Genomic DNA, 43,272 nt, shown 5'->3' on the forward strand with positions numbered 1-43,272 from the left:
CAACCATCACCAAAGCCGACACCTATTGCGGGGTCACAGAAGATATCACTGAAAAAAACCAACGTCAGACAAGATGGTAATCGAGAGCAATGGCAAGCGCTGTGTAACCACTACAACGTAAAGCTATAACGCCATATTAAAACCCCAACATGCCTTATTAACAAAGAGAAAATAGATGCCGTCCTCAGCCATTAAAAACTTTTTTAAGCGTGAAACGCCAGAAGAACAGCCAACGTGGCTAATCTTGCTCGGTATTGTCTCTATTGCTATCTACGCTTTTTCACGAACAGGGTTTATGGATGCGGCAGAAATTAGTTCTGCCATAGCGACCCTCACCGGCTTTTGGGGGCTTTATAAATACGGAAAATTGGTTAACAGTCATATCCTATTCCGCTTTATCTGGGCAGCCCTTATCTTTCAGTTTATATCATGGGCGCTGTCTGTCTATGTCACCCCAGAGTGGGCCAGAGAAACACCGCAGTTAGATAAAATTACGCGTTGGTTCACTTTTATCCCTCTTGCTTGGTGGGTCGCACAACGTAAAAACGCAATCTGGCTTATTTGGGGAAGTGCGGCATTAGGAATACTGATTTCACCCTGGGTAACAGGGGAAGGTATCCCAGAAATTATTCGAGGGCTAAATGGTGAAAGGGTGTTCTTTGGACTACGTCAAGAGCAACACACCAGCCTGTTCTTCGGCATCATTTTGATTGGCTTACTGTGTTTTGCAAGGAAAATACTTTCAATAAATAAATGGCTTACGATCCCGCTTGTTTTAACCATTCTATATTGTTTATTAGTCATCTATATAAATTCATCACGCCAAGCATGGTTAGCCTTGCTGCTGACCGCATTTTTTATGGCCAGCTACTTCACCATAAAACGTTTTAATCGGGCAACAGGAAAACAGAAGATCATTACAGTTAGTTTATTTATAGCTGGTGTACTAGGGTTAGGAGGCATGGTTACAAGTAATGACACTATGGTGAACAGAGTGATGCAAGAAAAAGAAGCGCTTACAGCGATAGCAACTCTGGACTTCGATGATGTTCCCTACTCAAGTTTTGGTATTCGTTTACACAGTTGGGTAGCTGCCACCGACTTTATAAAAGAAAAACCTATATTTGGTTGGGGAAGCAATGGCAGAACCTTAGTAATGAGACACACAGAATGGTTACCTGACTGGGTTCAATATGGTTTTGGTCACCTACATAACACCTACATTGAAATGCTCGTTAACTTCGGTATTGTTGGTTTAGTATTTTACCTATTTATGTGGGTATACATGACTAAAAGCCTTTTTAAAGAAATACATAGGGGCACAATTGAAAGAAGCATAGGTTATTTTTATATGAGCTTCTTGTGTTTTTGGAGCATTATGAACTGCTTCGAAGCCTACCAGAACTTCTGGACGGGCGTTTTTTACTTCACCGTATTTATGACAGGCATCCAAGCTAAAATTTGGCGTGCTAAATACCTAATTTGATAGCACAAAATCAGATAACTATGGGTCAAAGCCTCCTAGACATCACCAGCCTATTTACAACTGAATTATTTAGCTAACAACAGAACGTCAGATAAAACTAGCCCCGCCGGGGGCTAAACCTTTCGCATCTCATTCGTCCTAATCAAAATTTTGGACACTTTTAAATCAATTTCATTCATTTCACCACTCTCCACATAACACCGCAATTCAGGCGCATTGCCAGACGGTCTTAAATGAACAATGTCGCCGTTACACAGCGTCATACGAAGGCCGTCCGTTTCATCAGTCGAAACCACTTCTAGCACTTCATTTTGTTGTGCTATGACGGACAACAATTCAGTTTGTTTTTCTTTGCTAATTTTTAAATCAGCAATCAACTGTCGGCTTACTTCCGTAGGAATATTTTTGATTCGATCACTGGCAGTGAATCGCGCAGGAAACTCGGCGGTCAGCTGGCTGATTGGGCGAGCCTGCTCAAACGACATAGCCAATACAATTAAAGCAGGTAATACGGAATCGCGCGTTGGTAAGGCATGCAATGTTTCACCGTTCACTACAAAGTCCGCTCCCACCAAAAAGCCACCGTTGGCTTCGTAACCAACGACTCTGGCCTCTGGTGATTGTTGCAGCAGATCTTCCATACCGGCGATGACATAAGGCGAGCCAATTCTCGATCTCAGCGAGATCCGCTCAGGGCGTTGCAATGTACCTCTTAACTCAAGAACGGTATTTACATTCACCGGCGCCGCCACATGAGTGGCGTGTAAATAATCCGCACACAGCACACCCAGAATATCCCCACGTAACCACTCGCCATTTTCATTGGCAATCAGCGGGCGATCGCCATCGCCATCTGTGGATATAATGGCATCCAGCTTGTGTTCTTTAGACCAATTCAAACCTTTCTGCACATCATCTTCTGATACTGCTTCCGTATCGATCGGCACAAACGTCTCGGTACGCTCTAACGAAATCACCTCAGCACCAAAATGCGCCAATAACGTTTTAATGACATCACGCGCCACGCTGGAATGCTCATACACACCGATACGTTTGCCTTGCAACATGGTCGATGGAAACAAGGACTGATAACGCCGTTTGAAAAGCTCAATAGCAGAATGATCAACGGTAGGTAAAGCGAACTTAGCAACCTGTTCTGAAACGAATTCAGGCACTTCAACCAAACCATTCATAATAGAGGTTTCGTCGGCCTTGCTAATCTCACCATCAGGGCGATAAAACTTAATACCGTTGCGATCAAAAGGAATATGACTGCCCGTTATCATCACCGCTGGCATGGTATTTTGCATGGCATAAAACGCCAACGCGGGCGTAGGCAAGGCACCGCAAAACACCGCGTCCGCACCAAAAGATTCCACGGCCAGCAAACAAGCCTTGGCAATCTCAGGGCTGCTCGGGCGTAAATCCATGCCAATGGCAACGCGAGTCGCAGAAGGACAAACCGTCTGCAAAAAGGAGCGTACAAACGCAAAGCAAAGCGCTGGAGTGAGGTCCTTGACCAAACCACGTACACCGCTGGTACCAAAAGCAACACCCAGCTCATCGCTCAGTTGTTTTACCTGTACAGTATTGGCGTTCATTTTATCCATCCTAACGACCATTTTTTAACGACCATAGCGATCACTGAAACGCACAATATCGTCTTCACCCAAGTAACTGCCCGATTGCACTTCAACCAATTCCAAAGGAATCTTGCCTGGGTTTTCTAATGCATGAACAACACCCACAGGAATGTAAGTAGACTCGTTCTCAGTCAGCAAGATTTCTCGTTCGCCGTTTTGCACCTTCGCTGTACCGGACACAACTACCCAATGCTCGGCACGATGATGATGCATTTGCACGCTTAGCTTCTCGCCAGGTTTCACCATGATACGCTTCACCTGATGACGATCACCAAGATCTACTGTTTGGTAAGTCCCCCAAGGACGATGCACGGTCGTATGGAACATGTGTTCTTCACGGCCTTCGGCTTGAATGCGCTTCACGATTTTCTTCACATCCTGCGCATTGTTTTTGTCCATCACCAACACCGCATCCGCGGTTTCAACGATGACCAAGTCTTGCACACCCACAGCGGCAACCAAGCGAGATTCAGAACGGATAAGACAATTACTTGATCCTTCAGACATCACATCGCCTAACAGCACATTGTTGTCAGCGTCTTTGTCGGCGTAGTCGTACAAGGCATCCCACGCGCCAATGTCGCTCCAGTCGCCTACATAAGGCACGACCTTCGCTTTTTTCGTTGGCTCCATGACCGCATAATCAATCGACTCTTCTGGACACGCAGAAAACAGCTCCGCATCAATACGCACGAAGTCCAAATCCTCAGAGCGATTTTCATAGGCTTTAGACACCGCACTGTAAATATCGTCACGGTGTGTCTTCAGTTCGGACAGAAAAGCCGATGCTTTAAACAAAAACATCCCGCTGTTCCACAAATAGTCACCCGACGCCAAATACGCCTGCGCGGTTGTCAGATCAGGCTTTTCAACGAACTCAGCGACCGCAAAATCCTCACCAGCACGAATATAACCATAACCGGTTTCAGGGCGAGTGGGCTGCACACCAAACGTCACCAAAGCATCCTGTTGGGCCAATTCTGCCGCTTGCGAAATCGCCTTTTCAAACGCCGCAACATCACGAATCACATGATCCGCAGGCAACACCAACAACAACGCGTCTTTATCATTCTGTTTTTGCGCTTCTAACGCCGCCAAAGCAATCGCCGGTGCCGTGTTACGTCCCTTAGGCTCTAAGACAATACTGGATTTTGTCACACCAATAGACTGCAACTGCTGCGCAATCAAAAAACGATGGTCTTCGTTACAGACAACAATAGGATCAGCCACGTCCAAAGATACAGTTCTTAGCAAGGTTTGTTGTAAAAGACTGTATTCTGTGTCTGTCAGCGGCAAGCACTGCTTAGGGAAATGTTCACGAGAAAGTGGCCAAAGACGACTACCAACGCCACCGGATAGAATAACAGGAATGATTTTCACACAGAGTCCTTCAGATATGACAAAATAATTTGCCAAGTCTATCAAAACTCAAGAATAAGAAATATAAAAACGCGGAAATGAAGGAAAAATAAAGGAGTAAAACCCAAAAAAACCAAATCACCTGTAGGTCAGCCTTTAGGCCGTCAAAAAACTCATCACACCAAACCTACAAATCACCTGTAGGTCGGCCTTTAGGCCGTCAAGAAACTCATCACACCAAACCTACAAATCACCTGTAGGTCGGCCTTTAGGCCGTCAAAAACACGCAGCCTTTACCAAACTTCCTTGACGCGCTAAAGCACGACAAAACAAAAACCATGTTACTCTAAACCCGCCCTCAGGAAGAGAGCCAACCACACAACAAGGAGACAATGATGTCGATGTTATTTTTTCATTTCGATGGCACAGACAATAGCCCAAATGACGCCTACGCACCAGAACACATCCTTTCCAGCATCACCAACGTACTAAAATCCCATTTATTATTGGGCGGCCGCGTACAAAACCACACCAACACCACACCCAACCATTTACCCCATCGCAGTTTTTACTACGCTGGCATCGGTACCTACGGCAGCTGGCTGGAACAAAAACTCAACGCCGCCTTCGCAATCGAATCCGGTCACGTTGCTAACATTTTAAGTCGAGCATTAAACGACTTCAAAAACCATTACACCCCGTCGATCAAACAAATCGTCCTAATCGGCTTCAGTCGAGGTGCGGCATTAGCAAGGCGATTTGCCGCACTCATCACGCCACTAATCGAACGTCCTATCATCATTGAAGCCGTTATCGATACGGTCGCATCCATCGGTTGGCCAAATTTAGATAAAGCACAACGCCCCAGCACCGAAGTCGTATTTGAGCATGGCAACACATTACCAGGAGGAGTCCATCGTGCATTACACCTAGTCGCATTAGATGAACAACGCCTCGCCTTTCGTCCCACCCTAATCAACCAAGATGGACGCGCACTGGAAATCTGGCTAGCAGGAGTGCATTCGGATATTGGCGGTGGATACCGCAAAGATGGAATAGGAGACATCGCCTTGCGAATCCTAATAAACTGGATAGAACAACAAACTAAACAAAACTGCTATCAAACAACACGCCTAGCCAAAACACAGCCGCCCCATTGGCAGCCACTACTCACCATCAAACCAAATCACCTAGGCAAAATACACTACCAACAACGCCGCCTAAACGCTTGGCGCGACCTCACCCTCGCCCCACGACACTGCTGCGTACTGGAAAACGACCAACCCAACAACACACGCTCGCCCCACTGGCACCAAAGCGTCACCCAACGTATCAACAGCAACATCGGCTACCGCCCTATAGCACATTGCCCAACACCAGCCATACTCTGGCAACCTATTTCCCACCCATTATGTCTTTGAAAGGGTGAGTTAGGGAAGGATCTTGCTCTTGCACTGTCCCCTCCCCTTATCAAGGGGAGGCTAGGGTGGGGTTAAAACCACCAAACCTGTAGGTCGGCCTTCAGGCCGTCAAAAACCTAATCACACCCAACTCCAAATCACCTGTAGGTCGGCCTTCAGGCCGTCAAAAACACCCAACGGTTACAAAACGAGAGGCAGAAATCACTTTTATAAAAGGAGATTTTACTGTATCCATTGCATGGATGCGGGCAAGCGCCTTAGAATATAAACACTTAGAATAATTGTGTGATCAAGATAAAATCAATCATAACGACTAAATATTATTGCAGAGATACCAATGAAGAAAGGATTAACGTTAAAAGAACATAGTGCCTTGATAACTATGGGCCAAAGGACTCTGGACATCGCCTGCCTATTTACAACTGGATTACTTAGTTACTGGCTACGTTTTTCCCACTTAGACTTAAACACAGCACATAAAAACGTCTTGTTGCTGGGCGTTATCATTGGGGCAAGTCTCCTATCTATCTCTGGAGGATACAGAGCATGGCGAGGATCTTCTTTTTCAAGTGAGATAAAATGCGTTATTAGCGCTATGGTTGCTACGTTCCTATTACTAGCACTAAGCGCCTATGCAACTCAAACAGCTGAACTCTATTCTAGAGCTTGGGTTACTACTTGGCTTTTATCTTCTATCTTTTTCATCCTATCCTATCGATTTGTACTCAGACAGATTCTAGGTACATTACGTGCAAGAGGGTTGAATATACGTCGAGTGTTAATTATTGGGGATGGAGACTTAGCACAAAACGTTGCAGATAAACTGCTTCAAAACACCTCCATGGGACTCGTTGTAAAAGGATTTATTTCTAATAAAGCCTCACAAAAAAACGAGACCGTAATCAAAAACATCCCCATCGTTGGTTGTTTGGAAGAAATAGATAAACTGGTTTTAGAAATGCACATAGATCAAGTGTGGATTGCCTTGCCTATATGCGAAGTTGCTCAAATGGAACAAGTACAAACGGCTTTAGCAACCAGCGCGGTTACTATTCGCATGATTCCAGATATATATGGTTTTCAGTTATTAAATCACTCAATGACAGAAGTGGCCGGATTGCCAGTAATAAACCTATCAACATCTCACATGATAGAAGATAAAAATAGGTTTTTAAAATCACTGGAAGATAAAATACTCTCTGGTTTAATTTTACTTTGTATTAGCCCAATAATGCTTGGCTTGGCAGTTGGTGTAAGGCTTTCTTCTCCTGGTCCGATTTTCTACAGGCAAGAAAGAGTCAGCTGGAATGGTCGCCCTTTCGACATGTTAAAGTTTCGCTCCATGGCGGTAGATAGCGAAAAAGATGGCGTAAAATGGGGAGGCGCAACCAGCATGTCGGTTACTAAATTCGGAGCATTTATCCGTAAAACCAGTCTCGATGAACTTCCTCAATTCATAAATGTGCTCAAAGGCGACATGTCTATCGTCGGCCCAAGACCTGAAAGAACGGTTTTTGTTGACCAATTTAAACACGAAATCCCAGGCTATATGCAAAAACACATGGTAAAAGCAGGCATTACAGGCTGGGCACAAATTAATGGTTGGCGCGGAGATACAGATCTTAAAAAACGCATTGAATGTGATTTATACTATATAGAGCACTGGTCATTCTGGTTAGACATGAAAATTATCTTTCTAACATTTTGGAAAGGCTTTATTCATAAAAATGCCGCTTAAAAGCGGCATTTTTATTTGTTAAACTCTTTTAAAACACGCTCTGCATAATGCGAAAAATGTTGTTTGAAATTATCTTTACTAAATGTCTCAACATAATCACGAATATCATTAGAATCAAACGATCCCAAAACACTCTCGAAAGAGTCAATTGCACCATTCAAACTTTGCTCAGTTTGCTCATCAAAAAATACACCAGAAACGCCCTCCTTGACTGTTTCCAACGCCCCCCTTTACGGTAAGCAATCACTGGTCGGCCACATGCCATCGCTTCCAAGGGTACAATTCCAAAATCTTCAACACCAGGAAAAATTAATGCTTTACAATGTGCCAATAAATCTTTGATCTCACCAAACGGCAAACGACCCAATACCTCAACATTATCGTTTGCCAACTGTCTAAGTTCTTCTAATTGCTCACCTTGACCAATAATTTTCAGTTTTTTTCCTGATGAATTAAAAGCCCGAACCGCCATATCCGCTTTTTTATAAGGAACAAGCTGACCAAGCATCAAGTAGTAATCATCCGATTCACTATTACTCAACGAAAATTCGGTAAAATCTACAGGAGGATGAATAACAGTAGATTCTCTGTGATAAAAGCTCTTTATACGCCCTGCAACAAAATGACTATTAGCAACAAAATGACTTACAGACATAGAACTGACTTGATCCCAACGGCGTATGTAGTGTAGTAATGGAATCATTAGTAATCGCTTAAGCCACCCATATCGTTTTTTATAATCATAGTACATATCCCACGCATAGCGCATTGGAGAATGACAATAACAAATATGCGGTTTACCAGGGGCAGGTATCACACCTTTTGCAGGGCCGGACTCACTGGAGATAACTAAATCATAGTCAGACAAATCAAATTGCTCTAAAGCCAATGGCATAAGAGGAAGATAATTTTGATACCAGCGCTTAGCTAGCGGAAGTTTACTAATAAAACTCTGCCTAATAGAATGCTTACTGATTACACTATCTTTAAAGTTTTCGGGGGCATAGACATGAGTATAAATATCTGCCTCAGGGTACAATTCACAAAGCGCTTCTAATACCTTCTCTCCACCGCGTAAATTCACTAACCAATAGTGAATAATGGCAACTTTCATAGCTTCTCCAAAATAGGTTGCAATGCCATATCCCATAGCTCACGGGATTTGTCCCATGAAAACTCTTGTGCTCGAATAAGTCCTTTTTGAGAGAGTTCCACTCTTAGACTCTCATCGTTCCAAATTTTAAGCATGGCATCGCCAATAGATTCAATACTATAAGGATCAGCCAGTAAAGCAGCCCCCCGCGATCTCCGGCATAGCAGTAATGTTGGATGTGATAACAGGCGTCCCAACAGCCATCGATTCAAGAATCGGCAAACCAAAACCTTCATACAAGGTGACCATCAAAGTAGCTAAAGCACCTTTATAATAAGAAGGCAATTCCGATTCTTCAATCCCTGATAGGAAAATAATGGACTTCGATAGGTTGAGCTTATCGACTACCCTCTCAAGCTCTGGAGTAGAAGAACAAGAAAGCAGCAGATCTACATGCTGATCCAATTTTGAGTTCGAAAATGCTCGAATCAGCCTATCTAAATTTTTATGAGTTTTATTATTACCAACATAAAAAAAATAAGGTCTTTCACGTGTAATAGATAAAACATTTTCATTAAAAAAATCATGATCTATTCCATTGCCAACAACAAACACCTTATCTGACTCAATGTTAGCCCACTTACATATCTCACCTCTAGTAAACTCTGAAACAGTAAAAACCAAAGGTGTTTTTTTCAACACTCTTTTAACAATGAAATTATAATAAATTAGATTCTTAAATCCAGAATACTCAGCAAGTTTAATATGCATTAAATCATGAATAGTTAATATGCACCGTTTGCCACCAAAAATAGGAGCATTATAGCCTGGAGTGATAAAAAAAGAGCCTAGCAAAGTTATTTTAGTAAGAGAAAAAATATCTCTTAGAGTAAGTGCTTCTGCTAATCCTCCTTTTATAATTTCCATATCATTAAAACTATTTGACTCCATTACTTCTTGACAGAACCTACCTATCCCACCACTTTTAAGCCATCGAGCATCAAAGAAAATCTTCATAATAATAAACCTTACACTCCATATAGGACATCTAACTTAAAAACCTACGTTTGTAAAAATAACAATAATATGTAAGCCCCCAAGACAGCCAAAAGTATGGTCTTAAAAAATTAGACTCAAAATTTAAAATTATGAGCATCACTACTGTAGCCTTAGAAAAGGGACTACTTCTATTTTTAAAGCATATATACAAAACAAAAAATATAAAACAAAAAAAGCCAAAACCACCAAAAATACCTGTTGTCGCTAAAACCTCAATATAAATATTAGTTACAGGGACACCTACAGCCTTAAGATATTCTCTACCTTGTGAATAATCATTTACACCATTTACAACACTATAAGACTCATAACCGGATAAACCTACACCAAACAAAAGGTTATCCTTAAAAACATCAAATCCGGATAATATTCTAGAAACTCTATTCCCCCTCGCAGAAGTATATCGTAAAAGCCTATATCTCCATTAAAAAAACTTCTAATAATAACAGTATTAATATCATCAAAAAAAACAACATATAAAACAAAAATAATTCCAACCAAGAAAAATAAAATAAAATTTCTCAAATTAAATCTCAAAAAATAAAAAATAAAAAGTAGAAAAACAACCAACAAAAAACTAGCAGAAAAAGAAAAAAATAAATATAAAACAACCAAAAAATAATCAAACCACATTATTTTCTTAAGGCTATCATACATATAAAAAAGAACAGATACATAAATAGCCATTGAGATGGAAAAGTATGATGGTTCATAGTAAAATGCTTTGACACGCTCATCTGAACCGAGAAAAAAGAAAGCAAAGCCAAAAAAAAGTTGCAACCTATATGCAATTAAAACAGCTCTTTCTATTGAAGGAACGTATCCATTATAACAACTTACTGATATTCTTTCTGAGAGAAATGGTACTATTACATTATACAAAAATACAGTCATAATCATCCATACAATTGTGGAAAAGCTTTTAAATGGAACGTATGAATAATAGAAGCTCGGAAAAAATGAAACCATCAGAAATATAATTAAAATAAAGTAACCGAGACTAAACTTAAGAAACTTAAAATAAACAAAAAATAAAAAAATAAAAAAAATAAAAACAAATCTTACATTAAAATCATACAAATTCAGAGAAATTAAATCTCCCCCACTCAAAAAAATAACAATCACTAAGAATGAAAATGGCAATTTACACAATAAGTTATTACTTAAAAGACTTCCCTTTTCCATGATATCAAGACTCAAATGGATTCACGATCGATTTCCTACATAAACACAAGGCTAATTTTCTTGGGAGGAATGCAACTAATAGGAACCACATAAATACAAAAATTTTTTTCAGTTTTGAATATGCTGGCCAACTTACCACCCCTCGGAAAGAAGATCTTAGTATCCGGAAAAAAGAATCGTGTGTGGGGTGCTTATCTTTAAATAACTTAAACGATATTAATCTTAATTTATCTATTGGTGGAGGAGTGATATCAAACTGGTAATCTAGGTCAAATTTTTCTTTAATTGATTTCAATATTGCGTTTTTCGTTAAAATAGAGCGTTCATATGCGGCCCATGGCGTTGATGGACTATTATTAAAAACTAACTTTGATGGAAGATCATTTTTTCTAGAATAATCTATTCTATACAAAGCTAACGCTTGATTAACCTCTATGACATCCCCACAAAAAGGAGACAAAAATATCAAATATGAGTCGGCTGCTATTTTCCAATCATCCTGATGAAGAGGAAGCAAAGTTTTCAAGCATTCTCGAGAGTATACATTACCTGATGCAGGAGGTGATGAATAAGAACCATACTTGATGACAAGATCTTTTAAATCACCTTTATCTAAGGTTTCTGGGAAGATGAAATTAGACTTTTCACTTAATTCATTGATTACTTGCAATTTAAAATGAAGTTTAGCCGCTCCTAGCACCCACTCATTAGAAATGATACTAAGAGCATCTTTTAATAAAAGATCGTCCGAATCTAAAAATAAAATAAGATCACCAACACTTTCACTGAATCCTATATTATAAGCTGAACCCTGACCTCCATTATTTTTAAAAATTAACTTGGCATAATCCGAGTATTTTGATAGCAACACTCTAGAATCATCTGTAGATCCATCGTCCACAATAATCAACTCAAAGTCATTATAACTTTGACTCAATACACTATTAATACACTCATCTAAATATTGCGAATAGTTATAATTGTTAATAATAACGCTTATTTTTTTCATCAAATTTACCACATAAATCAACAATAATTTTTTTCATCATCACTTAAAGAGAACTTTCTTTTTAGCATGATCCCGGCGATCATTAATAAACATTTTGTTAAGACTTTTGAAAAAAGTGAAAGAGATAATAAAAATCTTAGTATGAATTTCATATAACTTCTATCCAAAAAATAATATTCTTTAAGGATTTTATAATGCATAAGAAAAACTTTCTTTCGATCTACACCATTGTGTAGATCACATACTAAACTTCGGAATGCTCCTTGATAGGTCAACCAATCTTTTTGTGTTGAGACTATTGACTGCTGCAGATATTTCAAATATTTCGCGTCAACATTAAGATGCGCCAAATAACCTAATCCTTCGACAACAGGAATTATAGACATTTGTGTCTTAGTGTCTGCAGTCGAAGCTAGATCAATAATTCGTTCATTGCTTAGTACAATTTGACCCACACCATTATTAAGCAACATAGCATATAAAATTGATACAAACCCTGGAGCACATGTATTCTGATAAAATGTCCCGAACCGAATCCCTTCCTCGATTTTCTTGATATTATATAGCCCATCAGAAATAAACATGATCTGGCCAAAACTATCGATACCTTTTAGAAAAGATAATAGTTCCTCATAAACAACTACCTTAGTTCGTACTGTGTGCCCAGGAAGAGGTGTATTGAAATTTATAAATAATGCATCAGGATACATTTCAAGTTGAGTTAGTATTTTTTCTATCGAATTAGGTAATACATGATCATCATCGCCCAAGACTAATACAAAGTCCGCTGATGCATACTCAATTACACGTAAAATATTTGCGTTCCCTCCTACATTAATTTTATTCCGATAAAATTTCACCTGAACAGGAAGATCCGGAAATACATTTCTAATATCCGCCTCTACATTATTGGGGCTTGCGTTATCAATAATAATTAACTCAACATCACTTGTTTTTTTATCTGCGGAAGCAATCTTTCTAATGATTTTATTAAAGTCATATTCCTATTATAGGTAGGAACACCTATTGTCAACTTGTAACTATTCATAAAAATACCGTTTAAAAATAAAATAAGTCCATGGCAAAGCTATTAAAACTAATATACAAAGATAACCAATCAAAACTAAATAAGCACTCACGTAACTTAAGAAATACACAGAAAAAGCAACTAAAACAGCCACACAAATGCTATTCAAAAGCATTGGTTCTTCTTTGTGCGCGCGCATGTAAGCCGCCATAGAAAAAACCAGTTGATTAACTACGGATATAAACATTAATATAATTAGACTATCGATAGGTAGAATTCGATCAACCAATGAAAATCCATTTATTTTCAATATGTAAACAAATACAATAAAACTCAATCCAGTGATTATATTTAGAACTGCACTTTTGAATATAATGCTTTTAAAGAGCCTGTTCAATTTTACACGTTTTTTTTCAGCGATATACTTACCCATTAAAGGTGATTTTGCAGTCACCCACCCCATCGCTAGTCCAAGCATGGTATTATAAATAGACATACTCAACCCAAACGCACCTGCAACATCAGCACTCTGATTGGCGAAAAGCAACGGGGTAAATAATTGAAATATAAAGTAACCACTTATCCAACTCAGTGCGATTTTCCATTGAAAAGGAAATATCTCTTTCCGCCAAGAAATTACGTACTTACACGATATCTGTAAACCTAAAAGCCATACCTTGTATTTTTTTAATAGCCAAACTAGACCAAAAATGGCATATGAGCAACTAACCGCTGGTACGGCATAAAGGTCATAACCCAAAACCATCAGAGCAAAGAATAACGAATATCCAACTATTGACTGAAATAAACGAAGTTTTGCTACCTCAGCAACACGTCCAAAGCCTTCCACAACCGCCATATATGGCCCTAAAAAGACAATGATTGAAGTAAAGAATACATGCATCAGCCATGGATACATCCAAGTTGATAAATCTAATGCTCCTTGAGTAGAAAAAAACTTAACCCCAATAATAGTTAGCAACGTAAAAAAGCTGATTGCAATAAATAAATACAAGCGCCTCACTAGCTTTAACAATGAATATATTCGATCAACATTTTTTTTATCTCCATTCAGATGGCCCGATTCATTTAATTTAACTCCTATCGACTCATGGGCAACAATTTGAGTTATTACATAGTTAAACCCCAACTCAAAAAATATTTGACTAGCAATTAAACTTGCAAATGTAAAGTAATAACCCTGCACCTCGCCACTAAAAAAATAGGAATAAGAATAACTACAACAGCACCTGCAAATATATTCCAACCACGATACAACAATGTATTTAGTATGTGGCTATCCATTCCAATTCTTTGAAATAAAATTGTCAACTTCATATTAGTCTTCTTATTGAGATTACACTTCACCATGTAATCTTAGTGATTTTTTTAACTGCAGAAATACAACGTTTAAATCCATCAATAACGTTAACACTAGGCTCCCACCCTAAACCTAAAAGTTTTTTTACATCTGGCTGATTTCGAGTTAATTTCGATATGGAATAATTAGTATTATTTTTAACTTCTAATTTTAGTGAAATATTCAAATTTGGATACTCATTTATTAAGTAAATTGCTAAATCCTTCATTGATATTTCTTGTTCAGGATAGCCAAGATTAAAGCAACCATTTTCTTCTTGACTAAAGAGTATTTTAAGCATGCCACTCAATGCATCCGTAATATAACAAAATGAGCGTTTAGCTGAGCCATCAGAAAAAAATACAATATCTTTCTCCTCGACTATTGCATTGACTAGCAAAGAGAATATTCTTCCATCATCACTTGCCATATTGGGTGCGTACGTATGAAATGGGCGAACAATTCTAACATCAATACCAAATTGCTTGTTGTAAGAGATACATAAATTCTCCCCACATCGCTTACTCTCAGCGTAACAAGAGCGAACATCTAATGGGTCAACAACACCATTTGATAGTTCACTAATTGGCTGGTCTTCATCTCGAATTCGACCATAGACCTCTCCAGAGCTGACAAATAAGACCCTTGCGTTATACTTTTTTGCATTTTCGAGAATATTGATAGTACCAATAGTATTGGCAGCTATGGTTCCAATAGGATCAACATTATAATACTTGGGTGAAGCCTGAGATGCAGCATGTATTATATAATCTGAAGGTATATCAAAATAACATGTCACATCTTCAAATATAAAATTCACGTTTTCAATTGCAAGGATATTTTTAAAGTTTCTCTCTGTTTTTTCTTTATTTCTGCATAACGCATTAATTTTTATATTGAAACCAATTTCGGTTTTCAGGTATAGAAGAAGCATAATCCAATAAGAGCCAATCATGCCATTTGCACCAGTAATGAGAATACTCTTACCGTGAAATAGCTTTAATTGTTCAATGTTAGACTTGGCTATTAATTCTATATCTTCTGAAACCTCTAAAGAATTTAATTTATTCATTATAAATCCTTCGATTTATCATGCGCTTCTACTATCATATTCTCCATAAACTCTTCTCGCGATAAAAGAGGAGAGATATCTTCTAATGGTGGTGAAACTATTGTTCCATCTCTCTTAATTGCTAATGAAAGCTTTGGGTAGAAGTATTGTTCTGGATCCATAAAAATTTCACATATTACTGGACCTATTGATTCCATAATTAATGGCATAACTACCTTAAACTCTTCCCAATTTTTAATTGAGTAGTATGGCATTTCAAATCCAGCAGCGACTTTACTAAAGTCTGGACAAGATACGCCACTATTTTTGTTCGTTGCTGAATAACGACCTTCAAATAGGTTTTTTTGCGTATGCTTAATCATCAAATAACCATCATTATTGAATATAAATGTTTTTATTGGTAGTTTATGATGAGTAATTGTTTGTAATTCTTGAAGGTTCATCATTATCCCACCATCGCAATTTAAGCAAACCACATGACCTTTATTTTTACCGAATGACGCACCTATAGCAGCAGGTAAACCATATCCCATTTCACCTAAACCAGTTGATGTCATCAATCTCTGACCAGATTTAAGTTTTAATGATTGATGTGCTGATAGCAATGCTGTTCCCATATCGGTAACGACAGTTTCATCATCCTTAAAATATTCCGACATTTTATCAACAACACGATATGAGTTAATATAACCATTTTTATCATCATTTTCTGGACCCACTAAAGGATAACGAGACCTATATCCATTACAATTTTCTACCCACTGGCCAATATTATTTTCTGTTATTTTATTTTTTGATAACTGTTTGATTAACTCTATCAAAAACTCGTTAGCATCTGCACATACCGGAATGTCGACTAACCCTTCGAGTTTATCCAATTCTTGTTGATCGATATCAACTTGGACAATTTTTGCATCTCGAGCAAACTCAGAGTGTTCATAACCAATCATCGGAATAGCCATGCGCGTACCAATTGAAATCACCAAATCGGCATTTTGAACTACGAAATTTGCTGCGCGATTTCCATAAACGCCTGCACGACCAAAATTGAGCGAATGATCACTATCTAACATATCAATCCCAGCCCAAGTTACCAAACTCGGAAAAGGAGCTTCTAATAGTAGTTTTTCAATTTTACTTTGAGCACCAGACAGTCGAATACCATGACCAAACCAAAATACAGGACGTTGAGCTTGCTTCATGAGTTCAACGATATTTAAAACCTGCTGCTCAACTGAAACGGCTACCTTTTCTTCCGGAACAAAATGAAGATATTTATCTGCTTCTAATTTTGCCCCTTGAATATCCATAGGAAAGTCAAGCCAAACTGGCCCAGGGCGACCTTCTTCTGCTATGTGGAATGCTTTTTCAACCTCCAGCAAAGCTTTATCAGCTTCCATTATTTGAGATGAATATTTAGTTACTTTTTTAACCATATCAGCACTATCGTAACCTTGAATCCCCCACATACGCATATCGAACATTTTATTTACAAAGCGTACATTTTCTTGTCCAGAGATAATCACACCAGGAATAGAGTCAGCCCATGCGCTTACTACCCCAGTAATCGCATTCGTACTTCCACCACCAGCAGTAACAAGCGCTGCGGATATTTTTCCTGTTTCTCGATAATACGTTTGCATCGCCATTGTGGCCGCTTGTTCATGATGCACACAAACAATTTCTGTATACCCTAAATTATAAATTGAATCGAAGATATGAGAATTCGCAGAACCAATAATGCCAAATACGTGGCGGATCTCATGATCTTTTAAAAATTGGGCAATTGCATCACTGACCTTTAAAGCTGACATTTTAATCCTCTATTTATAAATTTGAGTAAACCAGGTTACTGTTCTACTGATACTTAACTCTAAATCTGTGAAAGTAGTCAGATTTAAATCTTTTTTCACTTGGTAAGTATCAGGCAGTAAATATGTCCTATCGTTTATTTTCGCTAACGACGTATTTAGCATAATCGATGGAGTAAATGAAAAATTTTTCGCCACATAATTTGCTAATTCGTAAGCCATAACAGGATTATCACTACCTACGTTATATACATTCCCCGATTTACCGTGCAAAAGAATGACAAGAACCCACACAGAAAAATCAGCACCATACATTACGCCACGTGTGGTTTGACCATCACCATATATTCTTATAGGACGCTTATTTAACGCATCATTAATAAAGGTGTTCAGTATCCATGGGGAAGATAAATTCTGGTATGGACCACAAAAGGTAAAAGGGCGAATACTGACAATTGGCAAGCGAAGTTCATTTCGCGCTGCCTGGCACAGTTTTTCAGCATAACGTTTCGATTCAGGGTATACAGCTGCCAAACTATGGCTAAAAGGTAGACTAGTGCTGTCTTCGGTTAAAGTGGTCATATCAGAATTAGCGTATATTGCTGAAGAACTGACATTTAATATCGCTTTTAAATTATTCAAACGGCTTGCAGCTCGAAGCATAGATGCAGTTCCTTCAGCTACGCTCGACATGGTGTCTATAGGGCAAGATGCATGAAAGCTTGTATCTGGTGTCGCAGCAGCGTGGATGATATAATTAACCTCACGAGGAATTTCCGTAAGGCTACGAACATCATAATTCAGCAACACCATTTCACCACGTTGTAGCTCATTTTCAAATCGCTCTTGTATGCGATTCTTTTCACGGTCTAAAACGTAAACTTTAATCCCTGCATTCTCAGTGCGATTAAGGTACATTAGCCACTCACATAGCCACGTTCCCAAAAAACCAGCCCCACCGGTAATGAAAAAGCATTGCCCGTAGCTTTCGCTAAGCTGTGAGGCAACTGAACTGTGTATTCTCGTCAGATCTTCGTTAATGAAAGCGGCAATTTTATTCATCATACTTAGAACCTTTTAAACTTTTGGCGACTTCTATAATGATATCTTCTTGGCCTGCAACAACTTTTCTTCTACCGAGCTCAAAAAAAACATCTCTAGGATTTACGCCAAATTCTTGAGAGATTCGATTGACTGGCTTTAAAAATCCAGAAAACACACCAGAAAGGCCACTAACAATACTCGTAGAACTAATAGTCGGAATGACTTTCATTAATTCTCGTTCAGCTAAGTTACCAGCATCTAAAGTTTTATATAGATCCACTCCTGTACTGTATTTCATACGTTCCAATACAGCAATTAATGCTTCTAACTGTGTATTGCCCGCTCCAGCACCAAATCCACGGGCACAGCCATCAAGTATCAACGCACCGCATTCCACGGCGGCAATTGAGTTTGCTATCGCCATTCCCAAATTATTATGAGCATGAAAACCAACAGGAATACTTAATGTTTCCACAAGATGGCTTACCTTTTCAACCACATCACTAGGGAGGTAATTACCGGCAGAATCCATTAATATGACAGCCTCAGCACCATAAGCTTGCATTTTTGTAGCCTCCTCAGCTAACAAAAATCGGTCTGCCATATGAGTCATCATTAAAACGCCAAATACCGTTTTGCCTTCATTACGACAGAAATGAATGTGTCGCTCAGTCACATCGGCTTCCGTGCAGTGCGCTGCGACTCTAAAAACATCAACACCGTACTCAATTGCAGGCTTAATATCTTTTTCAATGGTTGCGAAACCTGGGATAACATGTACAGCCAGTTTCGAGCTTTTCAAATTATCTCGTGCGGTTGTTAGCATTGTGAAATCATCTATAGCAGCAAGACCAACTTGCAAAGAGGACGCCCCTAAGCCATTACCATGACCAACTTCAACTATAGGAATACCCGCGCGGTCAGCAGCACTGCAGTACAAAGCAATTTGTTTTGCCGTTAATTGGTGTGATACTGCATGATTACCATCTCTTAAGGTTGGATCACTAATTAAAATATGATTATCTTGACTCATAACTAAACCTCTAAACCATTCTTAGCGTATTCTTCTGCCATAGCGATTGCAGCACAATTTATTATATCTAAGTTGCCAGCGTATTCAGGAAGATAATCCCCCAACCCCCTCACTTTAACCATTATAGAAATCCTTCCATTCTCATATAATGGAGGAACTATTAATTCATAGCCAGGTACATATTTCTTTATTTTCTCTACAATCTCAGAAACTGAGGTATTGAGAGAATCCATATTTGGATTACTTACCTTCGCATACACTGTTGTTTGCATATTAATACATGGAATGGCTGGATTTAAGTTAATAATGGCCTTTGAAGCCTTCGCTCCTGAAAATTCTATTAACCCTTTTTCGGTAGTTTGAATATATTCATCAAGATTTCTTCTGGTCGCTGGACCAGCACTTTTAGAGGCAATAATCGAAACTGTTTCTATATATTCTACATTTTTTTGTGATTGACCAATTGCATAAGCAAGTGGTATCGAAGCCTGACCACCACAGGTAATCATGTTTATATTGTCTGCAGCAAGGCAATCAGATAAATTTGCAGCCGGCACTGACATAACCCCAACTTTTGCTGGGGTTAAATCGATTGCAATTATACCCAAATCTTTAAATACAGGCGCATGTAGTAGATGATCTTTCGCTGATGTTGCATCAAAAACTAAATCGATATTTTTATGATTTTGCTTAATGAACTCAATACTTTTATCAGAGCAGGTAATCCCCATCTCTCTAGCTTTTGCCATACCAGAAGAGTTTGTGTTTCTTCCAACAAAGGCAACACATTCTAAATACTGAGAACGCTGAACTTTGATCAATAAATCAGTTCCGATATTACCTGTTCCCAAAATAGCAACTTTGAACTTTTTCATCTACTTACCTATATTATTTCTAACCAAGAATGTAAGTTAACTACTATATTGTAACCAAACCTAAAATTAGAAATTAATTCCAAAGAACTCTTCTAATTGAGCCGCTACAAACTCAAAGTGCTCATCATTTAGTGCAGGAAAAATGCCAAGCCAGAAGGTTTGGTTCATGGTACGGTCAGTGTTAATCAGCTCGCCAACCACTCGATGTTCAACACCTGTGAAATAGGGTTGACGTGTCAAGTTACCAGCAAACAGCAAGCGACTGCCAATTTTGTTTTGGTCTAAGAACTTCAATAGCTCAACGCGCGATACGCCACAATCTTCTTTAAGTGTTACCGGAAAACCAAACCATGATGGTGTGCTATTTACCGTGGGCTCTGCGATCTCAATGAAGTCACTTAATGTTGACAAAAGTCGATTTTTCAAATAATCGAAATTGCTGTTCCGCTTGTCGATAAATTCTTGTGCGCGATCTAATTGTGCTAAACCACAAGCAGCCTGCATATCGGTAATTTTTAAGTTATAACCAAGGTGTGCATAAACGTATTTGTGGTCATAACCCTGGGGAAGAGAACCAAACTGCTGACCAAAACGGTTACCACAGGTATCATCACAGCCAGGTGCACAGTAACAATCACGCCCCCAGTCACGGAAAGATTCCGCAATCATTTTAAGCAGAGGATCGTTCGTGAATACGGCGCCACCTTCTCCCATCGTAATGTGGTGGGCAGGGTAAAAACTTAATGTTGAAATGTGGCCAAATGTACCCACCATTTGCCCATTGTATTTCGCACCTAATGCATCACAGCAGTCTTCTACTAGCCATAGACCGTGCTTGTCACAAATTTCTTTGACACGTCCCACATCGAACGGATTACCGAGTGTATGAGCAAGCATGATGGCTTTTGTTTTTGGTGTGATAGCAGCTTCAATAAGATCTACGTTAATATTGTGTGTTTTCATGTCTACATCAACAAAGACTGGAACAGCACCAAATTGTACAATTGGGTTAACAGTCGTTGGGAATCCCGCTGCGACACCTATGACTTCGTCACCCTTTTTGATCGCTCGATCCCCTAACTTAGGAGAAGTCAGTGCGCTAAACGCAACAAGGTTTGCAGAGGAGCCAGAGTTCACAGATAGCGCAAATTTTACGCCAATAAATTCAGCTAGTTTTTTCTCGAACTGTTCATTAAAACGTCCAGTGGTCAACCACCCATCCAGTGATGCATCTACCATGTTCTCTAGCTCAGCAGACCCAATCACTTTACCAGAAGGAGGAATAACACTCTCACCGGCAACAAAAATCTTTGGCGCATATACTTCTGCAGCATACTCTTTTACCAAACTATTAATTTGAGAGCGTAGCTCATTTGCTTTTGCAGTCATAACGATTCCGTAATTTTATTAAGTTAAATATAGTGTTGCAAAACGATATTGTTATTATCGCTTTGCCATATCATTTAAATAGTCTTCTACTTCTTGCTGACACGCTTCCTTCATATCCGCCCCTGAAAGCCACACTTTGTGCCAGTTTATAATGCGATTTAAAGTTTGCTCTAAACGCCAAGTTGGTTGCCAATGTAATTTTGATTTGGCTTTAGATATGTCTAGTTTCAAGAACTTTGCTTCGTGGGGCTGTGGGTTCTTGTCAAGCACCCAATCGGCACCTTCTCCCCATTGCTTAACCATTGCATTCAAAATCCACTCCACAGGTTGTGCATCTTCATCTTTAGGACCAAAATTCCAGCCTTCAGACACATTAAGATCTTGTTTTCCATGACTTTCATAGAGTGCTTCTGCTAGCACCAAATAGCCACTTAGGGGTTCTAGAACATGCTGCCATGGCCTTGTCGCTAGCGGATTACGCACAACGACAGCTTCTTGCTTTTGAAATGCCCTAAGTATGTCTGGGATCAAACGATCATCCGCCCAGTCCCCACCACCAATGACATTACCCGCTCTGCCTGATGCAAGCTGTGCAGAGCCCTGCGCGGAAAAAAATGACTGCCTATAGGCACTGGTCACTAACTCAACACAGCCTTTGCTGTTACTGTAAGGGTCATAACCTCCCATAGGCTCATTTTCTCTGTACCCCCACTCCCACTCTTTGTTCTCATAGCATTTATCCGTTGTAACATTGACGATTGCTTTGAGATTCGTACATAGGCGTGCCGCTTCGAGTACATGGATAGTTCCCATAACGTTTGTTTCGTAGGTTTCTACTGGCTGTATATAAGAAAGCCTTACCAAGGGTTGTGCAGCCATATGAATCAAAATATCGGGGTTAAATGCGAGCATACTTTTTTTGATATGCTCTCTGTCTCTAATATCACCGATTTCACTTTCCATGCCCTCTGCTACATTCGCCACATCAAAAAGAGCAGGTGTTGTTGGCGGCTCTAGAGAAAAGCCTTTTACGCTAGCTCCCATTTGCTGAAGCCAAATACTTAGCCAGCTTCCTTTAAATCCAGTATGTCCCGTTAAGAAAACTTTTTTACCATGCCAAAATGATGCCGTTACAGAAGCTTTCATAAGATAGTTAGTCCCATTTTTTCCAAGGTGCCTTTCCTGATTCCCACAATTCCTCTAGATAATGCTTATCTCTAAGCGTATCCATAGGCTGCCAGAAATCCTTGTGCTCATAGGCCATTAGCTCTCCCGCTTCTGCCAATGCCATTAGAGGTTCTTGCTCCCATGTACATGCATCATTTGGAAGCAGCTTTAATACCTCTGGTGAGAGGACAAAAAAACCGCCATTAATCATAGCGCCATCCCCTTTTGGCTTCTCTTTGAAACTACGAACAAAACCATCCTTCATATCTAAAGCACCAAATCGGCCTGGTGGGTAAGTCGCGGTCAACGTTGCCTGTTTACCATGGGACTTATGAAAACGAATGGTTTCTGCGATATCGACATCAGAAACACCATCACCATATGTAAAACAGAACGCTTCTTCATCTTTTACATAATCTGCCACTCGACGTAAACGACCACCTGTCATAGACGCGTCACCCGTATCAACCAAAGTTACCGTCCACGGCTCCGCTCGCTTGTGGTGTACTGTCATTTCGTTGTCTTTCATATTAAAAGTTACGTCTGACATATGTAGAAAGTAATTGGCGAAATACTCTTTAATGACATAACCCTTATATCCACAGCAGACAACAAAATCCGTAATACCATGATAAGAATACATTTTCATGATATGCCATAGAATGGGCTTCCCCCTACTTCTACCATAGGTTTAGGTTTAGTCACTGTTTCTTCGCTTAAGCGTGTTCCTAAACCACCTGCAAGAATCACTGCTTTCATTGATATTGCTCCCTAAAATTACGATGCAACAAAAGCATCTGAATAAAAATTATTTGGATTCAAACAGGCTTCAATCAGGCATTCTCTTGCAGAGTCAATCATTGCTATTGATCCGTAGGCATAGACTTCTGCATTTTCTAGAGGGACACCGTCTTCCAGTAGACAATGGTGAACATAGCCTTTTCTTCCGCTCCATTCTGGTGCAGCCTTTGATAAGCACAGTTGCACCATTACATTAGGATTGTCAGACCACTCTGCTAATTGAGACTGTGCATAAAAAAGATCTGCCGAACGATTCCCCCAGTAAACGTACACTTTTCTCGTAAGGTTGCCCCTGGAAAGAATAGACTCAACCAACGATTTGACTGGTGCAAACCCTGTTCCTGTAGCAAGAAAGATTAAGGGACCTGTATTCTTGTTACGTTCAAAAAGTCCCTTTAGGGCCTTCAATTTGAACCAATTGTCCGGCTGATATTGGCGCAAATATCTTACTACTCATTTCACCGTCCGGAACTTTTTTAAAATGCAACTCTATCCTTTTGTCCTCTCGCGGCTTAGAAGCAATTGAGTAACTTCTTTTTGTTCCCTGAACGATTAGATCTAGATATTGTCCAGGTAAATACTTAAAGTCGACTCTTGGAGGGAGTCGTAAAAAAAGACACAAAACATCTTCGGTGCGATGTACAATTTCATCTATTTTCGCAGGCGACACTTGACTCTTTATGTCTTTTAATTCTTCAAAGTACTCTGAATCAATGGTCAATGAGCAAGAAGGTTTGTAACAGCATGTTAGAATTTTTTCGCCGACTATAGCTTTACTTTCTGCATCAAGTATTGTTGTCTCACAGATTCCGCAGGTACCTGTTTTACAACTATGTTCTATTGAATATCCCTGCTTGAGCGCAGACTCTAAAATTGTTTCGTCTTGATCGGAACAAAACTCTCGACCATTTTTCAAAGTAATTTGTATTTTTCCGGTCATATACAACCCTAAAATATTAACCCTTACTAATATTATCTATTTGAATATCTCTAAGCACATCTGCTCGAAGCTTATTAATTTCCGCAGTTAACTCTTCATGCTCTTTCATTTTACGTTCTAAAAACCGCCTCGTTAATAGCGCTTTTTCTTCAATGCCATTAAACGTCAATAAATATAAATACCCTTTTTTATTAGGGTTATTCTTAAAGTTGTCTGCTTTGATTAGGCCCTTTTCAATTAGGGCTTTTAGACAAAAATTGGTTTTGCCTAAGCTTACCCCCAACTGTTTCGCCAGCGCACGCTGGCTGATCTGTGGATCAGCCTCAACAGCTTTGAGAATTTTTAGGCGATATTCGTCAGTTAACATTTAGGCACCTTAGTGATGCGTAGTAACGAGAAAAAATGGGGATGGAAAGGTGTTGTGTGTGACGGTGTGAGTATGCTTTCCATGCGTTTACCTCGTTTGATGTTATTTATTACGTTCTGAGCCCGTCCTAGCCAGTTTAAGAGCTCAACCCCTCCCTAACCCTCCCCTTTTTAAGGGGAGGGAACAGGGCAAGGGCCTAACCCCATCCTAACCTTCCCCTTGAAGAAAGGGGAAGGGAGAGAGCAAGGTTAAGTATGTGTTCATATGGTGAACAATGATAGGGCAATCATGTTAATTATGCAAAGAATGTGTTCGAAAAGAGTTTGTAAAATGGAGGGTTTTAAGTTTTTTTGGGTATAAGGATATGCTTGGTTTTGGAATAAAGGAAAATACGGATATTTACCCCATCCTGGCTCTGAAGATAAGGAAAGGGATAAGTTCAAGAGCTAACCCCCTCCCTAACCCTCCCCTTTTTAAGGGGAGGGAACAGGGCAAGGGACAGAGCAAGAGCTGCCCCCATCCTAGTCTTCCCCTTGGCTTTCCCTCAAGGAAATGGGAGGGAACAGTGCAAGAGCTACCCCCATCTTAGGCTTCCCCTTGGCTTTTCCCCTCAAAGAAACGGGAAGGGACTGTTAGGTTGATGCTGGTGAGGGTTGTGGTTTACCCTTGGTGCTTCTTTTGAACGATACATAGGGATTTGTATGTTAGATATTAAGCACCATGGTGCGATTCAGGGTGTGACTGGGTCTTGTCATGAGTTGTTTGTTGATTCGGGTCAGTCGGTGTTGGTGGATATTGGGTTGTTTCAGGGGGCGGAGACGTCTGGGTCTGGGGCGGGTTCCAATAGTTTAGAGATCGACTTTGATTTATCTGCTGTGCAGGCGTTGGTGATTACTCATGTTCATATCGATCATGTCGGGCGTTTGCCGTATTTGTTGGCGGCGGGGTTTACTGGGCCGATTTATTGTTCTAAGCCGAGTGCGATGTTGTTACCTTTGGTGATTGAAGATGCGCTTAAGGTGGGTGTGACGCGTAATGCCAGTATCATTAAGGCGTGTTTAGATCGTTTGGCATCGCAGTTGGTGCCTTTGGATTATAAAACGTGGGCTGACGTTCCTCTAAATAAAAAGCCTTCAAATAATAACACTAAGGTGCAGGTGAGGCTGTGTCGTGCAGGGCATATTTTGGGCTCGGCGTATGTGATTTTTCGGGTGAAAAATACCGAGATAACATCGCAAGGCAAAAGCTATCATGATGTGGTGTTTTCGGGGGATTTGGGCGCGCCCCACTCGCCTTTGTTGCCGGCACCGCAGTCGCCTTATCGGGCCGATCAGCTTGTGTTAGAAAGTACGTATGGTGATCGCAATCATGAAAACCGCGCGACAAGGCGCCAGCATTTGCAGCGAAGTTTAGAGCACGCCTTGAGTGATTCTGGCACTGTGCTGATTCCTGCGTTTAGTATTGGCCGCACGCAAGAATTGCTCTACGAGATCGAGCATATTATTCATCAGAACAAGCAAAAAGCCGTCAGCCAGACACGGTCTGGTATACCGCTTAATTGGGAAGACATTGATATTATTATCGACTCCCCACTTGCCAGCCGTTTTACCCGTGTTTATCGATCATTGGAGCTCTATTGGGACGCGGAAGCCAAGCGTCGTGTTCACGCTGGACGCCATCCATTAAGCTTTGAACAAGTCACCACAATAGACGACCACGAGACACATTTGCAAACCGTGTCTTATCTACAGCGCCAAACTCGCCCTGCTATTGTGATTGCTGCGTCGGGCATGTGTGCTGGCGGGCGTATTGTGAATTATTTAAAAGCGCTATTGGGTGATGAACGCAATGATGTACTGTTCGTTGGGTATCAGGCTGCGGGCACACCGGGGCGCGATATTTTGCGTTATTACGATAAGCCAAATGGGTATGTGATGTTCGATGGTGAGCGTTATACCATTAACGCCAAGGTACAGCAGATCAGTGGGTATTCCGCCCATGCGGGGCAACGAGATTTATTGAACTTTATTAAGCGCATGCGCGTGAAGCCCGAAAGAGTGCATTTGGTGCATGGGGATGATGGTGCCAAGCGGACATTAAAGGGATTGATTGAAATGGAGCATCCGCAATGTGACGTGGTGGTGCCGTAAACTAAGACATTAACCCCACCCTAACCCTCCCCTTTTCAAGGGGAGGGAACAATAGCTGGACCAAACCCTAAGCCTCCCTTGAAAAAGGAAGGAACAGGCCATTAGTCTTTTTTGGCGAAGGCGAAGCGTATGAGTACGATGCCCATGCCGAGCATGCCGCCAAGCAGGACGGCGAGTACGCAGATGAGGGCGCGTTTGGGGCCGGCTTCTTCTTCGGGTACGACGGCTGGGTCGATGATTTTGAAGGCAAATTCGTCTTGCACTTGCGCCAACATGAGGTTTTTGGTTTGTTCTTCTATCAGCTGATAAAAGACGGACTGCATGTCTGAGATGCTGGTTCGTTCAATCTGTTCTTCTAGGTAGCCTATGTTGCGACTCGTCTCGTCGAGTGATTGTTTTTTAACCCAGGCGTTTAGATCTATCACCAGCCAGTCGACCCATTGTTTTGCAATGGTGGGTGATAAGTGTGTAATCGATAAGGTCACTAGGCCGTTGTCTTTGCTTTCTGACACGGCGATTAGCTTTTTGAATTCTTTATAGGCTTCCCAGTCTGTGGGTTCTAGGGTTTTACCCGGCTCCACCTCACGCACCCAGGTTTTGCTTTGCGTGTCGTATATTTCAGGGTCCAATAGTAGCGTGTCTGTTGATTCACTCCACTTTTCACCCGCCATTAATGGCACCAGTAAATCGTATTTGTGGATGAAGGCATTTAAGAACTGGCGCGATTGCAAGGTTGCTAAGGCCATGGCTTTGCTGTCTGTGCCACCACCGCCAAGGCTAATGCCCGCTAATGACGCTAAACCACCAAATTGTGACGCCATGGCGGCAAGCCCGCCGGATTTGCTGTCGTTTGCGGATGCCAATACCGCTTCCGCTTTATAAGTATTAGGCTGTGACAAGGCATACAGCACACCGCCAACAGCAAAAATAACGGTCACTAATATAATGATCCATTTGCCTTTCCATAGGGCGATAAACAGCTCTTTTAGGTCTATTTCGTCATCCTGCGGTGGGTACGCCTGTGGTGGTAATCGGTAATTTTCGTTCATTATCCTACTTCGCTTTGTTTTTACACTTTGTTTTTACGCCGTGTCATACCAACAGTGAGCCACGTCTCGCACTCACTGTCGTTTGCCTTTTGGATCTTTGGTTCAGTGAATAACTAAATAAATAGCGTCAGTTTTTCACCGCACTCCAGGCCACGCCCAGTTGATACAGAATTTGAGTGGCGGTGGATAACGTGCTCAACCCATCTAGGTAGTCTGTGTTGATCGGTACTATGATGGTGTCGCCGGGCTCTAATGGGTCATTATGACGGCTGAACCAGAATGAGTTGTTCGGCAATTCCACCGAGCCATTGGATTTCACTATGTAGATTCGCCCGGTGTCCGCTTGGCGTTTTGTGCCACCGGCCGCGGTGATGTAGTCTTCTACGGTTAAGTTGGGGTTAAAAGTATGGTTAGAAGCAAACTGCACTTCTCCAACAATACTCACCACTGGGTTTAAGGCTGGTACGAACAACTTATCGCCTTTTTCCAGCATGAGATTTGCCAAGGCATCTCCCGTCATGGCGCGATCCAAATCCACCACCAGTCGCCCTACTGGCTCGGCTTTGTCAAGCTGATCGACAATAGCAATGGCCTGCGCGGGGTCGGTTCCAGTTGTTTGACGACGCAACGCAAGTCCGCTGATTTCTTGTTTTAGCTGTGCGTTCAAAAACTTCAGGCGCTCGGCTTCTTGGCGTTTTAGTCGTTCACGGCTAAACACGGCACCAGCAGGGTAAGCAAACTCGGTAAAGCCACCGGCCCGTGCGATCACGTCTTTTAAGGTTTCACCACGTTTGAAGGTATAGGTGCCAGGGAACACAAATTCGCCTTGCAGCTCAATCACCATGCCTTCTTGCCAACCTGGCTGCGATTTGATGATGAGATGATCTTGTGCCCCCAGTGTCACGTCCGATTGGCCGCTCATTGCGTCTTGCAATGAAAAGTTGATGCGTTCAATAGTCGAACTGTCACCCTGCACCTGACGATGGGTCAGTTCAGCCGAAGCTAAAAACGCTTCTTCTGTTAGTCCACCCGCTGCGGCCAGCAAGGTTTTGACCGTGGTATTGTTTGCCAATGGGTACAAACCTGGGAATTTTACCGCGCCGGATATTTCCACCAGTTTTGCGGGTTGTCCGTAGCTGGCTTGCTCTTTTAGGCGTTCGACAATCGGTTCTAATAAGGCCTCTCGGCTGGCTTTGCGCAACTCAGACGCATCAGACACCTTGTCGGTGCCCGCGATATTCAGTGCCGTGGCTTCGTCTTTTACGACAATGGCGCCCGTTTGCGCGTCCAGCACTTCGCGAGTTTTGCTTGCATCGCCACCATTGGCTTTGACCTTGCTGTTGGCGTAAGAGCCAAACCAGTAGCCTTGCGCCAAGCCATTATCAAACACAAACAGTTGGTCTTTTTCCTGTAGAACCAGGTTATCCGCCGAATTCCCTTTGGTAAGGGCGTTCAGCAGGCTGAATTGATACACTTCAATGTCTTGGTTGGCGTTCACTTCACGCACTAACAGGGCGTAATTCAAATCGGCTGAGGGTTTTAATCCGCCCTCAATCGAGCCAATAGCGTCCCGAATGGTCATGCCTTCGGTTACCTTCATTGCCCCTTGTCGCACGACTTCACCACGCACGGCAATGGCATTTTTCAGCGACATAGACACCGCCGACAAAGGTCACTTCGTCGCCATTTTTCAGCACAAAGTCACGACCCGATTTGGTTGAAAGATCTAGCGTAAACTGCTCTAAGCCTTGCGCGCTGGTTCTGCGCACGCCCACGCGGGACAAATACGCCGATGGTGTGGCACCGCCCGCCAATGCGAGCAATTGTGCCGTATTGGTTTCACCTTTGATCTCGTACAAGGCGGGACGAACGACTTCACCTTCAATAGACACACGGCTGTCGCGTACCGGAATAAACAGCGTATCGCCAGACGACAGGCGAATGTCTTTGCTGGTGTCGCCTTTGATAAGCAAATCGTACAGGTCAAATTCAGACACTACTTTGCCTTTGCGCAATAACTGAATATGACGCAGGCTGCCCGTTTGCTTGACACCGCCGCTGGCGATAAGCGCTTGGGTAATGGTGGTTAAACCATTCACATTGTAAGCGCCAGGCTGTACCGCCTCCCCGGCGATGAAAACTTGCATGGTGCGCATGGCGCCCATGGTGACAGACACGTCCACACCAATGGTTTTACGTTTAATGATGTCGTTCAGCTGTTTTCTGAGTTGCGTAAAAGTCTGACCAGATACCGCAACAGGACCAATGTCCGGCAAATTAATAGAGCCATCTCGGTCGATCGTTAGCGACAGGTTTTGGTTGGTTTTGCCAAAGGTTTGCACACTGATCACATCACCTGGCCCCATTTGGTAATCCAAGGGTACGGGTAAATTGTCGACTACGGTCAGGCCTAAGCCATTGCCACTGAATACGTCATAGCCAAAAGACGACAAGCCATTAGCGCTGACTTGTCCTCCATTGGTATTGGCCACATTCGTTTTGGTAGATGCTGGGGCAGCAGGCTCTAACACCGGCGCTTGCTGTATGGCGGTCGTCGCTGAGCTGCCTCCGCCGCCCGTTAAAGTACTAACATCCACACCGTATTGTTTTGCCAAGGCTTCTTGTTGGGCTTTGGGTAGGCTTTGAAATTGGCTAATTTGAGCCGCGGTTGGGGTAAATGCCAACACACTGCCACTGGCCACAAAAAGCACAAGAGCCATCCATGATGTGGCTTTTTGTCGTAATGACGGTTTACGTCGTGACGAAGGTTTAAAATCTAATCGCATGCTATGTCGTCTTTTATAAAGTCAATAAAATAGGTTAAAAGCGAAATTCATACCCTGCCCACAGGCTGGTTTGATTATCGCTGTTTTCTGCTTTTTCATACGCCGCCCCCAATCGAACCATACCCGCCAATGCCGGCAGGCTGTAGGTCAGTTGGGTTGTGTTTGTTGTTTCGTTATCTTGCTTCGCTTGCTGCTGGCTCACACCCAGCTGGTGGTCGTTCTGAAACTGCAGGTAAAAGGCAATAGACACGCCGTTATCCAGTAGATATGAGGTATTGGCTACGCCATCAGTCTTTGAGGGATAGGTGCCGGACTTCCATAGAGTGGTATCGTGAGCCGCGGTACTTTGTTGAGACTCCAATACCACTCGCGCGGTATTTTGACCAATGGGAAATCCCCCTGTCCAGCCCACTAGCCAAGCACCCAATTCGGTAATATCGGCGGTAGAGGCCGCTTCCGCGTATAGGCTGTGGTAAACATGAGCGATAGGCGGCAAGGTGATTTTCGCGTCCCATGCCAACTGTTCATCGTTGCTGGCGTCTACGTCCGAAAACCATGTTTGGTAGGTCACACCATATTCAAACAAACGAAAAGGCTTAGACACAAAACGTGTTGCGCTGTGGTAGTCGTAGTCTGAATCGCTCGGCTGCGCCAAGACACTCTCCACACTCCAAACGCCCAGCCCGGCATTTTGCCCAACGTAGCTGACGCTCACATCAGGGGCAGCCTTGGCATAGGAACCTAAAATAAGATTATGCTGCCAGCCTTGCCCCCACCAACGATCCACATTACCCACCGACCACAGCCACGCACCACCGCTCACGGCCACATAGCTGTTGTCCAATGTAAACTCAGTGTCGTTTTGGTATTCGCTGTACGCCACACCCAGTCGATAAGACACGTGGTTGCCTAACTGTTCAACACTGGTGTACAGACCTTTTTCGTCTTCATTAAACTGACCAAAACCCGATGCGGCAGACGCCTCTGTGCCATTTAGCACTTTGAACAAGCTGCTGCCTCTGTTTAGGCGTGCCGAGTTTAAGGTGTAGAGCAGTTCTTGGTTGGCCATGGTGATCATGTCGCTGTTCTGCTCTGCGTAGGTTAGGTCATCCCCCAGCTGCGACCAACGCAACGGGAAATTGCCCACTGGCGCGCTTAATTGCCCCGCATCTGACAACAACACCAAAGAAGATCGTAAAAAAGGGTCATTGGCTTCGAACCAGGGCGACGAGAAAGCCACACTGGGTAAACAAAGTAACAGTGCCGTCAATCGGCGAGATGGGTATAAGACCGACGACAAAAACGACGTAGGTCTGGATCGATTAGTATAAATAAGCGAGGACATTCTTAGCTCACCGTTCCTTGTATTGATAACATTGACGCTTTGTCTGAGCACAGGTCCATATCACACATTTGTTGAGACGCCGCCAATGATGTCGCAAACAAGGCCAAAAATAAAGCCTGCTTTGCTTAATGTTTCCACAAAGTGTTTGCCGTTAATTACGATTCAAACAGTAAAAATACCATTCGATAAAAAGCATTGGCGTCATTTTGCCCTGACAAAACGCAAGAATTGATCAAAAAATTAACAATTTTTTATTTTCCAGCGCTTACATTGTCGCAAGGCTTGTTCTAAAATCAAAAACGAAGACTATTCTTCAAACATCGATGTTTAATGATAAGGAAATATTATGAAACTTGTAACGATAGCTACTATTGTAGCACTTGGCCTAGCTAGCCAAGCGTATGGTGAAGCGGCTAGTGGTGGTGGTGCTAGTTCTACTGCTGGTGCTGGTTCTACTGCTGGTGCGGGTTCTACTGCTGGTGCGGGCGCAGGAGCTGGTGCGGGCGCAGGAGCTGGAGCTGGTGCGGGCGCAGGAGCTGGTGCAGGCGCTGCTGGTGCGGGCGCTGCTGGTGCGGGCGCTGCTGGTGCAGGTGCTGCAGCAGCAGCAGGTGCTGGTGCTGCTGCTGCTGCTGGTGGAATCACAGTTGGCACAATAGCTGCTGGTGTGGGTGTGGCTGCTGGTGCTGCGGTTGCGGTTGGATCATCAAGTAGTAACAACAACACTTCTGGCACTTCTGGCACTTCAGGTACGTCTGGTACTAACTAGTCACAAAGAGATAACGCCTCCTAATACCTAATGCAGTTGCTGTTTATTCTGATTCTGCATTAGGTATTTTTTATTACTTTAATCTTGGTTAGCAAATGCATCAGTTTAACAAAACTGCCTATCATCTCTTTCTTATTGTTTTTATTCTTGTTTTGCCCGGTTGCAGCAAAAACTTTAAAAGCGCAGTGGACTCTATAAAAGCCGCCAAAGATGTCAGTAATGGTCCAGACATCACGAGTGATTACATCACATCTCTTCCTTATGCCAGTACATTAGTCCGTATTAATAACAGTAAGCCAATCCTTCTAATACTGTCTTTCATCGATCAGAATCCAATATCTGGCGCCACACGCCTTACTTGGATATCGGGTGATAAAGGCTCAATAACCACAGAAAACGGCCGCATAATCCAAACTACAGGGTTTTACAGCAATAATTTAGATGGCCTGATGGATCAAGATAAGTCACTATCCCTCCCTAACAGACAGGGCTCTTGGCAGGCCATTTATGATTGGTCGCCTGGTTATCGGTATCATTTTTCAGCGCAAGTTAGCAGCCACTTTGTGGGTAATGAAACCATTACGACCGATTTATGGGTGCAAGCTGTTGAACACATTGAAGAAACGGCTGTTTTCTCTTCCCTTAGCAGCCAATTCACTAACCATTTTTGGGTAGTCCCAGCCACAGACGACATAAAAGCATTTGTTGTAAAAAGCATTCAATATTTAGGACCTAACATGGACAAAGTCGAAATGTTAATGATTAAGCCTTTTATTGAGCCCATATTACAAAATGAATCAGTTGAGCAAACACAAACCATTTCTAGTGAAAAGAGTAAAAAGTCATGAAGTTATGGTTGCGGATAACCTTGTTAGTCTACTGTGGTTTTGCATGCTCTTCTATTGCGCGGGCCACGTCACCCAATACAGAGAGTTCAGTACAAGTTATCCTAATGCTGGAGCCATCAAACGTCTCTCTACACTACTCTCATGAGGTTCGTTTTTTACAAGTCATAGAGGACGCTTACGCAAAAACAAGCTACGAGGTTTATGAGCTTGGTACGGCACTTATTGATCCTACTAAAAATGCTTTAGTAGATAAGAAAAAAATCGATATTAGAAAAATTGCACGTCGTAGGAACTGCCGAGGCCATTCAGCTAGCTAACATGATTGAAGACATGAATTTTGTGCATCGCGAACCCGTTCAAACCCGTCGTAATACAATTCGCACTCGACTTGAATTCAACCCTATGCTGCATGGGGAGTATTGGTTAATACTGCCAGAGCGCCCCGATAACGTCACTGTTATAGACCCAAATAGCAGTCGCCCACATGTTATCCCTCTGGTCACTAATTTCAGCCTAAAAGATTATCTGTCTGATTTGCCAAACATAGCAAGTAACTCAGTACAAAATGCATGGATTATTCAGGCAAACCAAGATACGTATGAAGCGACTGGCATCAACTGGAAAAATATCCCCTATTTCTTGACCCCTGGCGCAATTGTTTTTTTAGGTTTGCAGGATTTACCGGATCAATTTCGGGATTTGAACGCCAGCATTGCTCATTTGCTTGCTTTGCGTGTGGAGCTGTAGTTTTGCAAAATCGTATTTTAGTATTATGTATTGGACTATCTTCCATTACTTCATCGCTAGTATGTGCAGAAGACAACAATACCTTCTCATTATCACCACCATTTAAAACGGCAGACATGAATCCCAGTTTTGGGGATTTAGGCGGTGTCGGTCTAATGCAAATGCCAACAGGCCGTATGGCAAAAGAAGGAACATTCAGCTTTGGCTACAATAAAAGCCCTGAATACCAATTTTACAGCCTGTCTATGCAATTAATGCCTTGGTTTGAAACCACTTTACGCTACACACAAGTGGAAGATGTACTCTACAACCCAGATAAAAACTTTAGTGGTAATACTCGGTATGCCGACAAAGGTCTGGATGCCAAGATACGATTATGGCAAGAAAGTCAGTGGTTACCTGAGGTATCTGTCGGGTTAAGAGACATCGGTGGAACAGGATTGTTTGATGGAGAATTTATTGCAGGCACGAAACGCTTTTATAGCAACAATCTTGGTCAACTTGATGTCACTCTAGGATTAGGGTTTGGATATTTAGGCCAACGCGGAGACTTTGGCAACCCTTTATGCTCTGCAAAGGTGTCATTTTGCGAACGAATGGCAACTAATGGCGAAACAGGAACTGTAGATTATACTCGCTGGTTCACAGGCCGCACGTCACTGTTTGGTGGGATAGAATATCAAACTCCATACGAACCATTGCGTTTAAAAATTGAGTACGATGGCAATGATTACAGCCAAGACCTCCCCGTTACTGGCGGTGGCGTGAATATGACTCCTAAAACACCTTGGAATTTTGGCGCGGTTTATGCAGTCAGCGACGGATTTAACATCCGCTTAAGTTATGAACGCGGCACAACGGTGGCTCTAGGCTTCACGCTTGCCACTAACTTTGACACCATGAATTCACCTTGGATAGACGACCCCATTCCCGCATTGGGCACATCGCAACCCACAACATTAGATGGAGTGGACTGGAAAAAACTCGACAAAGAGCTTAACTCTGTTGCCGGCTATAAAACAGAAAAAGTTTACCAACAGGGGAAAACTATCACCTTTGTTACTGAGCAACATAAATACCGAGACAGAGAGATAGCAGCAGAACGCGCTGCAGCGGTACTGACCAACCACCTTCCCAACGACATTCAATCTTATAAAATAATAGAAGAGCGCCAGCATATTCCTGTTAAATCAACGGAAATATCCGCTGCCGCGTATCGGGACGTAGCGGAGGTGAATTACATTAATCCATCCATTAAAGATGTCTTAACAGAGTTACCGCCTGAAGAAATTAACGAAGAACCTCTAAAGGATTATTTTAACCCGCTCAGTTATGGTTTCACCCCTCACTTATCTCAATCCATCGGAGGCCCTGAAAGCTTTTATTTATACAGTTTAAGCCTAGATGGAGGAGCTTCCTATTGGCTTACGCCCAATTTAGAACTGTCAGGCACCATTTCATTAAACGCCATTGATAACTATGACAAAATGCGGTTTAACATCATTCCGGATGGTACCAATAATTACCGTGTGAGAACTTTAATACGAGCTTATATTCGCGACAACGATACCTATATGAGAAGTTTGCAGCTGACTTGGTTCCAAAAATACGGTCATAACTGGTATCAACAATTCTATGGTGGTTATTTGGAAACTATGTTTGCCGGCATAGGGTCTGAGGTTTTATATCGACGTCCCAATTCAAACTGGGCCATTGGTGCAGACTATAATATTATTGCACAAAGGGACCCTGACACTGCTTTTGGCATCTTTGCTAATGACGACGACTATCGAAGTGACACTAAAGTACTATCTCGAGGTACCACAGGCCATTTATCACTTTACTACCAACCAGAGTGGTCTTTCTTGGAAGGCACCCAACTCCAAGTCGACATTGGTAAATTTCTCGCGACCGACGTCGGGGTTAGATTCGATGTATCTAAACAGTTTAAAAGTGGTGTGATTGTCGGTGCTTTCGCTAGTAAGACTAATATGTCAGCTGAAACCTTTGGTGAAGGCAGTTTTACTAAAGGTTTCTACTTATCAATCCCATTTGATACCGTATCACTCAAACCTACCAACAGCCGTGGCAATTTTGCGTGGCAACCACTCACCCGCGACGGCGGCCAAATGCTAAGCAAACAAAACGGCCTGTTCACTATTACCGATATGGTTTCACCTTGGTATCAACGCCCGAATGAAAATACTCAAACCATCATCACACCATAAAAAAGAGCCATGATTGATCGCGATGGTAGATGTGATTGGGTTGTGATTGTTTTTTTGTGGGGCGTGTTTATTTCTCTCCAAACGCTTGGCTTAGGGTTTTGCGTAGTGGTTTGAGTAGGTAGTCCATTAGGGTGCGTTGGTCGGTTTTGATGGATACTTGGGCGGTCATGCCGGGTAACATGTCCACTCGGCGGCCTATGGTGGTGGTTATGGGTTGTTGCAGTGGGATGACGTGTACTCGGTAGTAGATTTCTTCGCCTTTTGAGCTTTCTTCTTTGAGTGTGTCGGCGCTGACGTAGACGACTTTGGCCGCTACGCCACCGTAGATTGTGTAGTCAAATGGGTCTAAACGTATGTTCGCCAGTAACCCGAGGCTTCACTCTGGCAATGTCTTCTGGGCGGATTTTGGCTTCCACTAGCAATTCGTCGTCGATGGGGATGATTTGCATAATTTCTTCACCGGCTCGCAATACGCCGCCGACTGTGGTGACGCTGACGTTTTTAACGATGCCGGGGACTTTGGCGATAAACACGCTGTCTTGTAGCTCTTGTTGTTTGCGCGCCAATATCTGTTCGCTTTGTCCAAGTTCGTCTTCGACTTTGGCAAGTTCTGCACTGGCGTCTTCTAAGAATTGGTTTTTACGGTTGATCAATTTTGCTTGTGCGGCGTTTAGTGCTTCTCTTGCTTTGAGCATTTCGCTGCTGCTGACGTCGCCTGATGCTTGCAGGCGTTTTACGATGTCTTGCTCTTCTTGCGCTAATGACACGGAGACGGTCAAGGTGCGCAGTTCTTCTTTTATGCCGGTTTGGCGCTGTTCAAATAGGGCTTTTTCCACTTGTGCGATGTCGGCATAGCGTCGCAACATGTCGTCTGAAAACACGAGTTTTTTGGCTCCCAGTATTTCTGCTCGTAGGCGAATGGCTTTAGCGCTTAATGCAAACACTCGCGCTTCTGTTTCTCCCACTGACGCGCTGAGCCGAGTTTGATCCAGTTGACCAAGCAGTTGTCCAGCCACTACTCTGTCCCCTTCCCTTACGTTTAGCTCTAAAATCACGCCGCCATCAACGGACTGGATCAATTGTACGCGGCTGCTGGCAATCACTTCTCCTTGTGCTTGTGCGACTTCATCTATGTAAAAATGTTCTGCCCAGACGATGAAGGCCACCAAGGCAAACAGCATGGGCCACACAATCAGGGAGCGCTTTTTTTATGGTAGCCAAAATGCGTGAACGATTCCGACGCCTTGGAATGAGAAGGATTAGACAGCATTGAAGCCTCGCTTGATTCGGGTGTTGGGGGTCGGAGACGTGTTTTTTGTGCCGTTCATCACCGCGGGGAAAATAGTGGACGGCCTACCATCGCGAATCACTTTACCTTGTTGCATCACCAGTACTCGGTTGGCAATGTGCGCCGCTAGCATGGGACGATGCGTGGATACGATAAGAATGTCGTCAGCCTTGAGGTGTTTTTCTAACACGTCCCAAACGCGTTTTTCACTGTCACCATCCAGTGACGCCGTCGGTTCGTCCAACAGCCAAACGGAAGGCTTAGCGGTAATGGTTCGAGACAGTGCTACCAGCTGACGCTGCCCACCAGACAAGCCTTCGCCGCCTTCGGATATGTCTAACTCCATGCCTTTGGGGCTGCTTTGTGCAATGGCATCAATGCCTAGTTCGCTGGCGACTTGCATCATTTCCGTGTCGCTGACGGTGCCTGAAAGCGTGAGGTTGCTTTTTAGCGTGCCTTTGAACAAATGCACGTTTTGGGGCAAATAACTAATGTGCGAGGTAACGAATTGTGGGTCCAATTCCCACAGATCCAACGCGCCTAGTTTAACGCGCCCTTCCGACGGTCGATACAAACCCGCCAATACCTTAAGCAAGGTGGATTTCCCGCAGCCAATCGGCCCTACCAATAACACTCTGTCGCCTGCGTTAAATGTCAGCGATTCTATGTCCAAATGCTTGATAGGAGAATCACCATAGACAAACCGCACTTGTTCCGCAGACACAGATGCGATGTGTTGCTCACCGGCGAGAAGGCGCTGTGATGGTTGACGTTCTAAATCCAGCGCCAGTAGCTGATCCACCATGTTCAACGACTGTGAAACAGACTGCCATTGCACTAGGTACTGTACACCTTGTGCAATCGGGTTGATGACTCGGCCGCCTAAGATACTGCAAGCAATCATGCCGCCCATGGTCAAATTACCGGCTTCGATTTGAAACACCCCAACGACCACGGCTGATACATAGGCAATGGTCGATAGGCTTCCTGTGGTGGCGGTGCTCATTTGGCTGACCACTTTTTGACGTACTTGATACGCGGCAATGGATCGGGTGATTTGCTCCCATTCATTGGTAAAACGCCAACTGGCGTTGTTAGCTCGAATGGTTTCTGAACCCCGAATCACATCGATTAACAAGCCCTGCCTTTCATTAGATCGCAGCACTTGTTGTTTTATTAAAGTTCTTAGGCGGATCTGAGTGACCACGCCCAAGAGTATTGCTAAGGGGAATAGCAATGCGTACACCCAACTGACCACACCGCCAATAACAGCAATAAAGGCGATGAACATCAGCGCAAAGGGTAAATCGATTAAGCCAAACACGATGCCAGAAGTGAAGAATTGGCGAACCGATTCGAGTCCACTGACTTGGGCATTGAGTGTGCCTAGGCTGTTAGGTTGTTTGTCTAAACGCAGGTGCAGCAGGTGATGAAATACCTGTTTGGACAACCGCATGTCCACTTCAGCGGCCAGACTGTCTATTACTTTGGCACGTATGCGTTTTAACGTCCAATCCAGAGACACGATCACCAGCATGCCAGCCACCAATGTGGCCAGCGTCGAATACGCCAAGGTCGGCACCACGCGGTCATAGACTTGCAAGGCAAACAAGGAGGTTGCAATGGCCAAAAGATTGATCATGACGGTGGCGGCCAACACGTTGCCAAGCCAAAGTTTATCTTGGAACAAGGCGTTTAAAATAAGCTTTCTGGCGGTGGGTGTCGACGCGTTTTCGCTGTCGTCGCGGGAGTGATTGGCGCGCTGCAACCAAAGTACCGATGCGTCGGCTAGATCATGACTGAGCACTGTTTTTGATGAAGTATTAGCGCCTTGCTCCAGTTGAATACTGTCGGTTTGATCGGTGTTCTTAGCCAACCACCATTGTTCATCATAGTGCACTAGGGCAGGTAATTGACGGCGATCAAAACGGTGCCACGCGACTCGGCCACCTTTTACCCCTTTGATGCTTTCGCTGTTCAGCAAGGCTTTGACTTGGTCTAAAAAGGGCAGCGTCATCATGTCTGGTCGAGCCAACCCCGAACGAATACTTCCCAAAGACAAGCCTAGACCCATTTCTTTGCATAAGCCGTGTAACGCCGCACTCGTTTGTTCTAGGTTGGCGGTTTGTTCTGTGTCGGCAGTTTGCTGTGTTTTATTCGTTTGTGCTACGGATGACGAATTCACTCATGAACCTCTGTTTACAACAACGTTACGGCATAACGGAATGAATAAAAGGCGACGTGTCTAATCCGCCAGTGAGTGCTACTAAGCTTAGTAAATTTATTAATAAACTGTTCTGAGCTTTTGCTTTTGACAGTTTTTGTTCTGTGATCTCACGCTGAATATTCAACACGTCCAGCCACTCTTTTCGACCACTTTGATATTGCCTTAGGTAAGACGCCAAGGTCGCATCGAGTGTCACGATGGAAGACTGATGGATGTCGATCAATGACTGTTGGGTTTTTCGATTTAGTAATAAGCTGTTCAACCGATTTTTCAGATCAAACTGTGTGACTTCTACGTCTCGCTGAGCCGCATGAAGTTGCGCAGCGGCAGATTGCTCTTGGTGCAACGTAATCAACCCCATGCCTTCGAGCGCTCCTTCCAACACCAATGAAAAACGCGATTCGTCTGGGTAAGTCGCGTTGTCGCTGTATTCATGGGAAAACTTTAGATACAGAGTTGGCATGAAATTCGACCGTTTACGGTGTACATCTTTCACCGCCAAATCCACCAGCTGTTGTTTGTATTGCACGTCCGCACTTTGTTTTAGCACCTGATCGCGGATGGAAGCATCGTCGGGTAAATCGCTATACACCGACACAGAAATAGGTGCCACGGCATCGATCGGCAGTTGCGTAAACGTTTGCAGTGCCATCAGGGCATCGCGCAAATCCCCTTGTGTTTGAATGGCTTGTGCTTGCGCTTGGGTTAATCGCGATGCGGCTAGTTGTGTATCGGTTTCTGATGCCAATCGCCCCGTTTTTCGTCGCTCTATTTGTTCCACAAAGCGCTGATATTGTTGGATATTTTCTTCAATAATTCGCAACTGCTCCTGTACACCAATCACTTTTGCATAGGCGATGGCGGTGTCTTCTAACAAGTCACGAGTGATTCTGAGTTTGTCGATGGATTCGGCGGCAGCATCAGTACTGGCGTAATCAATGCCCGCATCGATGCGACCAAAGGCCCACAATGGTTGTTTGACCACAAACGCCCCTTCCTGATTGTCGTCTCGGTCTTCACCATACGAGACTGTCAAACTTGGGTAACGTTCCGCTTCGGCACTTTTCAATAAAAAGGCCTTGGATTCGATTTGCGCTTGTTTGCCTTGCAGCGCTGGATGACGTTCCAGCATGGCATTCAAAGCTTGCGTCAGGTTCACTTGATTGGGCTGTTCACTGGCGCCCCAACTAGAACTAGACATGGACCCACTCAGCCCCCCTAACAGCAACAACCAAAGAGGCCAAAGACGCTGACAAAGAAGAGGTTGAAAAATACTAGGGTTACCGTCCGTGTGTTTCACCCCTGATCCCTCCGATATTGTGATGGCGTCATTTTTGGCGGCATCAATGTCATGGCATGAATCAGGTTTGGCTCCCAATCATGGCGCTTCCAAGGCGCCAAACGAATGGCGTCTTTTAGGTAATCTATGCCTAAGGCGATCAGGCCATTACGTAAATAAATTTCTCCTAACAAATAATGCGCAGGGGCAAAGTCAGCCACATGATGGAGTATGACTTTACACTGGTACTCGGCATCACGATAAGCGCCTTGTCGATACGACTCATAGGCGCTGACAAGCAAGTCTGGCTCAGGCAATGTGGCCATGTCTTGCGAGGGCGGCAACGATTTTTGGTTCATCGCACGCAATAACGCAGCAAGCGTTTGTCGATGAATCGACCATTTAATGGAGGCGTCTTCCGACGCATATTGAGTAAAACTTGCCAATACCTTGCTCTGTTGATCGGCTTCGGTAAGTGTCAGCTGAGGGAATTCAAGAAAAGCCGATAGTCGAGCCGCCATAGCGTGACTGTTCGAAGTCAATTCTTCGAAAGACACATCACAGATAGACTCGGAAAATAGGCTTTTCCAGTGGCCCATTAGGGTATTGTATTGGGCCAACTGTCGACCTAATAAAAACGCCACTTTCTCACCCGCGGTCTGCGTTTTAGCGTCTGTTTGATCGATTAGCGAGGTTTCTAAATGCGGCAAAAGCCACTCGGCGACACTATTAGACAGCGCCAGTGCTCGTGGATCACGACGTACGGCGATGATTTTTGCGTTTGGAAAAACTGCTTTTATTAAACCAAGGTGCTGAATATTATGAACACTTCTGTCAATCACCCATGTTGCTGAAGGGCATTTTCGCTGATAAAGCGACTCAACGCCCAACGCCAATTCATGCAGGTATTCCGTTGTGATGGAATCCATTACGTCTGGATAAGCACGCTCACTGCCTTTTTTCTATGCTGGCGGTTCAGCCCTTCCACCAGCACAGGAAAATGAGCCGACACACCAACCGATGACACATTTGGCACGCACATCAACCACTGTTCTAGCAACGAAATACCCGAAAAGGGCACACCCACAATAAATACTGATCGATGCATTTGGGAACATGCCCCATTTTCTCGTAAGTGGGTTTCGTTCATACGCGATGCCCAAAATGCAGGCGTAAACCGTGCCCTTACTCGTTCACTGTGTTGAAAATCCAACAATGGTAAGCGATCAGAAAGATCATCACGGGCATCATAAATACGATCTGCGCTGTCGGTACGCAAGGCGCGAGTACGATATTGTGCTTGATAATACGCGGCGTCAGCGTGATGAGATTGTTGATGAGACAATTCGGCCAGTTGCTGATAAAAAACGGGCTCGTGCGGTGATTGTTTCGCCGCCACTAACAACATGGCTTCTGCGGTAAATCGTGCCCCCATTTGACACACAATTGATCGGCTTCGATTAAAAAGTACATTGTCACGATATTCAATCAGTGTCATTGAATTGAGTCTGCAGCCAATGTTCGGCATGGGCCAATCTACCTTCTAGTAACCAAGATTCAATACGAATCCCGTTAAGCTGAGATCGTAAATGCTGGCAGTGTGCCGCGGAATAACGGTCTTGGTTTCGCTCGAACTGACGATTCGGCTTGCGCCAAGTACGATTGTATCTGCGTCATCAC

At 43.0% G+C, this 43,272-nt stretch carries 38 protein-coding genes; 8 read left to right on the forward strand and 30 right to left on the reverse strand.

The genetic code is table 11. The features are described 5' to 3' along the window. Positions 1-175 precede the first annotated feature (175 nt). Positions 176-1,486 carry an O-antigen ligase family protein gene (locus N5P32_RS00490; protein ID WP_265727252.1) on the forward strand — a complete coding sequence of 437 codons (1,311 nt, stop codon included), beginning with the start codon at positions 176-178 and terminating at the stop codon, positions 1,484-1,486. Between the two features lie 113 nt (positions 1,487-1,599). On the opposite strand, the gene N5P32_RS00495 is transcribed toward N5P32_RS00490, so the two are convergent. Then, positions 1,600-3,087, reverse strand: a complete 1,488-nt coding sequence (locus N5P32_RS00495; RefSeq protein WP_265727253.1) for a phosphomannomutase — start codon at positions 3,085-3,087, stop codon at positions 1,600-1,602. A 24-nt stretch (positions 3,088-3,111) separates the two neighbouring features. Continuing rightward, on the reverse strand, positions 3,112-4,509 hold the full coding sequence (locus tag N5P32_RS00500) for a mannose-1-phosphate guanylyltransferase/mannose-6-phosphate isomerase (RefSeq protein ID WP_265727254.1): 1,398 nt from the start codon (positions 4,507-4,509) through the stop codon (positions 3,112-3,114). Positions 4,510-4,883: 374 nt separating this feature from the next. On the opposite strand from N5P32_RS00500, the gene N5P32_RS00505 reads away from it, so the two are divergent. Continuing rightward, on the forward strand, positions 4,884-5,909 hold the full coding sequence (locus N5P32_RS00505) for a T6SS phospholipase effector Tle1-like catalytic domain-containing protein (protein WP_265727255.1): 1,026 nt from the start codon (positions 4,884-4,886) through the stop codon (positions 5,907-5,909). A 337-nt stretch (positions 5,910-6,246) separates the two neighbouring features. Beyond that, positions 6,247-7,647: an undecaprenyl-phosphate glucose phosphotransferase gene (locus N5P32_RS00510; RefSeq protein WP_265727256.1), complete on the forward strand. Its 1,401-nt coding sequence runs from the start codon at positions 6,247-6,249 to the stop codon at positions 7,645-7,647. Between the two features lie 157 nt (positions 7,648-7,804). Here the strand turns inward: N5P32_RS00510 and N5P32_RS00515 are convergent, their stop codons facing one another. The 19 genes from N5P32_RS00515 to N5P32_RS00600 all read right to left on the reverse strand — a co-directional run bounded on the left by N5P32_RS00515 (position 7,805) and on the right by N5P32_RS00600 (position 24,879). Then, complete coding sequence (locus N5P32_RS00515; RefSeq protein ID WP_265727257.1) at positions 7,805-8,761, reverse strand: glycosyltransferase; 957 nt, start codon at positions 8,759-8,761, stop codon at positions 7,805-7,807. Positions 8,762-8,926: 165 nt separating this feature from the next. Then, on the reverse strand, positions 8,927-9,757 hold the full coding sequence (locus tag N5P32_RS00520; RefSeq protein ID WP_265727258.1) for a glycosyltransferase family 4 protein: 831 nt from the start codon (positions 9,755-9,757) through the stop codon (positions 8,927-8,929). A 31-nt stretch (positions 9,758-9,788) separates the two neighbouring features. Then, a complete protein-coding gene (locus tag N5P32_RS00525) occupies positions 9,789-10,133 on the reverse strand; it encodes a hypothetical protein (protein ID WP_265727259.1) in 345 nt (114 codons plus the stop codon). Further along, positions 10,121-10,693, reverse strand: coding sequence for a hypothetical protein (locus N5P32_RS00530; RefSeq protein WP_265727260.1), 573 nt, complete (start codon positions 10,691-10,693; stop codon positions 10,121-10,123). Before N5P32_RS00530 ends, N5P32_RS00525 begins: the two co-directional genes overlap by 13 nt. A gap of 295 nt (positions 10,694-10,988) precedes the next feature. After that, the gene (locus N5P32_RS00535) at positions 10,989-11,993 is read right to left on the reverse strand and encodes a glycosyltransferase family 2 protein (protein ID WP_265727261.1); all 1,005 of its coding nucleotides are present in this window, start codon (positions 11,991-11,993) and stop codon (positions 10,989-10,991) included. 17 nt (positions 11,994-12,010) lie between these two features. Next, positions 12,011-12,979, reverse strand: coding sequence for a glycosyltransferase family A protein (locus tag N5P32_RS00540; RefSeq protein WP_322783792.1), 969 nt, complete (start codon positions 12,977-12,979; stop codon positions 12,011-12,013). Positions 12,980-13,033: 54 nt separating this feature from the next. Next, the gene (locus tag N5P32_RS00545; protein WP_265727262.1) at positions 13,034-14,227 is read right to left on the reverse strand and encodes a hypothetical protein; all 1,194 of its coding nucleotides are present in this window, start codon (positions 14,225-14,227) and stop codon (positions 13,034-13,036) included. A 157-nt stretch (positions 14,228-14,384) separates the two neighbouring features. Next, positions 14,385-15,452, reverse strand: a complete 1,068-nt coding sequence (locus N5P32_RS00550; RefSeq protein ID WP_265727263.1) for an NAD-dependent epimerase/dehydratase family protein — start codon at positions 15,450-15,452, stop codon at positions 14,385-14,387. Further along, positions 15,452-17,266 carry a thiamine pyrophosphate-binding protein gene (locus tag N5P32_RS00555; RefSeq protein WP_265727264.1) on the reverse strand — a complete coding sequence of 605 codons (1,815 nt, stop codon included), beginning with the start codon at positions 17,264-17,266 and terminating at the stop codon, positions 15,452-15,454. The genes N5P32_RS00550 and N5P32_RS00555 overlap by 1 nt, the downstream gene beginning before the upstream one ends. Positions 17,267-17,275: 9 nt before the next feature. Next, complete coding sequence (locus N5P32_RS00560) at positions 17,276-18,328, reverse strand: NAD-dependent epimerase/dehydratase family protein (RefSeq protein ID WP_265727265.1); 1,053 nt, start codon at positions 18,326-18,328, stop codon at positions 17,276-17,278. Then, the gene (gene dmpG / locus N5P32_RS00565) at positions 18,318-19,340 is read right to left on the reverse strand and encodes a 4-hydroxy-2-oxovalerate aldolase (RefSeq protein ID WP_265727266.1); all 1,023 of its coding nucleotides are present in this window, start codon (positions 19,338-19,340) and stop codon (positions 18,318-18,320) included. Before dmpG ends, N5P32_RS00560 begins: the two co-directional genes overlap by 11 nt. A gap of 2 nt (positions 19,341-19,342) precedes the next feature. After that, entirely contained in the window at positions 19,343-20,215 is an 873-nt protein-coding gene (locus tag N5P32_RS00570) for an acetaldehyde dehydrogenase (acetylating) (protein ID WP_265727267.1), read from the reverse strand. Between the two features lie 66 nt (positions 20,216-20,281). Next, positions 20,282-21,604, reverse strand: a complete 1,323-nt coding sequence (gene rfbH, locus N5P32_RS00575; RefSeq protein ID WP_265727268.1) for a lipopolysaccharide biosynthesis protein RfbH — start codon at positions 21,602-21,604, stop codon at positions 20,282-20,284. Between the two features lie 54 nt (positions 21,605-21,658). Beyond that, positions 21,659-22,750, reverse strand: a complete 1,092-nt coding sequence (gene rfbG / locus N5P32_RS00580; protein WP_265727269.1) for a CDP-glucose 4,6-dehydratase — start codon at positions 22,748-22,750, stop codon at positions 21,659-21,661. 7 nt (positions 22,751-22,757) lie between these two features. Next, the gene (gene rfbF / locus N5P32_RS00585; RefSeq protein WP_409371064.1) at positions 22,758-23,420 is read right to left on the reverse strand and encodes a glucose-1-phosphate cytidylyltransferase; all 663 of its coding nucleotides are present in this window, start codon (positions 23,418-23,420) and stop codon (positions 22,758-22,760) included. Continuing rightward, positions 23,417-23,530: a sugar phosphate nucleotidyltransferase gene (locus N5P32_RS18115; protein WP_409371065.1), complete on the reverse strand. Its 114-nt coding sequence runs from the start codon at positions 23,528-23,530 to the stop codon at positions 23,417-23,419. The genes rfbF and N5P32_RS18115 overlap by 4 nt, the downstream gene beginning before the upstream one ends. 18 nt (positions 23,531-23,548) lie before the next feature. Beyond that, the gene (locus N5P32_RS00590) at positions 23,549-23,980 is read right to left on the reverse strand and encodes a ferredoxin reductase domain-containing protein (RefSeq protein WP_265727270.1); all 432 of its coding nucleotides are present in this window, start codon (positions 23,978-23,980) and stop codon (positions 23,549-23,551) included. Next, positions 23,955-24,512: an FAD-binding oxidoreductase gene (locus N5P32_RS00595; RefSeq protein WP_265727271.1), complete on the reverse strand. Its 558-nt coding sequence runs from the start codon at positions 24,510-24,512 to the stop codon at positions 23,955-23,957. Before N5P32_RS00595 ends, N5P32_RS00590 begins: the two co-directional genes overlap by 26 nt. Before the next feature lie 16 nt (positions 24,513-24,528). Further along, positions 24,529-24,879 carry a MarR family EPS-associated transcriptional regulator gene (locus tag N5P32_RS00600; RefSeq protein WP_265727272.1) on the reverse strand — a complete coding sequence of 117 codons (351 nt, stop codon included), beginning with the start codon at positions 24,877-24,879 and terminating at the stop codon, positions 24,529-24,531. Positions 24,880-25,580: 701 nt separating this feature from the next. Between N5P32_RS00600 and N5P32_RS00605 the strand changes: the two genes are divergently transcribed. Next, positions 25,581-27,029 (forward strand): MBL fold metallo-hydrolase RNA specificity domain-containing protein, encoded by a 1,449-nt coding sequence (locus N5P32_RS00605; protein ID WP_265727273.1) that lies wholly within the window; start codon positions 25,581-25,583, stop codon positions 27,027-27,029. 101 nt (positions 27,030-27,130) lie between these two features. Here the strand turns inward: N5P32_RS00605 and N5P32_RS00610 are convergent, their stop codons facing one another. The 4 genes from N5P32_RS00610 to N5P32_RS00625 form a co-directional block, all read right to left on the reverse strand. Continuing rightward, a complete protein-coding gene (locus N5P32_RS00610; RefSeq protein WP_265727274.1) occupies positions 27,131-28,078 on the reverse strand; it encodes a Wzz/FepE/Etk N-terminal domain-containing protein in 948 nt (315 codons plus the stop codon). Between the two features lie 127 nt (positions 28,079-28,205). After that, positions 28,206-29,732, reverse strand: a complete 1,527-nt coding sequence (locus N5P32_RS00615; RefSeq protein WP_265727275.1) for an SLBB domain-containing protein — start codon at positions 29,730-29,732, stop codon at positions 28,206-28,208. Then, the gene (locus tag N5P32_RS00620) at positions 29,698-30,864 is read right to left on the reverse strand and encodes a polysaccharide biosynthesis/export family protein (RefSeq protein WP_265727276.1); all 1,167 of its coding nucleotides are present in this window, start codon (positions 30,862-30,864) and stop codon (positions 29,698-29,700) included. Before N5P32_RS00620 ends, N5P32_RS00615 begins: the two co-directional genes overlap by 35 nt. A gap of 34 nt (positions 30,865-30,898) precedes the next feature. After that, positions 30,899-32,209, reverse strand: a complete 1,311-nt coding sequence (locus N5P32_RS00625) for a capsule assembly Wzi family protein (protein WP_265727277.1) — start codon at positions 32,207-32,209, stop codon at positions 30,899-30,901. A 346-nt stretch (positions 32,210-32,555) separates the two neighbouring features. Here N5P32_RS00625 and N5P32_RS00630 point away from each other — a divergent pair, with 346 nt between their 5' ends. The 4 genes from N5P32_RS00630 to N5P32_RS00645 all read left to right on the forward strand — a co-directional run bounded on the left by N5P32_RS00630 (position 32,556) and on the right by N5P32_RS00645 (position 36,798). Next, positions 32,556-32,975 (forward strand): hypothetical protein, encoded by a 420-nt coding sequence (locus N5P32_RS00630; RefSeq protein ID WP_265727278.1) that lies wholly within the window; start codon positions 32,556-32,558, stop codon positions 32,973-32,975. A 185-nt stretch (positions 32,976-33,160) separates the two neighbouring features. Beyond that, the gene (locus tag N5P32_RS00635; protein ID WP_265727279.1) at positions 33,161-33,823 is read left to right on the forward strand and encodes a YjbF family lipoprotein; all 663 of its coding nucleotides are present in this window, start codon (positions 33,161-33,163) and stop codon (positions 33,821-33,823) included. Positions 33,824-34,153: 330 nt separating this feature from the next. Next, positions 34,154-34,570, forward strand: coding sequence for a capsule biosynthesis GfcC family protein (locus N5P32_RS00640; protein WP_322783791.1), 417 nt, complete (start codon positions 34,154-34,156; stop codon positions 34,568-34,570). A gap of 2 nt (positions 34,571-34,572) precedes the next feature. Beyond that, complete coding sequence (locus N5P32_RS00645) at positions 34,573-36,798, forward strand: YjbH domain-containing protein (RefSeq protein ID WP_265727281.1); 2,226 nt, start codon at positions 34,573-34,575, stop codon at positions 36,796-36,798. Positions 36,799-37,133: 335 nt separating this feature from the next. Here the strand turns inward: N5P32_RS00645 and N5P32_RS00650 are convergent, their stop codons facing one another. From N5P32_RS00650 to N5P32_RS00670, 5 genes are all read right to left on the reverse strand, one after another. After that, entirely contained in the window at positions 37,134-37,979 is an 846-nt protein-coding gene (locus N5P32_RS00650; protein ID WP_265727282.1) for an HlyD family efflux transporter periplasmic adaptor subunit, read from the reverse strand. A 78-nt stretch (positions 37,980-38,057) separates the two neighbouring features. Next, complete coding sequence (locus tag N5P32_RS00655; RefSeq protein ID WP_265727283.1) at positions 38,058-40,271, reverse strand: ATP-binding cassette domain-containing protein; 2,214 nt, start codon at positions 40,269-40,271, stop codon at positions 38,058-38,060. A 25-nt stretch (positions 40,272-40,296) separates the two neighbouring features. Then, positions 40,297-41,514, reverse strand: coding sequence for a TolC family protein (locus N5P32_RS00660; RefSeq protein ID WP_265727284.1), 1,218 nt, complete (start codon positions 41,512-41,514; stop codon positions 40,297-40,299). A gap of 95 nt (positions 41,515-41,609) precedes the next feature. Then, positions 41,610-42,521 carry a sulfotransferase family protein gene (locus tag N5P32_RS00665; RefSeq protein ID WP_265727285.1) on the reverse strand — a complete coding sequence of 304 codons (912 nt, stop codon included), beginning with the start codon at positions 42,519-42,521 and terminating at the stop codon, positions 41,610-41,612. Beyond that, positions 42,521-43,120: a tetratricopeptide repeat protein gene (locus N5P32_RS00670; protein WP_265727286.1), complete on the reverse strand. Its 600-nt coding sequence runs from the start codon at positions 43,118-43,120 to the stop codon at positions 42,521-42,523. The genes N5P32_RS00665 and N5P32_RS00670 overlap by 1 nt, the downstream gene beginning before the upstream one ends. Positions 43,121-43,272: the final 152 nt, after the last annotated feature.

It is taken from the genome of Marinomonas pontica, from assembly GCF_026191375.1.
GTDB lineage: Bacteria > Pseudomonadota > Gammaproteobacteria > Pseudomonadales > Marinomonadaceae > Marinomonas > Marinomonas pontica.

Coding starts and splice junctions, on each gene's coding strand:
- N5P32_RS00490 (WP_265727252.1), top strand. CDS start 176: ATGCCGTCCTCAGCCATTAAAAACTTTTTTAAGCGTGAAACGCCAGAA.
- N5P32_RS00600 (WP_265727272.1), bottom strand. CDS start 24,879: ATGTTAACTGACGAATATCGCCTAAAAATTCTCAAAGCTGTTGAGGCT.
- dmpG (WP_265727266.1), bottom strand. CDS start 19,340: ATGAGTCAAGATAATCATATTTTAATTAGTGATCCAACCTTAAGAGAT.
- N5P32_RS00625 (WP_265727277.1), bottom strand. CDS start 32,209: ATGTCCTCGCTTATTTATACTAATCGATCCAGACCTACGTCGTTTTTG.
- N5P32_RS00550 (WP_265727263.1), bottom strand. CDS start 15,452: ATGAATAAATTAAATTCTTTAGAGGTTTCAGAAGATATAGAATTAATA.
- N5P32_RS00520 (WP_265727258.1), bottom strand. CDS start 9,757: ATGAAGATTTTCTTTGATGCTCGATGGCTTAAAAGTGGTGGGATAGGT.
- N5P32_RS00570 (WP_265727267.1), bottom strand. CDS start 20,215: ATGAAAAAGTTCAAAGTTGCTATTTTGGGAACAGGTAATATCGGAACT.
- N5P32_RS00510 (WP_265727256.1), top strand. CDS start 6,247: ATGAAGAAAGGATTAACGTTAAAAGAACATAGTGCCTTGATAACTATG.
- rfbH (WP_265727268.1), bottom strand. CDS start 21,604: ATGACTGCAAAAGCAAATGAGCTACGCTCTCAAATTAATAGTTTGGTA.
- N5P32_RS00610 (WP_265727274.1), bottom strand. CDS start 28,078: ATGAACGAAAATTACCGATTACCACCACAGGCGTACCCACCGCAGGAT.
- N5P32_RS00640 (WP_322783791.1), top strand. CDS start 34,154: ATGAATTTTGTGCATCGCGAACCCGTTCAAACCCGTCGTAATACAATT.
- N5P32_RS00595 (WP_265727271.1), bottom strand. CDS start 24,512: ATGACCGGAAAAATACAAATTACTTTGAAAAATGGTCGAGAGTTTTGT.
- N5P32_RS18115 (WP_409371065.1), bottom strand. CDS start 23,530: ATGAAAGCAGTGATTCTTGCAGGTGGTTTAGGAACACGCTTAAGCGAA.
- N5P32_RS00650 (WP_265727282.1), bottom strand. CDS start 37,979: ATGCTGTTTGCCTTGGTGGCCTTCATCGTCTGGGCAGAACATTTTTAC.
- N5P32_RS00515 (WP_265727257.1), bottom strand. CDS start 8,761: ATGAAAGTTGCCATTATTCACTATTGGTTAGTGAATTTACGCGGTGGA.
- rfbF (WP_409371064.1), bottom strand. CDS start 23,420: ATGAAAATGTATTCTTATCATGGTATTACGGATTTTGTTGTCTGCTGT.
- N5P32_RS00620 (WP_265727276.1), bottom strand. CDS start 30,864: ATGCGATTAGATTTTAAACCTTCGTCACGACGTAAACCGTCATTACGA.
- N5P32_RS00560 (WP_265727265.1), bottom strand. CDS start 18,328: ATGATGAATAAAATTGCCGCTTTCATTAACGAAGATCTGACGAGAATA.
- N5P32_RS00630 (WP_265727278.1), top strand. CDS start 32,556: ATGAAACTTGTAACGATAGCTACTATTGTAGCACTTGGCCTAGCTAGC.
- N5P32_RS00535 (WP_265727261.1), bottom strand. CDS start 11,993: ATGAAAAAAATAAGCGTTATTATTAACAATTATAACTATTCGCAATAT.
- N5P32_RS00530 (WP_265727260.1), bottom strand. CDS start 10,693: ATGACTGTATTTTTGTATAATGTAATAGTACCATTTCTCTCAGAAAGA.
- N5P32_RS00505 (WP_265727255.1), top strand. CDS start 4,884: ATGTCGATGTTATTTTTTCATTTCGATGGCACAGACAATAGCCCAAAT.
- N5P32_RS00495 (WP_265727253.1), bottom strand. CDS start 3,087: ATGAACGCCAATACTGTACAGGTAAAACAACTGAGCGATGAGCTGGGT.
- N5P32_RS00615 (WP_265727275.1), bottom strand. CDS start 29,732: ATGTCGCTGAAAAATGCCATTGCCGTGCGTGGTGAAGTCGTGCGACAA.
- N5P32_RS00665 (WP_265727285.1), bottom strand. CDS start 42,521: ATGGATTCCATCACAACGGAATACCTGCATGAATTGGCGTTGGGCGTT.
- N5P32_RS00670 (WP_265727286.1), bottom strand. CDS start 43,120: ATGCCGAACATTGGCTGCAGACTCAATTCAATGACACTGATTGAATAT.
- N5P32_RS00605 (WP_265727273.1), top strand. CDS start 25,581: ATGTTAGATATTAAGCACCATGGTGCGATTCAGGGTGTGACTGGGTCT.
- N5P32_RS00555 (WP_265727264.1), bottom strand. CDS start 17,266: ATGTCAGCTTTAAAGGTCAGTGATGCAATTGCCCAATTTTTAAAAGAT.
- rfbG (WP_265727269.1), bottom strand. CDS start 22,750: ATGAAAGCTTCTGTAACGGCATCATTTTGGCATGGTAAAAAAGTTTTC.
- N5P32_RS00660 (WP_265727284.1), bottom strand. CDS start 41,514: ATGTCTAGTTCTAGTTGGGGCGCCAGTGAACAGCCCAATCAAGTGAAC.